General features: G+C 66.2%; 48 protein-coding genes and 4 pseudogenes (1 of these 52 running past the window's edge). 24 read left to right on the forward strand and 28 right to left on the reverse strand.

The genetic code is table 11. From position 1 onward, the window contains the following. Window positions 1-1,261: 1,261 nt before the first annotated feature. From J8J14_RS09805 to J8J14_RS09815, 3 genes are read right to left on the reverse strand one after another with little or no spacing between them, the layout of a single operon-like run. Window positions 1,262-2,809 (reverse strand): sulfatase, encoded by a 1,548-nt coding sequence (locus J8J14_RS09805; protein ID WP_209379325.1) that lies wholly within the window; start codon window positions 2,807-2,809, stop codon window positions 1,262-1,264. A 5-nt stretch (window positions 2,810-2,814) separates the two neighbouring features. After that, window positions 2,815-3,228, reverse strand: a complete 414-nt coding sequence (locus J8J14_RS09810; protein WP_209379326.1) for an allophanate hydrolase-related protein — start codon at window positions 3,226-3,228, stop codon at window positions 2,815-2,817. 8 nt (window positions 3,229-3,236) lie between these two features. Further along, complete coding sequence (locus J8J14_RS09815; protein ID WP_209379327.1) at window positions 3,237-4,295, reverse strand: Bug family tripartite tricarboxylate transporter substrate binding protein; 1,059 nt, start codon at window positions 4,293-4,295, stop codon at window positions 3,237-3,239. A gap of 130 nt (window positions 4,296-4,425) precedes the next feature. On the opposite strand from J8J14_RS09815, the gene J8J14_RS09820 reads away from it, so the two are divergent. Then, a complete protein-coding gene (locus tag J8J14_RS09820) occupies window positions 4,426-5,406 on the forward strand; it encodes a LysR family transcriptional regulator (RefSeq protein WP_209379328.1) in 981 nt (326 codons plus the stop codon). A 292-nt stretch (window positions 5,407-5,698) separates the two neighbouring features. On the opposite strand, the gene J8J14_RS09825 is transcribed toward J8J14_RS09820, so the two are convergent. From J8J14_RS09825 to J8J14_RS09855, 7 genes are all read right to left on the reverse strand, one after another. Then, window positions 5,699-6,667 carry an IS481 family transposase gene (locus J8J14_RS09825; protein WP_209379329.1) on the reverse strand — a complete coding sequence of 323 codons (969 nt, stop codon included), beginning with the start codon at window positions 6,665-6,667 and terminating at the stop codon, window positions 5,699-5,701. A 343-nt stretch (window positions 6,668-7,010) separates the two neighbouring features. After that, window positions 7,011-7,850 (reverse strand): Bug family tripartite tricarboxylate transporter substrate binding protein, encoded by an 840-nt coding sequence (locus tag J8J14_RS09830; protein ID WP_209379330.1) that lies wholly within the window; start codon window positions 7,848-7,850, stop codon window positions 7,011-7,013. Window positions 7,851-8,065: 215 nt separating this feature from the next. Next, the gene (locus J8J14_RS09835; protein ID WP_209379331.1) at window positions 8,066-9,226 is read right to left on the reverse strand and encodes a CaiB/BaiF CoA transferase family protein; all 1,161 of its coding nucleotides are present in this window, start codon (window positions 9,224-9,226) and stop codon (window positions 8,066-8,068) included. Window positions 9,227-9,228: 2 nt separating this feature from the next. Continuing rightward, window positions 9,229-10,194, reverse strand: a complete 966-nt coding sequence (locus J8J14_RS09840) for a hydroxymethylglutaryl-CoA lyase (protein WP_209379332.1) — start codon at window positions 10,192-10,194, stop codon at window positions 9,229-9,231. A gap of 12 nt (window positions 10,195-10,206) precedes the next feature. Then, window positions 10,207-11,127: an SMP-30/gluconolactonase/LRE family protein gene (locus tag J8J14_RS09845; RefSeq protein ID WP_209379333.1), complete on the reverse strand. Its 921-nt coding sequence runs from the start codon at window positions 11,125-11,127 to the stop codon at window positions 10,207-10,209. Then, window positions 11,124-12,110 (reverse strand): Bug family tripartite tricarboxylate transporter substrate binding protein, encoded by a 987-nt coding sequence (locus J8J14_RS09850; protein ID WP_209379334.1) that lies wholly within the window; start codon window positions 12,108-12,110, stop codon window positions 11,124-11,126. Before J8J14_RS09850 ends, J8J14_RS09845 begins: the two co-directional genes overlap by 4 nt. Window positions 12,111-12,172: 62 nt before the next feature. Beyond that, a complete protein-coding gene (locus J8J14_RS09855; RefSeq protein ID WP_342452427.1) occupies window positions 12,173-13,156 on the reverse strand; it encodes a hydroxymethylglutaryl-CoA lyase in 984 nt (327 codons plus the stop codon). Between the two features lie 105 nt (window positions 13,157-13,261). Between J8J14_RS09855 and J8J14_RS09860 the strand changes: the two genes are divergently transcribed. Beyond that, window positions 13,262-13,987, forward strand: a complete 726-nt coding sequence (locus J8J14_RS09860) for an IclR family transcriptional regulator (protein ID WP_209379336.1) — start codon at window positions 13,262-13,264, stop codon at window positions 13,985-13,987. Window positions 13,988-14,398: 411 nt separating this feature from the next. Here the strand turns inward: J8J14_RS09860 and J8J14_RS09865 are convergent, their stop codons facing one another. Beyond that, window positions 14,399-14,728, reverse strand: coding sequence for a hypothetical protein (locus tag J8J14_RS09865; RefSeq protein WP_209379337.1), 330 nt, complete (start codon window positions 14,726-14,728; stop codon window positions 14,399-14,401). A gap of 257 nt (window positions 14,729-14,985) precedes the next feature. On the opposite strand from J8J14_RS09865, the gene J8J14_RS09870 reads away from it, so the two are divergent. After that, window positions 14,986-16,029 (forward strand): MYG1 family protein, encoded by a 1,044-nt coding sequence (locus tag J8J14_RS09870; protein ID WP_209379338.1) that lies wholly within the window; start codon window positions 14,986-14,988, stop codon window positions 16,027-16,029. 150 nt (window positions 16,030-16,179) lie between these two features. On the opposite strand, the gene J8J14_RS09875 is transcribed toward J8J14_RS09870, so the two are convergent. After that, a complete protein-coding gene (locus J8J14_RS09875; protein WP_209379339.1) occupies window positions 16,180-16,941 on the reverse strand; it encodes an MBL fold metallo-hydrolase in 762 nt (253 codons plus the stop codon). Window positions 16,942-16,985: 44 nt separating this feature from the next. Next, window positions 16,986-18,083: a GntR family transcriptional regulator gene (locus J8J14_RS09880; RefSeq protein WP_245215627.1), complete on the reverse strand. Its 1,098-nt coding sequence runs from the start codon at window positions 18,081-18,083 to the stop codon at window positions 16,986-16,988. Between J8J14_RS09880 and acnA the strand changes: the two genes are divergently transcribed. The 5 genes from acnA to J8J14_RS09905 all read left to right on the forward strand — a co-directional run bounded on the left by acnA (window position 18,082) and on the right by J8J14_RS09905 (window position 24,739). Beyond that, window positions 18,082-20,718, forward strand: a complete 2,637-nt coding sequence (acnA, locus tag J8J14_RS09885; protein ID WP_245215628.1) for an aconitate hydratase AcnA — start codon at window positions 18,082-18,084, stop codon at window positions 20,716-20,718. The genes J8J14_RS09880 and acnA overlap by 2 nt on opposite strands. Then, window positions 20,715-21,743: an Ldh family oxidoreductase gene (locus J8J14_RS09890; RefSeq protein WP_209379342.1), complete on the forward strand. Its 1,029-nt coding sequence runs from the start codon at window positions 20,715-20,717 to the stop codon at window positions 21,741-21,743. The genes acnA and J8J14_RS09890 overlap by 4 nt, the downstream gene beginning before the upstream one ends. A gap of 130 nt (window positions 21,744-21,873) precedes the next feature. Further along, entirely contained in the window at window positions 21,874-22,815 is a 942-nt protein-coding gene (locus J8J14_RS09895; RefSeq protein WP_209379343.1) for a Bug family tripartite tricarboxylate transporter substrate binding protein, read from the forward strand. 8 nt (window positions 22,816-22,823) lie between these two features. Next, window positions 22,824-23,666 carry an NAD-dependent epimerase/dehydratase family protein gene (locus J8J14_RS09900; RefSeq protein ID WP_209379500.1) on the forward strand — a complete coding sequence of 281 codons (843 nt, stop codon included), beginning with the start codon at window positions 22,824-22,826 and terminating at the stop codon, window positions 23,664-23,666. Window positions 23,667-23,689: 23 nt separating this feature from the next. Further along, window positions 23,690-24,739: an Ldh family oxidoreductase gene (locus tag J8J14_RS09905; protein ID WP_209379344.1), complete on the forward strand. Its 1,050-nt coding sequence runs from the start codon at window positions 23,690-23,692 to the stop codon at window positions 24,737-24,739. A 270-nt stretch (window positions 24,740-25,009) separates the two neighbouring features. Here the strand turns inward: J8J14_RS09905 and J8J14_RS09910 are convergent, their stop codons facing one another. Further along, the gene (locus tag J8J14_RS09910; protein WP_209379345.1) at window positions 25,010-25,885 is read right to left on the reverse strand and encodes a LysR substrate-binding domain-containing protein; all 876 of its coding nucleotides are present in this window, start codon (window positions 25,883-25,885) and stop codon (window positions 25,010-25,012) included. Between the two features lie 92 nt (window positions 25,886-25,977). Between J8J14_RS09910 and J8J14_RS09915 the strand changes: the two genes are divergently transcribed. The 3 genes from J8J14_RS09915 (at window position 25,978) to J8J14_RS09925 (ending at window position 28,704) form a co-directional block, all read left to right on the forward strand. After that, window positions 25,978-26,955, forward strand: coding sequence for a Bug family tripartite tricarboxylate transporter substrate binding protein (locus J8J14_RS09915; RefSeq protein WP_209379346.1), 978 nt, complete (start codon window positions 25,978-25,980; stop codon window positions 26,953-26,955). 8 nt (window positions 26,956-26,963) lie between these two features. Then, complete coding sequence (locus tag J8J14_RS09920; RefSeq protein WP_209379347.1) at window positions 26,964-28,394, forward strand: CoA transferase; 1,431 nt, start codon at window positions 26,964-26,966, stop codon at window positions 28,392-28,394. Window positions 28,395-28,542: 148 nt separating this feature from the next. Beyond that, a complete protein-coding gene (locus J8J14_RS09925; RefSeq protein WP_209379348.1) occupies window positions 28,543-28,704 on the forward strand; it encodes a hypothetical protein in 162 nt (53 codons plus the stop codon). A 383-nt stretch (window positions 28,705-29,087) separates the two neighbouring features. Here J8J14_RS09925 and J8J14_RS09930 read toward each other — a convergent pair whose 3' ends face one another. Then, window positions 29,088-29,888 carry a hypothetical protein gene (locus J8J14_RS09930; protein ID WP_209379349.1) on the reverse strand — a complete coding sequence of 267 codons (801 nt, stop codon included), beginning with the start codon at window positions 29,886-29,888 and terminating at the stop codon, window positions 29,088-29,090. A gap of 451 nt (window positions 29,889-30,339) precedes the next feature. On the opposite strand from J8J14_RS09930, the gene J8J14_RS09935 reads away from it, so the two are divergent. Both J8J14_RS09935 and J8J14_RS09940 read left to right on the forward strand, forming a co-directional pair. Continuing rightward, window positions 30,340-30,810 carry an IS5 family transposase gene (locus J8J14_RS09935; RefSeq protein ID WP_209379501.1) on the forward strand — a complete coding sequence of 157 codons (471 nt, stop codon included), beginning with the start codon at window positions 30,340-30,342 and terminating at the stop codon, window positions 30,808-30,810. 174 nt (window positions 30,811-30,984) lie between these two features. Continuing rightward, window positions 30,985-31,739: pseudogene (locus tag J8J14_RS09940) on the forward strand (integrase core domain-containing protein). A gap of 471 nt (window positions 31,740-32,210) precedes the next feature. On the opposite strand, the gene J8J14_RS09945 reads toward J8J14_RS09940, so the two are convergent. Then, window positions 32,211-33,194: a quinone oxidoreductase family protein gene (locus J8J14_RS09945; protein WP_209379350.1), complete on the reverse strand. Its 984-nt coding sequence runs from the start codon at window positions 33,192-33,194 to the stop codon at window positions 32,211-32,213. Continuing rightward, window positions 33,191-33,847 carry a GntR family transcriptional regulator gene (locus J8J14_RS09950; protein WP_209379351.1) on the reverse strand — a complete coding sequence of 219 codons (657 nt, stop codon included), beginning with the start codon at window positions 33,845-33,847 and terminating at the stop codon, window positions 33,191-33,193. The genes J8J14_RS09945 and J8J14_RS09950 overlap by 4 nt, the downstream gene beginning before the upstream one ends. A gap of 117 nt (window positions 33,848-33,964) precedes the next feature. Here J8J14_RS09950 and J8J14_RS25605 point away from each other — a divergent pair, with 117 nt between their 5' ends. The 4 genes from J8J14_RS25605 (at window position 33,965) to J8J14_RS09970 (ending at window position 38,853) form a co-directional block, all read left to right on the forward strand. Continuing rightward, window positions 33,965-34,717, forward strand: a complete 753-nt coding sequence (locus J8J14_RS25605; RefSeq protein ID WP_209379352.1) for a glutathione S-transferase family protein — start codon at window positions 33,965-33,967, stop codon at window positions 34,715-34,717. A 56-nt stretch (window positions 34,718-34,773) separates the two neighbouring features. Further along, window positions 34,774-35,538, forward strand: coding sequence for an enoyl-CoA hydratase/isomerase family protein (locus J8J14_RS09960; protein ID WP_209379353.1), 765 nt, complete (start codon window positions 34,774-34,776; stop codon window positions 35,536-35,538). 58 nt (window positions 35,539-35,596) lie between these two features. Next, window positions 35,597-36,562 carry a Bug family tripartite tricarboxylate transporter substrate binding protein gene (locus tag J8J14_RS09965; protein WP_209379354.1) on the forward strand — a complete coding sequence of 322 codons (966 nt, stop codon included), beginning with the start codon at window positions 35,597-35,599 and terminating at the stop codon, window positions 36,560-36,562. 293 nt (window positions 36,563-36,855) lie between these two features. Next, on the forward strand, window positions 36,856-38,853 hold the full coding sequence (locus tag J8J14_RS09970; RefSeq protein ID WP_209379355.1) for a PHA/PHB synthase family protein: 1,998 nt from the start codon (window positions 36,856-36,858) through the stop codon (window positions 38,851-38,853). Between the two features lie 144 nt (window positions 38,854-38,997). On the opposite strand, the gene J8J14_RS09975 is transcribed toward J8J14_RS09970, so the two are convergent. Continuing rightward, window positions 38,998-39,432 (reverse strand): hypothetical protein, encoded by a 435-nt coding sequence (locus tag J8J14_RS09975; RefSeq protein ID WP_209379356.1) that lies wholly within the window; start codon window positions 39,430-39,432, stop codon window positions 38,998-39,000. Between the two features lie 421 nt (window positions 39,433-39,853). Between J8J14_RS09975 and J8J14_RS09980 the strand changes: the two genes are divergently transcribed. Continuing rightward, window positions 39,854-41,638 (forward strand): sensor histidine kinase, encoded by a 1,785-nt coding sequence (locus J8J14_RS09980; protein WP_209379357.1) that lies wholly within the window; start codon window positions 39,854-39,856, stop codon window positions 41,636-41,638. 216 nt (window positions 41,639-41,854) lie between these two features. On the opposite strand, the pseudogene istB reads toward J8J14_RS09980, so the two are convergent. The 6 genes and pseudogenes from istB to J8J14_RS10010 all read right to left on the reverse strand — a co-directional run bounded on the left by istB (window position 41,855) and on the right by J8J14_RS10010 (window position 47,611). Further along, window positions 41,855-42,597: pseudogene (gene istB / locus J8J14_RS09985) on the reverse strand (IS21-like element helper ATPase IstB). Window positions 42,598-42,599: 2 nt separating this feature from the next. Beyond that, window positions 42,600-44,122, reverse strand: a pseudogene (gene istA / locus J8J14_RS09990) (IS21 family transposase); the annotation flags it as partial. A 111-nt stretch (window positions 44,123-44,233) separates the two neighbouring features. Further along, window positions 44,234-44,428, reverse strand: a pseudogene (locus J8J14_RS09995) (hypothetical protein); the annotation flags it as partial. A 38-nt stretch (window positions 44,429-44,466) separates the two neighbouring features. Beyond that, entirely contained in the window at window positions 44,467-45,528 is a 1,062-nt protein-coding gene (locus tag J8J14_RS10000) for a Bug family tripartite tricarboxylate transporter substrate binding protein (RefSeq protein ID WP_245215630.1), read from the reverse strand. A gap of 299 nt (window positions 45,529-45,827) precedes the next feature. Then, window positions 45,828-46,628, reverse strand: a complete 801-nt coding sequence (locus J8J14_RS10005) for an SDR family NAD(P)-dependent oxidoreductase (protein ID WP_209379359.1) — start codon at window positions 46,626-46,628, stop codon at window positions 45,828-45,830. Window positions 46,629-46,654: 26 nt separating this feature from the next. Next, window positions 46,655-47,611, reverse strand: a complete 957-nt coding sequence (locus J8J14_RS10010) for a tripartite tricarboxylate transporter substrate binding protein (protein WP_209379360.1) — start codon at window positions 47,609-47,611, stop codon at window positions 46,655-46,657. 266 nt (window positions 47,612-47,877) lie between these two features. On the opposite strand from J8J14_RS10010, the gene J8J14_RS10015 reads away from it, so the two are divergent. The 3 genes from J8J14_RS10015 (at window position 47,878) to J8J14_RS10025 (ending at window position 50,390) form a co-directional block, all read left to right on the forward strand. Continuing rightward, a complete protein-coding gene (locus J8J14_RS10015; protein WP_209379361.1) occupies window positions 47,878-48,588 on the forward strand; it encodes an IclR family transcriptional regulator in 711 nt (236 codons plus the stop codon). A 25-nt stretch (window positions 48,589-48,613) separates the two neighbouring features. Further along, window positions 48,614-49,189 (forward strand): carboxymuconolactone decarboxylase family protein, encoded by a 576-nt coding sequence (locus J8J14_RS10020; RefSeq protein WP_209379362.1) that lies wholly within the window; start codon window positions 48,614-48,616, stop codon window positions 49,187-49,189. 400 nt (window positions 49,190-49,589) lie between these two features. Continuing rightward, complete coding sequence (locus J8J14_RS10025) at window positions 49,590-50,390, forward strand: SDR family NAD(P)-dependent oxidoreductase (RefSeq protein WP_209379363.1); 801 nt, start codon at window positions 49,590-49,592, stop codon at window positions 50,388-50,390. A 371-nt stretch (window positions 50,391-50,761) separates the two neighbouring features. On the opposite strand, the gene J8J14_RS10030 is transcribed toward J8J14_RS10025, so the two are convergent. The 4 genes from J8J14_RS10030 to J8J14_RS10045 all read right to left on the reverse strand — a co-directional run bounded on the left by J8J14_RS10030 (window position 50,762) and on the right by J8J14_RS10045 (window position 54,846). Next, a complete protein-coding gene (locus tag J8J14_RS10030) occupies window positions 50,762-53,173 on the reverse strand; it encodes a putative bifunctional diguanylate cyclase/phosphodiesterase (RefSeq protein ID WP_209379364.1) in 2,412 nt (803 codons plus the stop codon). Further along, a complete protein-coding gene (locus J8J14_RS10035) occupies window positions 53,170-53,577 on the reverse strand; it encodes a molybdopterin-dependent oxidoreductase (RefSeq protein WP_209379365.1) in 408 nt (135 codons plus the stop codon). The genes J8J14_RS10030 and J8J14_RS10035 overlap by 4 nt, the downstream gene beginning before the upstream one ends. A 186-nt stretch (window positions 53,578-53,763) precedes the next feature. After that, complete coding sequence (gene folE / locus J8J14_RS10040; RefSeq protein WP_209379366.1) at window positions 53,764-54,435, reverse strand: GTP cyclohydrolase I; 672 nt, start codon at window positions 54,433-54,435, stop codon at window positions 53,764-53,766. A 66-nt stretch (window positions 54,436-54,501) separates the two neighbouring features. Beyond that, on the reverse strand, window positions 54,502-54,846 hold the full coding sequence (locus tag J8J14_RS10045) for a 6-pyruvoyl trahydropterin synthase family protein (RefSeq protein WP_245215646.1): 345 nt from the start codon (window positions 54,844-54,846) through the stop codon (window positions 54,502-54,504). A gap of 291 nt (window positions 54,847-55,137) precedes the next feature. On the opposite strand from J8J14_RS10045, the gene J8J14_RS10050 reads away from it, so the two are divergent. From J8J14_RS10050 to J8J14_RS10060, 3 genes are all read left to right on the forward strand, one after another. Beyond that, entirely contained in the window at window positions 55,138-55,332 is a 195-nt protein-coding gene (locus tag J8J14_RS10050) for a hypothetical protein (protein ID WP_209379368.1), read from the forward strand. Between the two features lie 420 nt (window positions 55,333-55,752). Continuing rightward, on the forward strand, window positions 55,753-56,172 hold the full coding sequence (locus J8J14_RS10055; protein ID WP_209379369.1) for a DUF6525 family protein: 420 nt from the start codon (window positions 55,753-55,755) through the stop codon (window positions 56,170-56,172). Between the two features lie 644 nt (window positions 56,173-56,816). Continuing rightward, a protein-coding gene (locus J8J14_RS10060; protein WP_209379370.1) for a PEP-CTERM sorting domain-containing protein crosses the window boundary here: on the forward strand, window positions 56,817-56,981 show its 5' portion. Its footprint extends 570 nt past the window's final position; only the first 165 of its 735 coding nucleotides appear in the window; its start codon is at window positions 56,817-56,819; its stop codon lies off the right edge, out of view.

Raw genomic sequence — 56,981 nt, forward strand, 5'->3', positions numbered from 1 at the left:
GGCCGCCCAAGCCTCATCCGAAAGCCAGAACAGACGCGCCATGTCGGCCTCCTAACCGCTCGAACCCGATCAGGATGTAAAAAGGCCAGAAAATTCAGCGGCTTGTTTGAGTTCCCAACCTAGTGAATGACACCCTCGCGAACTTTGCTGTCGACGCTGTCTGGCGCCTACCGGACGAGCCGCAGGCGCCGCCCTTCCGCGCGATGATCTGCTCGACCTCCTTCATCTCCCCAGCACCTCTGGGCGAGCCCTCGTCATACTCCCTGATACCGAATGAGTTAGGGATGCTGCTGTAGCGGCTGAGTGAATTCTCCCCGGAAGTGCTGGTTGAAAATTCCCCAGTTCAGCGCGATTGTCCGTACCCGGGGCGGGCCCCCGGGTACGGGTGGCCCCGGCCGCGCCCCAGGATGCCGACCGGCATCATGGGAGCAGCCCGGTGGTCGTTTCGGACAGCCCTCCCTCCGTCCTGGCGCGACGGGGATGGCAACCCCTGGGAGGTCGCCCCGTGGAACTTGGAATGTTTCTAAAACGGAATCACTACGGCCGGGCGGTCGAGGGAAGGGTGACCAACGTGGGGGTGGGACGCGACCCGGGCGTCACAGTCCGCAGCTCGTTCGGCTCCCCCAAGAAAATCGCGATGCATAACCTCACAGAGGGGTGGGGCGGGACCACCTTGGTCAAGGACGAGACTCCGGAGCAGCGTGCCGCCAAACTTCGGCTTGTTGTCAGCCGAATCCAGAAGCGGAAGGGCCGCGGTGCTCGCGACAGTGTCAGCCCAATTTGAACTCCCTGGGGAAAAGGCTGAGGCGTCGGCTTCTCCGCAGCGCTCAAGTGGCTGCTGGAGCTGTTTGGGAAGGGCATGACGGCCGGGCTGGGCGGCGTCTGTGACGAACAGACCTAGGCAACTCGGACCGATTAGGAATGAACTGGGCGGGCTGAACCGAATGGAGTTCCCTATCTGCTTTTCCCTTCCCGCTCAGCGCCCAAATCAGTCACACGGTGACCTTGGTACGACTCTCGAACGCGGGCATCTCGATTCGGCAATTGCGGTGATGGAATCCTCTTCGGCTGTGCCGGCAAGGCATCTCCTAATCAAGCCAAATGCCCGTGCAGGGTGCAGGGCGCCCGTTGCGCGTTTTATGCGGGCACCCCGTCCGGGGTGCTCAACCGCCGCGCATGTAGTGCCGCTCCGGTCGATAGCGTCCCCGCCACCTCGATAAGAGAAGCAGGGCCAGCCGTCCGAACCAACGTGGTGGCGTCATCATCGAGCTTCCGGAGCGCTCCGGCCATAGTGCGTAGATTGAGGTGGCTCGACATCCAGACGTCGAAACGCCTCTTCCGGAGCCTCATGCAGCCGCATTGCCTCAACCATGCCTGCGGTTAGGCGGGCGACCGCGGCCTCGTCCACGATCGGCGAGGCCTGGCCGGGGTCGGTCGATAGGTCGTACAGGACAGTACGCGCTTCGTCGAAGAGCCCGTGCGGGGGTTCACGAGTCTTCTGCCCGGGTCGCGCCGGGACTTTGAGGAGCGGCATGCCCTGGGTGAACCCGAAGGGCTCCACGAGGCTGGCACCGGCCAGCTCCTCCGTCGCGAAGAAGGTCTTCTGGTGGAGCGGAATGAGAACGTACTCATTCAGCTCCTGCGTCATCAGGTCCGGCGGATAGCGGAAATAGGTGTACCGGCCGTCCGTCACGTTTGTCGCCGCGCCGAACATGCCGAAGATCGCGGTGTCACGGAGGGTGACATCGCTCTCGAGCACCGGGAGGAGGGAATGGCCGGTCACCACGGATGGCGGCTCCACCCCGAAGCAGTCGAGGAGGGTGGGCATCAGATCGATGGTCTGCGTCAGCGCCTTCCGCCGCCCACCGGACGGGTGACCGGGATGCCAGAAGAAGAGCGGCACCCGCGCGATCTCCTCATAAAACGGCATGACGTTCTTCGCCCACCACTCGTGCTCCCCGAAGAGGAAGCCGTGGTCGGTGGTGACGACCAGCGCCGTGTCCTGCCAGAGGTTCTCCGCGTCGAAGACGTCCAGCAGCCGGCCGAGCTGCTCGTCGCAAAGGGTCAGCAGGGCGGCGTAGTTCGCACGGATCTCGGCGACCTCGGCAGGTGACTCAGTGACCCGCTTGTAGCGGGGCCAGTCGAGGATCGGGCCTTCATAGCCGGTCTGGAACCGCTCACGCAGCCGGGGCGGCGCGTAGAAGGGCTCATGCGGGTCGAAGGTTTCGAGATGCAGCAGCCAGCGGTCGGCGTGCCGGTTCGTGGCCAGGAACTCCAGCGCGGCGTCGAAGCACTTCACACTGGGGAAGTCGGCTTCGTCCTTCATGTACTCGCGGTTGATCATGTAGTTCAGGCGGCCGTCCGTCGGCTCGGCTGGATGCTGCAGCGGGTGGTACATGGCCTTGAACCGCTCGAGCGGCGGCTCCACCATCGCCTTCCACTTGTCCTTCTCCTGGCCACGGATGTACTCCCAGCTGGAGTAGCGCTGGTGGTAGGTCGCGCCTCCGTCCTCGAAGTAGTGGAAGTGGTCGGAGATAAGGTGGCTGTACACGCCTGCCTTGCCCAGCAGCGCGGCGTAGGAGATGTCGTAGGGCTCCAGCGGGCCCCAGCCGCGGTGCAGGAAGTTGAGGCGCCCCGTGTGCAGGTCACGCCGCGCAGGCATGCAGGGAAGGCTACCGACGTAGTGCGTGTCGAACACGGCCGCGCGCTGCGCCAGACGGTCGAAGTTCGGCGTCGGCACGGCCGTGCCGCCATAGGCGCCGAGGGCATGGCGATTGAGGCTGTCGAACAGGACGAAAACGACGCGCACGGTGCCTACTCCACTTCCAGGCTGGCCAGGAAGGCACGCCAGCCGCCGAGATCGCTGATGTCCCGGGCGCCGCTCGCCTCGGCCGGGTCGCAGAGGTAGCCATGCACCATCGACCCATCCTCCAGCCGCACGCGACCGAGGCGAATGGGCGGGCGGACGAGGCGCGCGAGCCGCGCCACGGCCCCGGATGGCAAATCGTAAAGCTCGCCCTCGATGCGGGTTCCGCTTCCCGGCGCAACCTCCACCAGGCCCGGCTTGGGGTCGGCTGCCGCGCCGCGCGCCAGCAGGCGATAAGACGCTGCCGTGCGCACTGGCTGCAGGAGTTTCGCCCCCTCATCCAGGAGTTCGTGGTTTCGGGACAGGCCCGCGAGGTGGTTGCCCACCGCGAGAAGAAGATCGCCGCCGGCCTCGTTCGCCATGACCGCGCCTACTCCGGCCGGATGCCCTGACGGTCGATCAGAGTGCGCCAGCGCTGGATCTCCGCCAACTGGAACGCCCTGCACTCCTGCGGCTGACTGGCGGAAATGCTGAAGCCGAGCTCGGCCATGCGCTGCACCACCTGTGGCTGCTGCAGGGCGGCGACGACCTCGCGATGCAGACGCGCGACGATCGCGGCCGGAACGCCGGCCGGCACCATCATCGCCTGCCAGGAGGTCACGACAAGATCGCGAAGCCCGGATTCCATGCCTGTCGGCACCTCCGGCAGCAGGGGAGAGCGCTCGGGCGAGGTGATGAGGATCGCCCGCAGTCGTCCCTCGCGGACATGGTTCGTGACATTGCCCAGGTTGAAGAAGGCCATGTCGACATTCCCCGCCATGAGGTCAGTCAGGGCCGGCGGGCCGCCGGGGTAGGGCACGTGCTGTGCTTGCGTCCCGGTAAGTTGCTTGAACAGCTCCATCGTGAGTTGGTCCGAGGAGCCGACGCCGCTCGTCGCATAGGAGGTCCGGTCGCCCCGGTTCTTCATCCAGGCAATGAGGGAAGCAGGGTCCCGGGCTGGGTTCCTGGGATTGAGGACGAGGACGTTCGGCGTCGTCGCCACCAAGGTGATAGGGTCGAAGTCCTTCACCGGATCATAGCTCAGGTTCGGGCGAAGGGCGAAGTTGATCGCGAAGTGGCCGATTGAGCCCAGCAGCAGCGTGTACCCGTCGGGAGCGCTGCGGGCCACAAAGCGGGTGCCCACCTCGCCATTCGCCCCCGGCCTGTTGTCCACCACCACCGGCCGCCCGAAGGACTGTTGGAGGATAGGGACGATCGAGCGGGCGATCACATCCCCCGTGCCGCCGGCAGGGCCGGGGATGACGATGCTGACAGGGCGGGACGGCCAGGGGTCCTGGGCGGCGGCCTGACGGGCCGGCACCCCGCCCCCAAGAAGAAGGGAAGCGCCCAGGAACAGCCGCCGACCACATCCAGCCGGCTTGTCGTCAGCGGGCTGGGTTGGCGCGGTCGATGCCGGATCGCGAAAGCTGGAAGGCAGGTCGGTCGGCATGGGGTGGATGTCTCCTCCGGAGCGAAGCCGCCCTGACGCTGGACGGCTTTATTTTCAGCAAGCATCGCGCGATCATTCCGACAGAGTCCAAGACCATCGGGCGACAGGCCCGATGCCGGATCGGCATGGAGTGCCACGCCTGGAACTGCGCCAACTTCGCTACTTCACGACAGTCGGACGCCAGCGGCACTTCGGGCGGGCCGCCGCCCTGCTCCGCGTGGCGCAGCCCGCACTCAGCCGGCAGGTCGCGAAGCTGGAGGCGGAGCTCGGGGTTCAGCTCCTGGAGCGGCATGCCCGGGGGGTGGCCCTGACCGCGGAGGGTGAGGTGCTGCTGGCCCGCGCCGAGGCGGTGCTCGCCGAGGCCGGTGCGCTGTTGGAGGAGGCGCGATCGCAGCGGAGCGAGCCGCAGGGCGCCGTCACCCTCGGCTTTTCCCCGAGTGTGGCTGAGCTTTTCGGGGGCCGCCTGGCCATGTTGAGCCTCCGGCGCCACCCGAACGTCCGGCTGCGGATCACCACTGCGGCGAGCCCCGTGCTGGAAACCTGGATCCACGAGGGACGGGTGGACCTGGCGATCCTCAACGGCCCGACAGATCCCTCGCGGTTTCTCCTGACGCCGTTGCTGGAGGAGCCGGTCTGCCTGATCGGACTGGCGGATGACCCCCGGCTGGCCGCGGAGCGGATCGGGCTTCCTGCGCTGGGTGGCCTGCCGCTGGTCCTCACAGGTCCGCCAGACGGCCCAATGCAGCGCCTGTTGATGGCTGCCCAGGCTCAGGCGAGGCAGACCTTCTCACCACTGGCTCAGGTCGACACGGCAGCCGTAGGGCGGCAACTCGTTCTGGGCGGTATCGGGCCGATGGTGGAAGTAGCGGCCGTGGCAAAGGTAGAACTGGAATGCGGCACCCTCAAGGCCGTGCCGATCGGGGATCTCCACGTTCAGCGCTTTCTCGCCAGGGCCAGGGGACGCGCGGGCTCGGACGCCGTGTCGCGGATCGCCAGCCTCATGCGTGAATGCATCGCCATAATGGTGGCTGACGGCAGCTGGCCAGGAGCCAGAGCGCTGGACCGGGATGCATCAGATGAGACAAGCCAAGTCCGACATTCGCTGTCCTGAGCGCCTGGATGTCCGCTCAGAATGGCGGGGCATCTAAAGCGGCCCGACCGCTTCCGGCCACGCTTTGTCATAGTCTTTATTCCGTAGCAGATCGGCGATGCCACGGCTCGCGCTCTCAACCGCTTGCCCTGGGCTCCCGGGTCCAAGCCCTCTCGACACGGGGCGTTGATCAACTCAAGCCGGCAAGCCGGGATCAAGGAATTGGTAGTGTCTCACTCATTGCTACCGGCTGATATCGCCCTTGGGCGTAAGCTTCGGCGAGTGTCGATCGTCGACTCAGTAGTGGAATGGACTAGGTGTTTGGTCCCGGGATGAGGTGGTGCGGGTTGATTTTGAAGATGGCGGGGTCTTTGGTCCAGGCATTGCAGATGGCCTGGAAGGGCGTTCGCCATCGGAGCGCCTTGAGGTGCTTGGCGAAGTTGCAGGCCGTGATGAAGGCCAGGACATGGGCCTTGAGGGCATCCAGGCCTGGGTAGTGGAAGGCCTTGATGGTGGCGTCCTTGACGGTTCGGTTCATCCGCTCGGCCTGACCATTCGTCCAGGGGTGGTATGGCTTGGTCAGCCGATGCTCGATGCCGTGCTCGTGGCAGACCCGGTCGAAGATGTGGGCACCGAGATAACGGTGCGTCGGCCCGTTCCTGTTCTTCGGCAGGTCGGCGAAGGCCATGCCGTTGTCGGTCAGGACGGTGTGGATGCGATAAGGGAAGGCGGCCACGACCTCGCGCAGAAAGGCGGCGCCATTCATCTTGGTATTGGCGTCGAGGAAGGCGACGTGGGTGAACTTGGATACCCGGTCGATGGCCAGGAACATGAAGAGCTTGCCGTCCGCCAGGCGCAGCTCGCAGACATCGATATGCACATAGCCGATCGTGGTCTCGGCGAAGCGCTTCCGCTGCGAGGCCTTTTCCTCGCTCCTCGGCAGGCGAGAGATGCCGTGGCGGGCGAGGCAGCGGTGGAGAGCACTGCGGGATAGGGCCGGAATGGTCTCCCGCAGGCAGCCAAGGACGTCATCCAGCGGCAGGAGGGTGCGACGCCGGAACTCGACGACGATGGCTTCCTCAGCCTCGGTCAGGACGGTGCTGCGGGGCCGGGCGGGCCCCATCGGGGCATCGGCCGTGCCAGTCCGGCCGCGCCATTTGGCGACCGTCTTGGGGTTCAGCCCGTAGCGGGCCGCAAGGGTCCGGCTGCCCTCTTTCGACGCTTGAAGCTCGGCTCGAACACGCGGCGTCGTTCGGGCTGAACCGTGAAGACCGCCTGCCAAAGAGCATCCTCCCCCTCGCGGGACAAAGATGCACCACTACTCCCCGGGACTACACACCTAGCGCGCCCCGGAGGCCCGTGTACTGATCACACGTCCCATCCGCGCCTGCGCGGGGGGGAAAAGGCTAGGGGTTAGACCACGGGCTGTCTGGGGCCGACATCAACCGGCACCGTGCCACTGGCGGTGAGCCTCAGTACGCGTCCGGGATAGGCGTTTGGCGAGCCGCCGCCCGGTCCTTCATCTCCGCCGCGCGCCTGCTGCAAGTGTAATTCTTGAGGCAGCATGGACGGCCAACATCAGTCTACGTCCGAGCTTACCTCTGGCCCGAGGCCGGATGGAACCGTCAGGGCAGTTGGATCCTGGAGTCCCGGATCACGTCGCCCCACTTCTTGTGCTCGCTTCGCAGGAAGCTGGCGAATTCCTGTGGCGTAGAGCCCATAGGCTCGCTGCCCTCACCGGAGAGCCGCGCCGCCACGGTTGGATGACGCAGGATCTCGCGCAGTACCTCGTTGAGACGTCCCACGATGGCATCCGGCGTATGCGCGGGCGCCACGATGCCGGTCCAGTTCATCGCTTCGAAGCCGGGATAGCCCCTCTCCGCCACCGCTGGGACCTCCGGCAGGAAGCCGACGCGTCCCAGGGAGGTGACCGCCAGTGCGCGCACGCCGCCGGATTCCAGCGTACCCTTTGCAGCCAACGGATTGGCAAAAAACATGTCGATGCGCCCGCCCAGCATGTCCGTCAGCACGGGGGCTGCCCCGACATAGGGTACGACTGTGAGCTCGATCCCCGCGCGGTGCGCGAACATCTCGCCCGAAAGATGCCCTGTCGTGCCCGCGCCGGAATGGCCGACCGTTAGCGCGCCCGGCCGCTTCTTCGCATCCGCGACCAATGCCGGCAGGTCCGCCCAGGGCGCGTCCTTCCGCACCACCAGCACGTTCGGTTGTTGCGCGATGGTGGTCACAGGCGCCAAGTCCGTCAGAGGATCAAAAGGCATGCGGCGGTAAAGGGAGGGGTTGATCGCCAGGTTCGCAGCCTGGCCCATCCCGATGGTGTATCCGTCCGGATTCGCTTTCGCGACCACGTCCAGGCCAATATTTCCGCCAGCTCCGGGCCGGTTTTCCATTACCACCGTCCAGCCGGTCGCCTGCGCCATGCGGTTGCCGATCTCGCGGCTGATCACGTCTGTACCGCCGGCCGGAGGATAGGGCACGATCAAACGGATGGGGCGGCTTGGATACTCGCCCTGCGCCCTTACGACGGCCGGGATGGCGAGAAGCGCTCCCGCACCCATGAGTGCGCGGCGCCCAATTTGACTTGTCATGGACATCCTCCCAAATGATGCAACCCCGCGGGCTGGTTGATCCGGCCTCGCGGACAAGGTTCAAACCGGCGCGGCTACTCCGCCGCGTCCGGAACACGATTGCGGAAGGGCCCCAGCACCTCCGCCGTATCCTGCCCGGCCAGGGGCACGGGCGTCCGCAACCCGAGGCGGCTGTCGCCAAACTGGATGGGCAAGGCAGGCGAGGCCGTCTCCGTGCCGTCCGGCAGGGTGATCGGCACCATTCCGCCCGCATGGTTCAGATGGGGATCGTCGAACAGGTCCCAGGGCTTGGTGATGCGGGCGAAGGGTAGGCCAGCCGCCTCGCACATCGCCTCCAGCTCCGCGATGCTGTGGTTCTTCAGCATGCGGGCAACGAGCGGGATCAGCGTCTCCCGCCCCTGGGCGCGCAGCGTGTTGGTGGCCCATGCCGGGTCCAGCAGTTCCGGCTCCAGCAGCCGGTCCGTGAAGATCTGCCACTGCCGGTCCGTTACCACGCCGACAAAGATCTGCACGCCATCCGCGGATTCGAACACGTCATACACGCCCCAGGCTCGCTTGCCCGAAGGCATGGGCGGAGGCTCCGTCCCCGAAATCGCCTGTTGCAGCATATGCGTGGAGACAAGGAAGGCGGAGTTCTCGAAAAGGCCGGACTGCACATGTTGCCCCTGCCCCGTCGTCTCCCGCTGCCGCAGCGCTCCGAGCACGGCGATGGCGCCAAACATGCCGCCCATCATGTCGTTCACGGGCGCGCCCGCGCGCAGCGGCCGCCCGGCGGGACCCGTCATGTAGGCAAGGCCGGTCATCATCTGAACCACCTCGTCCAGCGCCGTCCGCTTCTCGTAGGGTCCGGAGAGGAAACCCTTGAGCGAGCAGTAGATCAGCCGCGGGTTCCGCGCGGATAGCGCCGCATAGCCCAGCCCCTTCGCCTCGAGTCCACCGGGGCGGAAGTTCTCGATCACCACATCGGCCGTATCGATGAGCCGAAGCAACGCCTCGCGCTCCTCCGCATCCTCCAAATCCACCTGCACGCTCTTCTTGTTGCGTGAAAAGGCGGCAAAGAAGCCGATTCCGGAATTGGTGAGGATGCGCGTGCGGTCCCCCACGCCAGGCGGCTCGATCTTGATTACCTCCGCGCCCATATCCGCGAGGACGAGGCCGCAGGTCGGCCCCATCACCATATGCGAGAACTCAATGACGCGGATGCCGTCCAGCGGAAGCGGTGTCGTGCTGTCCATGCTCATGCTGCCTTCGCCTCGATCCGATACGGGTTGAGGCCACCGCCGCGGATCATCGCGCTCGGTAGCACATGTCCGACAATGTCCTGTGCCAGCGCAGCCGCCTCCAGCAGCGCCTCCAGATCCACGCCCGTGTCGATGCCCAGCTCCTCGCAGAGGAAAACAAGCTCCTCCGTCGCGATATTTCCCGCGGCGCCTGGATGCGCGGCAAAGGGGCAGCCGCCCAGCCCCCCGACCGCCGCATCGAAGGCGGAAACACCCATGCGCAGGCCGGCATGGGCGCAGGCCACGGCCATGCCGCGCGTGTCGTGCAGGTGAAGGCTCAGCCTCGGCTCCGGGTAGCGGGACAGCACTTCGCCGACCAGCCGTTCCACACGCGCCGGCGTGGCCCAGCCCATTGAATCCGCCAGGCTGATCTTTTCAATGGTCAGGCCCAGCTCCTTCGCCAGCGCCATGGCATCATCCAGCGCTCTCACGGCCTGGGCAGCCGGCACGTCACCGGAAAAGTTGCAGCCGAATGCGGCTTGCAGGCTCACCCGCGTCACCGGCACGCCTGCCGCGTGGTGCCCGGCCACGTTCTTTCGCATCGCCTCCAGCTGGCCCGCATGGTCGCGGTTGAGGTTGCGCTTTGCGAATGCCTCGGAGCCTGTGACGGTGATGGAGCCGAAGACGTCCAGCCGGTCCCGGAAGGCGAGCGCCCGCTGGAGCCCTGCAGGGTTAAACCACAGCGCTGTATAGCTCACGCCCGGGCGAGGCGTGATACCGGCAACAACGTCCTCCGCATCTGCCCAGCCTGGCACGATCTTCGGGCTAACAAAGGAGGCCGCCTGAATGCGCTTCAGCCCGGTGTCGGAGAGCGCATCGATCAGCGCGATCTTGCGCGCGGTCGGGATCGGCCCCGGCTCGATCTGGAACGCCTCGCGCGGGCCTTCCTCGGTGATTTCCACGGCCCCTGGAAGGTCGCTCATCGCAGTCTGTCCTTATTGGCGGCGTGCATGGGCGTCCGGGATGTCCCAGGGCGCCCGCAGAACCGTGCCGCTCGTGGAATCGGTGATCACAACGCCTCTTCCGTCCGGCCGGAAGGCGACGTTGGTGGTGAAGCTGCCGCGGATGGACCGCATTGCCGCGACGATCTGCCCCTGTGCGCCATGGATGAGCACATGACCGAGCCCCGCATGGGCAACCAGCAGGTTTCCCTCTGCGTCCATCGCCATCCCGTCTGGCCCCGTGGCGCCGTGATAGGATGCGAATCGGTGCACCTTGGCCGTGCCGCCCTGCGGCAGGAGCGGGACGCGCCAGATGGCATTGTCCCGCGTCATGGCCACGTAGAGCACGTCCTCCTCTGGCGAGAGGGCAAGCCCGTTGGGGCTGGGCCCATTGCCGATGAGCAGGTCAAGTTGCCCATTGGGCCGCAGCCGGTACACGCGCCCGGTGGGGTCGTGCAGCCCCGTCTGACCCTGGTCGGTGAAGAACAGGTCGCCGCTGCGCGCGAAAACCAGGTCGTTCACGCCCTTGAAGCGCTCGCTGTTGGACCGCGTGAGCACCGCCTCCATGCCCCCCGTCTCCGGGTCGAGCGCCATGATGCCGTTCTTGTAGTCCGTGATGAAAAGCCGCCCGTCCGGATGCAGCGCCAGCCCGTTCGGCTCGCCGTCATATTCCGCCACGGTCGTCCAGCCGCCATCCGGCGCAATCCGGAACACGCGGCCATGCGGGATGTCCGTGATGAAGAGGTTTCCGGCTGCGTCGAAGCACGGCCCCTCGATGAAGCAATCCACCGCCGCACCGCGCTTATTGGCGCGGGACCACTCTGAAACGACTGGCCGGCGCAGCTCCTTCGGCATCTCGGCAAGGACGCTCGTCTCAATGATGCGCGGCGGGGAAAAAAGGGCCGAGAGACTCATTGCGGCTCGATCCCTGCCTCCTTCAGGATCCCCTCCCAGCGCAGCATCTCGCGCGCGACATAGCGCCGCGCCTCTTCCGGCGTGTTGCCGACGATCCGGTCCACGCCCAGCGTCCGCAGCTGGCTCTGCGTGGCTTCCTCCGCCAGCACTGCGGCCAGCTGGGCCTGAAGCGCCTGCTGCGTCGCCTCCGGCATTGCGCTTGGCGCCATCAGCACCTGCCACACGCTGAAGGTGGCAGCGGGAAAGCCCGCCTCGGCGATAGTCGGCACTTCCGGCATCACCGGGCTGCGCTGCGCGGCGGAAACGGCGAGCGCCCGCGCCTGCCCGCCCTGCACCGAGGCGAAGCCGGTGATCCCAGCATCGTACAGCATGTCGATCCGCCCCGCCGCGAGGTCGAGCACCGCCGGCGCGCTTCCGCGGTAGGCCACCTCCTCCATCCTGATCCCGGCTGCGTGCAGGAAAAGCAGGCTGACGAGCTGCAGCGCCCCCCCATTGCCCGCGCTGGCGTAGCGCAGCCGCTCCGTTCGCCCGCGCGCGACCAGGTCCTGCACCGTGCGATAGGGCGAGTTAGGTGGCACCATCAGCACCATCGGGCTCTCCGCCACGATGGAGATGGGAGTGAGGTCCTTCACCGGATCATAGTCCAGCCGGGCATAAAGGGCGCGGTTTACCGAATGGCTGGTGTTGGTGAAGAGCAGCGTGTGCCCGTCCTTCGACTGGGCCACCGCGGAGGCAGCGATGTTGCCGCCCGCCCCCGTGCGGTTCTCCACCACGAAGCGCTGTGAGGACCGCCGCGACAGGCCATCGCTCACCAGTCGCGCCACCAGGTCGGTGGGCCCGCCGGCCGAGGCGATCACCAGCACGCGAACGGGCCGTGTGGGCCAGTCCGGTGCCTGCGCGAGGGCCGGAAGCGCGACGCTCAGCGCCAGCCCCGCAAGCAGGCCGACTCGCGCCAGCCGCGGATTGACTCCCTTGATCATCATCCCACCTCCCTCTCCTGGACGTCTGGCCGTGCCGCCCTTCGGGCTGTTCACGGTGTGCGTGGCTACTCGGCCGCGCTCGGCAAAGGCGGGCAGGCCACGGCACTGGCAGCCCGGCCGGCGCCCTCGGGTGCAGGCCCCCGACGGGCGTAGCGGAAGCCCTTCTCCGCCCCGACATCGGGCAGGTGGCCATAGATCGGCTCGCCTGGCAGCGCCTCCGCCATCACGTGCCGCGCCTCAGCCAGGCGGTCGAGGTCGATGCCGGTGTCGAGGCCCATGGCCTCAAGCATCCAGACGAGGTCCTCTGTCACGATGTTGCCGGTAGCCCCGGGGGAGTAGGGGCAACCACCGATGCCGCCTTGTGACGAGTCGAAAGTGGTCACCCCCGCTTCCAGCGCGGCAACCACGTTTGCGAGCCCCTGCCCGCGCGTGTTGTGGAAATGGGCGCCGCCTGCCTTGTCGCCGAGGCCTGCGCGGAGCCGCTTGAACATGCGCCGCACCTGGACCGGATTGGCATAGCCGACACCGTCCGAAAGGCCGATGGAATCGGCCCCGGCCCTTGCCAGCCGGTCCGCCATTTCGAAAACCCAGTCCTCCTGCACCACTCCCTGGATGGTGCAGCCGAAGGCCGTGGAGATGCCGATCTCGACTTCCGGCCGCTGCCCTGCCGGCAGGCGGTCGCGATAGGCGCAGACTCGCTCGACCTCCTCGATTGCCTCCTCGCAGGTCATCCGGATGTTCGCGAGGCTGTGCGCATGGGAGGCTGATACAGGCATGGTGATCCGATGCGCCCCCGCCTGAACGGCGCGCATCACGCCCTTCATGTTCGGCGCCAGCGCCAGCACGGAAAGGCCTGGGATCGTGACGGCGTCTCGCACCACGGTCTCCGCATCCGCCATCTGCGGAAGCAGCTTGGGGTGAACGAACGACCCGACCTCGATCTCACTAAGCCCGGCGGCGGCGAGGGCGCGGATCCAGCAGATCTTCGCCTGGGTCGGCATGGTGCGGTGCAGGCTCTGAAGCCCGTCCCGGGGGCCAACTTCGCTCACCACCACGTCCATGCTGGCCTCCCCGAAGGTCTATACAATAGAACCTTATTTCAACTATTAGTAAGGCGCTCCATCTGAAGCGTCAAAGAAATTTCGGGAAACCGCATGGCCCGCTATCAGCTCCGGCCTCTCGCCCAGTCCTCAGCACCAGAGGGCGGGGTGGCGGCCGTGGATCGCGCATTGCTGCTTCTGGCCGCCTTTCGCCAAGGCGATGGCGCGCTTAGCCTGATGGAACTCACCGCCCGCACAGGGCTAGTGAAGAGCACGGCACTGCGCCTTCTGGCTTCGCTCCAGCATTTCGGCTTCATCCAGCGCCGGCCAGAAGGTTATGCCTTAGGATCGGAGATCAGCCGCCTTCAGGCTGTGCACGCTGCCTCCTTCAACCTGGGCGATGTCGTGTTGCCTGTCCTTCGCACGCTTTCCGCCCAAACAAAGGAGAGTGCCACCTTCTACGTGCGCCAGGGCGATCAGCGCCTCTGCCTCTATCGCGTGGATTCCCCGCAACCGCTGCGCGACCACGGCCGCGCCGGCGACCTGTTCCCGCTGGACCGCGGCTCTGGTGGCCGGGTGCTCCTTGCCTTCAGCGGAGCGGAGGGGGAGATCTACGACCGCATCCGGCGTGACAAGCTGATTGTCCTCGTCTCAGACCGCGTGCCGGACTTGGCCGGCGCTTCCGCGCCCGTCTTCGAGGCTGGGGGGGGACTGGCTGGATCTGTCACGCTCATCATGCCCGCCACGCGTTGCCAGCCATCCCATGGGGAGCGCGTGCGCGAGGCCGCGATAGGCTTGACGCGCCAGCTCGGCGGCCCGGTTTCGCTTTTCGACCGCTGAGGCCTCGCGAGTGCCTCCGCGTCCACCCCTGGAGGTCCATCCAGGTGATTGTAGTCCGGACGCAGCCCCCATGCTGGTCCGGCCTTCTCGGCCCGGCGTGACGCAAATCGCTGACCTGGTGCACTCGGGTGCATGTCGCCGGCGGGTAGAAGCTGACCGTTCGGACCGGGGCAGCGTCTGCCTTTGCGCATAACGCGCCAGAAAGCGGTCCGGCCGAAAACTGCCAGCCTCCCACCTCGGCTCAGCGGCCATCCCGGCCACCCAAGCGTTTCCGCGCCCCCCCCGGAATCCGGAACGAAGTCATTCGGGGTCTATCGCCTCGGTGCAGACTAGCAGAACATGGCAGTCGTCAGACACGAGGCAGCGTCGCACAGGTCGAGTTTCACGGTTCCTGCTGACGTGGCGTGGCTTTCACCGGGAACCCGGTGACCCGCCCATTTTGGCAAAGACCTGCCGGTCCTTGTTCTCCTGCATCAGCATTGAGAAGCTTGGAATCTTCTCAAAGCCGAGACCCTGGGGAATGCCAGTGTCCGGGTCGGGCTGGACCTTGGCATAGCTTGCGCTGGAGATCTTCTCCCACTTGCCCGCGGGCTTCTTTACCTCAAGGCTCACCACCCTTGCCTTGAGGACCATCCGCACGATGGCTTCCTTTGGCGCCGATGGCTTGGTCAGGCTCGGCGCGCCGGCCATCACCTGCCAGCCGCTCCTTACAGCCCAGGCGGTCAGCTCATCCTTGTCCATTGGGGCGACCTTTCATTTCGTCCGCCCTTATGCCACTCCGGCCATGTCAACGCGAAGGCGACGTAGCTTGTGTGCTGCTTGTCCTTTGTAAGCTCGATTCCGCAGGCAACACCCCGTTTGAACCAGGGACACCGATCGGCGTGGTTAGTGGCAGAAGCCACCGGCTCTGCTGAGGTCGCAGTTTGAACAGCGATGCGTGCCGTTGGCACAAGAGTTGACAGAACCCGTCCGTATGCGGGTGTGAATGAGGATGTTTGATGATTCCGACTGATCGCCCACTCCTACTTGCGACCCACAGCGGCACTTTCCATGCGGATGATTGCCTCGCCTACGTGATCCTGACCGGCGCTCTGGGTCTGGATGAGAATGGAGGCACGCACGAACTGGTCCGGACGCGGGATCAGGCGCGTCTGAAGACTGCCGATATCGTCTGGGACGTGGGTGGCGTCGCCGACGAGGCAGCCTGGCGTTTCGATCACCACCAGCCAGGAGCACCAAGGGCAGAGGACGGCGCCCCCCTGAGCTCGGCCGGGCTGGTCTGGCGTGCCGTAGAGGCGGGGAACAAGCGGAGCCTGGGGCAGCGCTACGTGCGGAATGCGCTCGCCAAGTCCGGCTTCCCTGACGTTGACGATTCCACGATAGAGCGCATCGCGGAGGGGATCCGGAGCAAGTTCGTGCGCCATGTCGACCTGGTGGACAATGGCGTCGAGCGCGCGGCGCCAACCGATCTCACATCAATGGTCGAGACCTTCAACGGCGCCTGGGACGCGCCGAGCCAATCGGATCCCGTAGCGTTTGAGGAGTTTCAGCGGCGGGGCTTCCTCCGCGCCAGCCGGATGGTCGCCGACGCAGTCGAGCGCCAGATCGAGAAGGAACGCGGCGCAGCCTTCGCCTACCAGGCAGTGGTAGAAGCCTGGAAGGACTGCAAAGCGGGGGCGAGCGGCCTCTACCCCGACGTGCTGGAGTTGCCACGGGGGATGCCATGGCAGCGGCCGGCCTTCGAACTGGCGATGCCCATCCTCTATGTGACCAGCCCGGAGCCTGATGGCCGATGGAAGGTGCAGGCGATGCCAGCTGAGAAAGGGAGCTTCGCCAGCCGCCTGGAGATGCCGGCCGCCTGGCGTGGGCTGCAGGACGCTGCCCTGGAACAGGCTTGCGGCATCGCGGGGGCACTCTTCGTCCATCGCGGTGGTCACCTGGCGATCGCTGCAACCCGCGATGCGGCCCTGGCTATCGCCAGAGCCTGCCTAGCCAACAAGCTTTCGCCCGCGGAGGCCCTGAGGAAGGCCTGGGGACGCTAAGCAACTGCTGGCGTGGAAACGCCTGTTGTGGCCAAGAGATCGCTGGAAACGTCGTGACGGGGGCGTGGCGGTGGAGAGAAATCGCCGGAGATCCAGCGGGCAACCAGGCGTTTGAAGCGGCAGATGATCTCGGCCCGAGATCTCAAAATGCTAGCTGGCGCCACGCTCCGTGAGGTCGAAGCGGGTGACGGCCTCGGGCGCATCACCGAACCAAGCATCGATGGCGCAGGCACGTACACCTAGCGCACTGACGCGCCCCGCCCCGTCCAGCACCAGAGGCAGGTCGTGTCCCGGCAACAGCACGGTGCCTGGAACCGCGCGCCAGGCGGCGTTCAGGCGTTCAATGGATTGAGCATGGGCCGCCGCATCGAGCGTCATATCGGCGCGGCCTGTGGCCAGCTCCGAGCGGTTCTTGGCGACGTCGGCAGAGAAGATCGTCGGTGGATCTCCTGCCAACACAAACACCATATGGTGTAACGTATGGCCGGGTGCCGTGAAGCAGGTGATCCCAGGCAGCCCGGTTTCGCCGTCCTGCAGCCGCCGCAGGCGCGGGTGGCGGGCCAGCTCCCGCACCGTGAACTCAGGATAGAGCGGATCGCCGTCCGGCAGGGCCTGTGCCATCTCCAGTTCCGCCTCGCCGACATAGAGCGTGGCGCGCGAGAACATCGGCCAGTTGATGCAATGATCGTAGTGCAGATGCGTCAAAATCACGTCCGTGATGTCCTCCGGCCTTACTCCTACTGCCTCCAACTGCGTCAGCAACCGCCGCCTCGCGCCGAAACCGCCAGTATCCAACAACGCGGTTCGTCCCTCCGGACCGCGCGCCAGCGCCACGGTGCTCCAGCCAAGCCCGCCATGATACTTGGACTTCCCGGGATAGCCCTGCAGCAACGTTTCGACCGTCCAGGACATTGCTTGTTTCCCTCCGTCTGATCCGTTCCGCGGCTAACCTGCCGCTATGATTCCTGTTTGGCCTTATCGGGTTGGCTCGTCGGAACCCGCGTAAGCTGATGGACCGCATGCTTGGCCTCGGCCAGCAACCGCATTTTTGTGGCATGCTGGTCATCGAGATGGCGTGTGAGCAGCGCCGCTGCGCCGACCTGGTCCCCCGCATCGATCCGCTCCAGGATCGCAAGATGCTCCCGCGACTGCGTCGGTAGCCGCGCGCGATCAGTGGAGATCAGATAGTAGGTCGCCACTCGGCGCAGGCGCGTCATGCGGCGCCCCGCGTCAGCGAAGAAGCGGTTATTCGAGGCTTCCAGCAGCGCAAGATGGAAGCCGGCATTTGCCTCGAACACCTCGCGCGGGTCAGGCGACGTATCTGCGCGCTGCAACAGATCCTCCTGCTCCTGCCTAAGCCTCTCCAGCACGGGAGCGGCCAGCGCAAATCCCGGTTCCAGCAGGGCCGCCGGCTCGATCGACCGGCGGAAACGATAGGCCTCGTCATAGGAATCGGGGCCCTCGATCAGTGCGACAAAGCGCCAGGCGCCCGCGGGGCGGCGCTCGATCCAACCCTCGCCCAGCATGTGCAGCAGCACTTTGTGTACGAGGCCGCGAGGGGCGTCGTAGCGGCGCATCAGAGCGGCCTCCCCCACCAGGTCGGGCAACACTCCGCCCAGGCGGTCAGCCGCCATGCGCCAATAAAGGCGCTCCGCTGCGTCATCCTCCTCCGAGGGCACGCCCAGCTCGGTGCCTGCCGCCGGCAACTGGCGCAGCCGCAGGCGGCCGGTCGGCATTCGCTCCAGCGTACCCGCTTGCAGCAGCAGGTGCAGCGCCCCACGGACCGGAGCGCGTGACGTTCCGAGTGCCTGAGCCAGCGCGGTTTCGCCCACGCCGCAGCCCGGTACAGCACCACTGGCGCGGAGGTGATCAGTAATCGACCGGGCGAGGCCGCGATGCAGGGCGGCTGCGGAGGGGCGGGGCATGCTGCCTTTCTGCCAAGATGGTGCGCCGCTGGCAAACACCCTTTCGTCGTTTATTCGTATAAGATACACATCAATCAACCAAGCACAGAACGTCCAGGCCATGCTCTTCCCACCGACCACGCCATCCATGACCCTCAGCGGCCCCTTCGGCGCGCGCAGGGCCGTGGATCTGCGCGGAGTGGCCGGAGACAGGCTGTCCCGGATGCCCTGGTGCCACCGTGTCCTGCTGGAGAATGTGCTTCGGCAGGATGATCCGGATGTCCGCTCCTCCGGTGTCGAAGCCCTCCTGGCCTGGCCTGAGACCGGGCGATCGGAAGCCGAGATTCCCTTCACTCCCCTGCGCATCCTGATGCACGACACCACCTGCGGCCCGGCGCTGACCGACATCGCGGCGATGCGCGATGCACTGGCCGAAGCGGGAGGCGATCCGACCCGGCTGAACCCAGCGGTGCCAGTGGTGACCTCCACAGATCATTCCGTCGCTGTGGATGTCTCCGGCACGCCCGATGCGCTGGCCCTGAACATGGCACGCGAGATGGCCCGCAACGGCGAGCGCTACCGCTTCATGAAATGGGCCGCGGATGCCGTGCGCGGCTTTCGGGTTTTCCCCCCGGGCACCGGCATCATGCACACGATCAACCTCGAGCGCCTCGCCAGCGTGGTGGCCACTGTGGTGCAGGATGGCGAGGCCTGGTCCGTGCCGGACACGCTGGTGGGTACAGATAGCCACACGCCGATGGTGAACGGCATCGGGGTTCTGGGTTGGGGTGTCGGTGGCATCGAGGCCGAGGGCGTGATGTTCGGCGTTCCGGTCTCGCTGCGCGTGCCGGACGTCGTGGGCGTGCGCCTGACCGGCGCCTTGCCGGATGGCGTGCTGGCGACGGATCTGGCCCTGGTGGTGACGGAGCGTCTGCGCCGGCTTGGCCTATCCGGAGAGTTCGTGGAGTTCTGCGGCCCCGGCATCAGCACCCTGACCGCCGGCCAGCGTGCTGTCGTCGCGAATATGGCGCCGGAGTATGGTGCAACCACCGGCTGCTTTCCGATCGATGAGCAGACCCTGGCCTATCTGCGCGCTACTGGTCGTTCGCCGACACAGCTGGCGCTTGTGCAGGCCCATTCCCTCGCCCAAGGCCTTTGGTACGATCCTGCGGAGGAGCCGCGCTTCAGCAGCATCACCGAAGTGGATCTTTCAGCGCTACGGCCCTCGGTCGCCGGCCCGCGGCGCCCCCAGGATCGGCTGGACACCGCCGCCGTTCCCGCCGCGCTCGGCGAAGCGGCGCCGGGAACTGGAACGCTCCCGGCCCAACCCGTGGCTCTTGCCGCCATCACCTCCTGCACGAACACCACGGATCTCGGCCTTCTGGTCTCGGCTGGCCTCGTTGCCCGCAAGGCACGGCAACTGGGCTTGCGCCCGGCGCCCTGGGTGAAGACCTCCCTCACCCCAGGTTCGCCCGCCACGGCAAGGCGTCTCGAGCGCGCAGGGTTGCTCGCCGATCTGGAAGCACTGGGCTTCGCCATCGCTGGCCATGGATGCGCCACCTGCATTGGCAACTCTGGACCGCTTCTGCCCGTGATGGCGGAGGCCGTGGAGCGGGATGGAGCAAAGCCCGTCGCAGTACTGTCGGGAAACCGGAACTTTCCGGGGCGGGTGCATGCACAGATCGACTCCGCCCTGCTCGCCTCCCCTCCCCTGGTCATCGCCTACGCCCTTGCCGGACATGCGGGGCTGGACGTAGCACGCGACCCGCTTGGTAGGCGCCCGGACGGTCAGATGATTCATCTCTCTGACCTCTGGCCCCGGGCCGCCGAGATCGAAGCGGCCATAATTGCCGCAACCGATCCGGCCGATGTGGCCGTCTCCTATGCCGAGGCAGAGGCATCTGGCCCCTGGTCCGCGCTGCAAGCCCCGGCGACCGCGCGCTTTCCCTGGGACCCCGCCTCCACCTATCTACGCCGCCCGCCTTTCGTCAGTTTCGGCACGCCAGAATTGCCACCGAGCACTCTCGCGGCGCACCCGCTTCTTGTGCTGGGCGACGACATCACCACCGACCACATCTCCCCCGCAGGCGCCATCCCGGCGGGTAGTGACGCTGCGGCATGGCTGATCGAGAATGGCGAGGACCCCCGCGACCTTAATGTCTATGCTTCCCGGCGTGGCAATTGGGAGGTGATGCTGCGCGGCCTCTTCACCAACCGCAGCGTCATGAACCACCTCGCTCCCGGCGCTCCTGCCGGGCACACGGTCTTCGCCCCGACCGGCGAAGTGCTGCCCACCTGGCGGAGCGCCACGCGCTATGCCGAGGCCGGACTTCCTGTGGTCCTGCTGGCCGGCGAGCGATATGGCACTGGCTCCTCGCGCGACTGGGCGGCCAAGGGAGCGCATTTGCTTGGCGTCCGGGCGGTGCTGGCTTCCAGCTTCGAGCGCATCCACCGTTCCAACCTGATCGGCATGGGCGTGCTGCCGGTTCGGATGCCGGAAGGTTGGCGCTCCACGGATCTGGGGGTGCGGCCAGGTGACACCATCGAGATTGATTTCGATCCGGCCGCTCTCTCTCCCCGCGCCATACTGAAGGTGAGGCTACGCCGGGCCTCCAGCGGAGTGGAGGAAGGCTTGGCAACGGCCCTGCTGGACACGGCGCGCGACGTATCCTTGATCCGAGCGGGGGGAATCATCCCGATGATCCTGCATCGGGCGCTGGAAGCGGACGCGAGTGCCGCCGCACCTGAAATCCCCAGAGCAGACAAACACAGGGTGGAACGATGAGCGAAACAGCCCTCCCCGAGGCGGACCTTCTCGACCTGGCAACCCGCGCCCTTACGGCTGGCGGTATGCTGGCGGAGGAAGCGGCGCTGGTCGCGCGCGTGCTTGTACTTGCCGACCTGTTCGGCGTGCGCACCCATGGCATTAGCCGTGTGGCGCAATACCTCGACCGCGTGCGGATCGGCGGCATTGATGCCCGCGCGGATGTCGCGACGCTGCGCGTCGCTCCCGGCCTGGCTACCGTCGATGGGCGCAACGGCATTGGTCCGCTCGTCGGAATGCGTGCCTTGGAAGCGGCGATGGAGGGCGCGCGTGCAGCCGGTATCGGCGCTGCCTTCGCACGCGGGAGTAATCACTTCGGTCCGATCATGCCCTACGCCCTGCTCGCGGCGGAGCAGGGTTTCGCCTCCATCATCGCCAGCAACGCCACCACCACCATTGCGCCTTGGGGCGGCAAGGACACCCGCGTCGGCAACAACCCGATCGGCATCGGCGTACCCAATCCTGGAGGCGACCCAGTCATCCTGGACATGGCGCTGAGCGTCGCCGCACGGGCGAAAATCCGGGCCCTCGCACAGCGCGGCGAATTGATCCCGGAAGGCTGGGCGACGGATTCCGAAGGCAAGCCCACCACGGACCCGAAGGCTGCCCTGTCAGGCTTCCTGCTGCCCGTGGGCGGTCATAAGGGCTACGGCCTGGCGGTGATGGTGGACCTGTTGGCGGGGCTGCTCTCCGGCGCCTCCTACCTCACCCACGTGCAAGCCTGGGACAAGAACCCTGGCGCCCCACAGAATCTCGGCCATGTCTTCATCCTGATTGATACGTCCAGGCTGGGCAGCGCCGAATGGCTGAGGGACCGCATGGCAGACTTCGCCGCCATCCTGCACGAGACGCCCGCCGCAGACTCGGCTTCCCCCGTAATGCTACCCGGTGAGCGGGAGATGGCCGCCTATGCGCGCGGGCGGACCGAGGGTGTGCGCGTGGCAACTGCGGACATCGAGAGGCTCAGGGAGCTCGCCGGCACCTAGCGGTCAGCCGACCTGACGGGCCGCCTTCCTAAGCGGCCCCCAAGAAAAGCAAACAACCAACGGGAGAACCCAAGACATGACCAGTTCGCTTCACCTCACGCGCCGGGGTCTCATCACGGCGACTACCGCCATGGCGCTCGCCCGCCCCGCTCTGGCGCAGGGCGAGTACCCCAACCGCCCGATCCGCATCATCGTCCCCTATGCGGCCGGGGGCGGGCAGGACATCACCGCCCGGCTGGTGTCGGAGCCGTTGCGCGCGGCGCTCGGCCAGCCTGTGGTTGTGGAGAACCGCACCGGCGCCGGCGGCATGATCGGCGCTCAGGCCGTGGCGACGGCGGCGCCCGACGGATACACCTTCCTGCTCGGTGGTGCTGGCGAAACCGCAGTGGCTCATCACCTCTATCGCGAAAAGATGGCCTATGACTCGTTGCGGGACCTGAGGCCCGTGTCGCTCATCGTGAAGGTTCCGAACATTCTGATGGGCAGCATGAACGCGCCCTTCAAGACCGTTGCAGAGCTGGTGGAGTACGCTCGCGCGAACCCGGGCCAGCTGAGCTACTCGTCCTCAGGCATCGGCAATCCGCAGCACCTGGCTGGTGAGCTGTTCAACCGGATGGCGGGAATCCAAACGGTGCATGTGCCCTATCGCGGCTCTGGGCCGGCAGTGACCGATATCGCGGCGGGCCAGGTCCAGTACGGCTACAACAGTCTCGCTTCTGGGCTTTCGCTCATCCGTGATGGCCGCATCCGTGCCGTCGCCGTCACCTCGCGCGAGCGCCTGCCGCAAATGCCGGACGTACCCTCCGTCTCGGAATACGCGCCTCTGGCCGAGTACGAGCTGATCAACTGGTTCGGCGTCTTCGCTCCCGGCAACACGCCCGGCCCGATCGTCGAGCGTGTCTCTGCGGCCCTGGCCGCGGCGCTGCGGGAGCCGGAGCTGCGCGGCAAGTTCGAGGTCCAGGGGCTCCTGCCACAGTCGATGACTCCTGCCGAATACCGCAGCTTCGTCACGGCGGAGTCCGAAAAGTTCGGGCGCATCGTGCGCGAGGCCAACATCACCGTCGATAGCTGACGCCGATGATGGAGGAAGCAATACCCAATTCTTCCTGGCGGCGGATCCTGCTTACGGGCGCGGCAGGCGAAATCGGCTGCGCCATACGCCCCGCCTTGCGCGGCACGGCAGGGCGGGTCCGCTTGCTCGACCGCCGCTCAATCAAGGATACGACCGAAGATGAGGAGGCGGTGCAAGGCGACATCGCCGATCCCTCAGTGGCCGAGGCGGCGACGCGGGAGGTGGATTGCCTCATCCACCTTGCCGGCATCCCGCGTGAGACGGGCGGTACGCCGGAGGAAATCCTGCACACCAATGTTGTCGGTTGTCATACGCTGTTCGAGGCGGCGCGGCGGAATGGCACCCGCCGCATCATCTTCGCCAGCAGCAACCACGTCATTGGCTTTTACCGCGCCGGCCTCCCGGTCGGCACGGAGGAGCCTGTCCGCCCGGATGGCTACTACGGTGTCTCGAAAGTGTTTGGCGAGGCACTGGGCCGCCTTTATGCGGACAAGTACGGCATGGACGTCGCCTGCCTGCGTATCGGGGCCTTTCGCGCCCGCCCCGGCAATGCTCGCGAACTGGCGGCGTGGATCAGCCATCGTGATATGGCTCAGCTCGCCCGGCGCTGCGTCATGGCGCGTTCCTTCGGCTTCCTGACCCTCTATGGTGTTTCCGGAAATCGCCGCGCTCTTTGGGGCGGCGATGCGGCGGCGCGGGCCCTGATCGGCTACGTGCCACAGGACGATGCCGAGGCCTATGCCGCGGAGTTGGAGGGTGTCGCGACACCTGGGGGCGGGGTTGCCGCCTTATTCCATGGTGGCTCCGTCTGCGCCCTTGACTTCCGGGGTGACCCGGAACGCGTCACCTAGTGCTCTACGGGAGAAAACGAGAGATGCCCGTCATCGCACCAGACGCGCTGCGAAGCTTCGTCGCCTCACTTTATGCTGCAGTCGGCCTCCCGCCCGAGGATGCCGCGCTGGTTTCCGACACGCTTGTGCGGGCAGACATGTGGGGGCATTCCTCCCACGGCGTGATGCGCGCGCCATGGTACATCGACCGTGTCCGGGCAGGCACGATGAAACCTGTCACAGAGCCCGAGGTGATCGTGGATGCGGGTGCCATCTCCGTCATCGATGGGCGGGATGGCGTCGGTCAGGTGATTGCAAAGCGCGCGATGCTGGACGCGATCAGGCGCGCGAAGGCCCATGGTGTCGGCGTCGTCTCAGTCCGTGAGTCCAACCACCACGGCGCGCTAGGGTACTTCACGCGCTTGGCTGCAGAACACGACTGCATTGGACTGCTGACCGCTAATGGCAGCCCCGCCATGGCACCCTGGGGTGGCCGTAAGAAGGTGATCGGCAACAATCCCTGGTCAATCGCGGCGCCAGCAGGACGATATGCGCCGATGGTTCTGGACCTCGCCAACACAGTGGTTGCACGTGGCAAAATCTTCCTCGCGCGCCAAAAGGGGATTCCAATCCCGGAGAACTGGGCCATCGACGCGCGAGGCCGCCGCACCACTGATCCTGTCGCGGCACTGGGCGGGGTCATTCTGCCCATGGCCGAGCACAAGGGTTACGCGATTTCGGTGCTGATGGATGTGCTCTCCGGCGTCCTTTCCGGGAGCGGCATTCTGACGGAGGTGAGTGGGCCGTACCAGGCGGAGAAGCGCAGCCGCAGCGGTCATCTTGTACTGGCGCTGGATATCCAGGCCTTCGGACCGGTTGCGCGCTTCAAGGAGCGGATGGAGCAGATGATTTCGGAGATCAAAGCAACGCCCCTCGCTGAAGGCGTCGACGAGGCCTTCTATCCCGGGGAGATTGAGGCGCGAAGCGAGGAGGAAAGCAACCGTCGGGGCCTCGAAATACCCGAGCAGACGTACATGGATCTCTCCCGCTCCGCCCGGGAACTTGGTGTAACCTTGCCGCCGGATTGGTGGTGAGGCCAATGCGCTAGAACACCCAGGGGCATAATGGCGCGCGACTCCTTCCCATCCTACCAAGTCGGGACTGGCTCCTGCCGTCGGCACGGTGGCCGGGGTCATCACGGCTCGCGCGCTCAAAGGTCGACATACTCGCTCAGCCGGAACCCAACTCGGCCGTCTGCTTGCCCTGTCGGATTTTCGAACGCGGCCGGTCCGCTGTCGGCCAAAGGCGGCATCCGAAGTTCGTTCGTGGACCGAATGCAGGTGAGCTGGTGTTCCCCGGCTTCGTCATTCTGCCAGCATCGGCATGAATGACTGCGCGAGTTGGGATGGTGCACGGCGGCGGAATTGCAGGAGCCGCGCCTGCATCGGCACTGCCGGGTGAAAGGGCCGGGTCTGCATTCCCTGCCTCTGCGCCCCCATCAGCGCGAAGCCATCCAGCACCGCAATCCCCACCCCCGCCTGGGCCAGGGCGCAAGCGATGGAGGATCGGGAGGCCTCAACGGCAACAGATAGGGGTACGCCCGCCTCCTCGAAGGCCCGTTGCAGCAGCATCCTCCCGGGCTGGTGCGGCGCCACGGAGATCAGCGCCTCTCCGGCGAGATCCACGGCGGTGAGCGCCTCCCTCGCCGCCAGCGGGTGCCCGGGCGGCAGCAGGCATCCCAGCTCCGCCCGCCGAAGGTCGCGAACCAGCACGCGGGAATCGCCCACCGGGCCCATGACCAGCCCGAGATCCACCCGGTGATCCACGACAAGGCGGATCACCTCCGTCGCTGTCCCCGCGCGAAGGGAAACCGAGACCCCAGGATGGGCTTCGCGGAAGCGCCTGATGGCCGCCGGCACCATGCCGTGCGCGAGGGTCGGGGTCGTGGCCAGTGTCAGAAGGCCGGTGCGCCCCTCCCGCAGGTCCCGCCCGAGCCGCTGCACGAGGTCGATCGCCGCCAGCGCCCCCACCACCTCCGGATACATCGCCTGCGCCTCCGTGGTCGGCACTAGCCGCTTCCGCTGCCGCTGGAAGAGCCGGAATCCCAGCCGTTCCTCCGCCTGCTGCAGGGTCTTGCTCACGGCAGGTTGGCGTACATGAGCCGCCTCGGCGGCCGCGGTGACGGTCCCGAGCTCCATGACATGGCGGAACAGGTCCATCTCGCGCGGGGTCAGAATCATAACTGGGCACCATGATCACATTCGAAGACAGTATTTGAAGGCATGAAGTCGCCCGGTGAAGATGGCGGCAACGAGACCCCTGGGAGAGAGACATGGTCCCCTTTTCGCGCCGTCACGCGCTTGCCCTGCCCGCCGCTGCGCTTGTCGCCGGCCGCGCGGGCGTGGCCCTTGCCCAGGGCGACTACCCATCCAAGACCGTCTCAGTGATCGTCCCCTTCGCGCCGAGCGGCGGCGCGGACGTTGTTAGCCGCCTCGTCTTCGCCCAGGCCGGCCCTGCGGACGGGCCGGGCTTTGTTATCGAGAACCGTCCCGGAGCCGGAGGGAACATCGGCGCCGAGGCGCTCAGCCGCGCGGCGCCTGACGGCTACACCATCGGCACGATCGCGATCAGCACCCACGGGGTGAACCCCACGCTGTACCGCCGTCTTCCCTTCGATCCGCTGGCCGACTTCACCCCGATCGCTCTCCTCTCCCTGCAGCCCGTGGTGGTGGCGGTGCGGGCGGACAGCCCCATTCGCAGCATGGCGGAGCTTGTGGCCCGCAAGGGCGACGACCTCACCTACGCATCCGCAGGCAACGGCACCTCCGGCCACATGGCGGGCGAGCTGCTGCGCATGAAGACGGGCATGAAGATGCTGCATGTCCCTTATCGCGGCAGCGGCCCGGCCTGGACGGACCTGCTCGGTGGCCGTGTGGACGTGGTGATCGACAACGTCCAAGCCGGGCTGCCGCATTACGAGGGCAAGCGCGTGCGGATCCTCGGCGTCTCCTCCGAGAGGCCCGTGGACGTGCTGCCAGACGTCGCTCCGATCGCCAACGTCGTGCCCGGCTACGTCGTGAACTCCTGGAACGGCCTCGCGGGGCCGGCGCGCATGCCTCAAGCGGTCACGGACCGGCTCTCCGCCATAGCGCGTGCTTGGCTCGCCAAGCCGGAGCTGAAGGCGCGGTACCGCGAGCTGGGCATCCTTGTCCCTCCCGATACCAGCCCCGCCTACCTCGCCTCCTTTATCCGGCAGGAGATCGCGATGTGGGCGCCCGTCGTGAAGGAATCCGGAATGCAGGTGGATTGATGGACGGCATGGCCCAGACAAAGCCCGGCGCGTTTGAGGAGGTCGCGGCCCTTCGCGGCGCCCCAACCCCTCCGGGTGAGGTGACGATCACGGGCGCGGATCCCTTCTTCCGCACGCCCTTCCGCATCGGCACGGCCGTCTCCGGGGCGCTGGCCGCCACCGGGGTCGCCGCGAACGATATTTGGGAGCTGCGCGGACACCCCCGCCAGAAGATCGCGGTTCGGCTGGATGAGGCCGCGGCCACCCTCCGTACCGTGGACTACACCCGCGCCCGCGGGGAGGACGGGGCTTATCGCCACGTCCCCATCCCGCAGACCATGGCGCACATGCTGAAGGTCACGCAGCCCTGGCGGGCCCGTAACGGCCGCTGGTTCCTGCCCCACCTGAATCTGCCCGTCCTCAGCGCCCGCGTCCTCGGCGTGCTGGGCTGCGAGAGCACGCCGGAGGCCGTCAGCGCCGCCGTTGCGGGGTGGGATCCCGTCGAGCTGGAGGAGGCGATTGCGGCCGCCGGCGCCTGCGGCGGAGCCATCAGAACGCAGGCGGAGTGGCTGGCCCACCCGCAGGGCGCCTACCTGGCGGGACGGCCGGTTGTCGAGCTGGAGCGTACCGGCCCCTCCGCGCCGGAAGCCTTCCATCCGGGCGACCGTTCCCTCTCCGGCATCCGCGTCCTTGACCTCACCCGCATCCTCGCCGGCCCCGTTGGCAGCCGCGGCCTGGCTGAGCACGGGGCGGACGTGCTGATGGTGACCGCCCGCGATCTGCCGCAGACGCCTGAGCACGTGCGCGACACCAGCCACGGCAAGCGCAGTTGCTTCCTCGACCTGAAGACCGCGGAAGGAGCGTCGCGCTTCGCCGAGCTGGTGCGGGAGGCGGACGTGGTGGTGAACGGCTACCGCCCGGGCGCGCTGGCCCGGCTCGGCTTCGGCATGGAGGAGCTCGTCCGCCTCCGCCCCGGCATCATCCAGGTCACGGTTAGCTGCTACGGTTCGGGCGGCCCTTTCGCGGAGCGGGCGGGCTGGGAGCAGGTGGCCCAGGCCGTCACCGGCATCTGCGAGACCCAGGGCGCCGCGATTGGCGCGGGCCAGCCGAAGCTCGTCTTTGCGCCGGTCTGCGACTACACGACCGGCTATCTCGCCACCTATGGCGCCCTGCTCGCCCTGGCCCGCCGCGCGCGGGAGGGTGGGAGCTGGGCGGTGCACGTCTCTCTCTGCGGATCCGCCATGCTCCTTCAGCGCCAGGGTCTGCTGCAGGACTTCTCGTCCGCGCCGGAGGTACTCGCCGAGGATCGGCTCGCGCCGCTGCAGGTCCGGGAAGAGGGTGTCTACGGCGACCTCCTGACCCTTGGCCCGGTGCTCCGCATGTCGGAGACACCGCCCCGCTGGCACAGCCCAACGCCGCGCCTCGGAGGCGACGCGCCGGTCTGGCTGCCACGGGCATAGGCCTTGTGCAGGCGGCGGCTCAAGCGTGATGAGCCGCCACTGGTCACCCCTGCACTGACAACTCACTGGATGGATCGGCAGCATTGAGGCCGGCCTTCCAGCCCAAGTTCCCTCCGAGAACCGCCAGGATCAGGCGGGGCATCGCATCGTGACGCCCTGGGAGACGCCGCCCGGGGCGTTGACGCTGCTGTTCCGGGACACCCCCGTGATCGGCCGAACGGCGTTGGCCGACGTGACGCAGAACAGGCTTCCTTCAGTGTTCGGCAGGATCCTGGCGATGGCAGAGTTCAACGTGGTGATGCGGGCATGAGCGACGACACCACCGAGCGCGATGCCACCAGCAATGAAACCGGCGGCGAAGATTGCAACGGGGGATGCGGCAACATGTTTCTCTCGCCAGGCAATCAGGCGCGATAACTCCTCACCAGCACGGCTAATGTGCGGTGCAGGGGGCTTGCTACAGTCGTCAGCTACCTCCCCGCGCAACACTCCGCCGTCCACCAGCAGTCTGTCGAAGCCTACAATGACGGCCCTGCGTCCAGAGCGGTCGTCCGGCCTGTCTGGCCGTGCTGTCCGAAGTGGATGTAAAACGGGGCCCGGCAACGACTGAGCCCGCTTCGCCCGTGCTGTCGGCTGCGCCGCACTGGACTACGTGATCTGGTGCCGCGTCGCGTCGGGAGCGTTCCCCGCGCCCTACTTCGACACCTCGACGAAGGCAGCATAGGTCTTGTCTCCGACGTCACAGAGCCATCCGACCGTGCTGATCTGTGCCGCATAAGGCGACATGGCAGGTACAAAATGCGCCGCAAGCGTCGCGCCAGTGACGAGCAGTTTGCCGGCTGCGGTTAGGCGGGAGAAGGCCGGCTGATCCGGGTCGAGCGCCTTGCCCAGCGCGTCTGGCGCGGTCAGCAGCATGAGGCTGTCACGGAGCACGGGCGCGCTCGGAGCAAGCGCTGGCACGAAGGGTTCCAAAGCCTTTACGGCTCCCGCCGCGAACTTGCCTCCTGCCGCGAGCCGGGCCGTCGGCGTGAGCGTGCCGTCGGTCACCTTCGCGAACCCATCCGGTACGCCCAAGAGGAAGACGCCGGCCCCGAACGCGCCCTTTCCCACCGCCGCCTGAGCCGCCTTTTCCAACTCGCCGAGGGTACCCCTCGCGGCCATCTGGTGCTCGCGCGGCACCATCGCCATAAGTTGGGGGAACAGCTTTGTCGACTTCGGCTCGAGGCCGAGGGCCGCAAAAAGGGCCGTGTCGAGCTTTCTGTCGGCCAGGTCCGGGTCGACAGCCGGCGATGCCGGAGAGAGCAGGCCCGGTAGGGAGAGGCGCGCCGCACCGGGCGTCGCGCCGGCGGCAGCGGTCGTCACCGCCACAGCTGCCTCGCCGCGCTGCGCCGCCCGCGCTTCCAGTACGGCCGCGATCCCCGGGTTGCCAATGATCGCGCGAAGCTGTGGAGGCAGCTCCGGAAGTGGGCGCACCTGACTGACGGTGAATTTCATGGCCCGCCAACCTAGAACTCCGCGCAGGCGAAAGTCATCACCGATCTCTGCGAAAGCGGAGCCGGTGCCGTGATCGGCACAGGGCAGCCGGCCCGCAAGGCAGCGGGGCTACTGCCCTCTGTAGTAGCGGGTCAGTGCCGGTTCGGCCTCCTCCCACGCCATGCTGAAGCGAACAGGCGGCTTCTGGCTATTCAGCCCCACCCTTGCCCCATTCTCCTGAACCGCATTTCCGCGGCTCAGGAGACGTGCTATCAAACGCGAGCATTCGGGTGTTCCGCTCGCACAACGATGGCGACTGTGATCCGCACGGGTCCTCAGTGCTCCAGCTGGCGCCTTCTCCCGCCTTCGCTGGACCAGTGGCGATGCAGTGGGCGAACTGGTTACGGGGCAGCGGGACGGCCAGGCCTAGATTGGGAACGGGTGATGGTCCCCAGGATCTCAGCCTCGACACCTGCCACGTGAAAGCCCACCGCTCCGCGGCAGGCGGAAAAGGGGGGAGTGGACGCAAGCGGTCGGACGCTCGCGCGGCGGCCGCACCTCCAAGATCCACCGCCTGGCCGATGATCGCGGCCGCCCGATCGCCCTCGCGCTGACGCCCGGCAACGTCGCCGACATCACCATGGCCCTGCCGCTGCTCCAGGCCGCGGCACGCCCCCGACGTCTCATCGCCGACAAGGCCTATGACGCCGAAAGCCTTCGCCGCTGGCTGAAGGACAGGCACATCAAGGCCGTTATCCCGTCCACCGCCACCCGCACCGTGCCCCACCCAATCGACCACCGTGCCTACAGGCGCCGCAACATCATCGAGCGCCTCTTCTGCCGCCTCAAGAACTGGCGGAGGCTGGCCACACGATACGACCGCCTCGCGCGAAACTGCCTCGCCAGCCTCGCACTCATCGCCACCATCAGTGAGTGGACCTGAATTAGTCCCCTACCTAGCCCGTCGTGCGGCCCGGGCGGGCGAAGGCAGTGCTGGCAAGGGCGATGAAGCCGACGGCCAGAGGAGCGAAGGAAGGTGAGGTGACCTGGCGAAAGTGGTCCATCTGAGATTTTAGTTTTTCGGCGGATTTCCCCATGATGAATGAGGAGATTGGCCATGAAGAAACGGTTCTTGGTCGAGCAGATCGTGTCAGTAATGAAGCAGGCGGAGCTGGGCTTGCCGGTGGCGGAGCTCGGTCTGGACGAGGCGGTGCTGCAGGATGTGTTGTCAAGAAATGCCCCGGCCCGCGGTCATGAAGGAGGTGGTCGCCTATGTGACGGCGAGTCACGGCCTCAGCGAACGGCGGGCCTGTGCCCTGACAGGCCAGCACCGCTCGACGCAGCGCAAGCCGAGCACGCGGGATCCCCGCCTCGAGATCCTCCAGCGCATGCACGAGATGGCCCGGGTGAGGATCCGAGACGGCTACCGGCGGCTCCGCGTGATGCTGCGGCGTGACGGCTGGGCGGTGGGCAAGAGCTTGGTGTGGCGGCTGTACCGGGAGGAAGGCCTGGCGCTGCGCAGCAAGCAGCACCGGCGCCGCAAACCTGTTCGTAGACAACGGCGCGGAGTTCACCGGGCACCTCGTCGATCTCTGGGTCTACCACCATGGCACGCGGATCGACTTCTCACGGCCTGGCAAACCGACGGACAACGCCTTCATCGAAACCTTCAACGCCCGGCTCCGGGCCGAGTGCCAGAACCTGCACTGGTTCGAGACGCTGACCGAAGTCCGGCGGGAGATCGAGGCCTGGCACCGCAACGACAATCAGAACCGTCCTCACATGGCCCTTGGCCAGAGGACGCCGCAGGAATACCGTTCTCTGGCAAGCCCTTCAGGGGTGCCAGAGGGCTCCGTAGCCGTCGAAGGCTAACGCTGGACCTGCACCACCAAACCAAAGCGCCTCATAGCCCGAAACACCTGCGCTCCAGCCAGACCGGTTTCACGGGGCAGGACCAGGAGGAGGACGGAGATTGCTAGCAAGAGACACAAGCCTGATGAGTTAGTGGCGAGGCTGCGGCAGGCGGCTGCTTTGGTGTGGCAGGGCCAGGCGGTGGCCGAGGCGATCCTTGATCAGCCGGTAGCTGAGAAACCAAGCGAAGAACTCGCATCAGCGCACCCGATGGCGAGGTCGCCGGGCGCAGCGCTTCAGGTCGGCCGAGTAGGAGTCGCAGTTCCTCCAGATCCGAGGATGAACTGAGGTAATCTTCGTCCACGCCGGAACCTGTTGAGAGTGGGACAGTATGGGCGCACCCAAGCAGCATCCCAAATCTGCCGCACCCTCTATCATGCCGCCAAACTGGCCATCCCATTCTACATTGCCGAAGCCCTCCACGCCTATGTTTCACCCTGGCACCAGGATGGCGGCTCCGGTGGTGCGCCGGGCCTGCAGGTCCTCATGCGCCCGCCTAGCATCCGCCAGTTGATAGCGCCGCGCTGGCTCACCGCGCAGGATCCCGGCACGCAGTGCATCGAACACGGCACTGGCCGCCGCCTCGTAATCGGCACGTGCCGCAATCCAGGTGCGTAATGTCGGCCGTGTCACGATAATGGATTTGCGGTGCAAGGCCTGCAGGTCGAACATTCCGACATTGCCCGACGCCGTGCCGTAGCTGATCACTATACCCATTGCCCGCACGCAGTCGAGGGAGGGCAGAAAACCGTCCTTGCCGATGCCGTCATACACCACGTCCACGCCGGTTCCGCCGGTCAGCGCCAGCACGGCGGGAGAAAAGTCGTCGGTACCGGTGTCGATGACGGCATCGTAGCCATTGGCGCGCGCCACGCTGACCTTCGCAGCGGAACCGACGGTTCCGATGGTATGGGCACCCAGCGCCTTGCCCCACTGTCCCAGTAGCAGTCCCATGCCACCGGCCGCGGCATGCACCAACATGGTCGTCCCTGGGCGAACTCGATACAAACGCCGCAGCAGATACTCGGCCGTTAGTCCGCGCAACAGAACCGCCCCGGCCACATCGTCCGAAATGTCTGCCGGCAGCGCCAGGAGCCGCGACGCCGGCACGAGCCGCCGGTCGGCATAGGCGCCGGGGTGTAGATAGGCGACCCGATCGCCGGGTCGGAAGCCGTCAACATCATGCCCGACCGCCTCCACCACTCCGGCACCCTGGCCACCGAGCACGATTGGAAAGGGATAGGCGTCATGCGGGCCCGCCTCGCCCTGCCGCTGGTATATGTCGGAGTAGTTGAGGCCGATGGCGGTCTGCCGGATCAGCACCTCGCCGCTCCCCGGCGGCGGAATGTCCACCGTCTCGTGGCACAGCACCTCGGGGCCGCCATGGCGATGGATACGTACCACATTGGCTTTCATGGTCGTGACTCCTGCTGCCCGGCCACAAGGTCGGCGAAAACGCGGCCGCCGGATTGGATATGCTCGCGCATCGCGTCGCGCGCGCCGGACTCATCGCCCGCCAGGATGGCGGAGAGTAGGGCCGCATGCTCCTGCCAGGAATCACGCACACGCGCCGGCTGGCTCAGGCTGCTGCGGTGATACGTCAGCATCCGGCGGCGTGTTGCACGCAACTGCTCGATCAGAACGGCGTTGCGCGACCCCTCGTAGATTGCGTTGTGGAACATGGAGTTGGCACGCATATAGGCTTCGCTATCCAGCTGCTGCGCCATCTGTCGGGCCGCCTCATGCTGTTGTTGCAGCACCTGCCGCTCCGCCATCACCATGCGCCGCGCCGCGAGCCCCGCGGCTTCTGATTCGAGGGCAGTCAGCAACTCCACCATCCCCAGCGCCAGGGTGGGCGTCAGATCCTGCACCACGGCCCCACGGCGCGGCACCATCCGCACCACGCCCTTGGCTTCCAGATACAGCAACGCTTCCCGCGCCGGCGTACGAGATACCTCGAAGCGGCTGGCCAGTCCCTGCTCATCCAGTGAGTCGCCGGGCTTTAGCCGCCCTTCGTCCAGATCCTGCTCGATCGCGCGCAGAAGCGCGCTCCTTGTCCGGCTCGCCATCGGCGCCCTTCCGCATCCATATAGCGTCCTTGCGTATACATTAAGGGAATGATCTAGTCACCGGCGATCTGACCGGCCGCCAAAAGCCGGCGAAAAGGAACTGGGGGAGGAAGTGGCGTGATCGTGCTTCATCATGCCTGGCGGTCGAGCGCATCGCGCCGCGTACGGCTATGCCTGGAGGAGAAGGGCCTCTCCTTTGTAAGCCGGGTGGTGGACATGGCGGCGATGGAGCACCACCAGCCGGAATACCTCCGGATCAACCCCAACGGAGTGGTCCCGACACTGCTGCATGGTGACCGCCCTCTCCATGAGAGCGGCACGATCTGCGAGTACCTGGACGAAATTTGCCCCGAGCCGCCGCTGCGCCCGGCAGAGCCTTACGAGCGGGCGCTGATGCGCAACTGGGTGCGCTATTTCGACGAGTGCATCGGTAGCCTGATCGTCTTCAACTGGCGGCACCGCCTCCAGGCGACCGCTGCCGCATGGTCCGACGAGGAACTGGCAGCGCGGCTCGAACGCATCCCCAGCGCCGAGCGGCGGGAGGCCTGGACCCGAGTGGCCAGGCGGCCTTTCACAGAGGCGGAGCGCGACGCCGCACGCGCCACCCTGGTCGCGCTGCTTGGACGAATGGAGGCGGCACTGGCGCCCTTCGGCTGGCTGGTGGGGAACTCATTCTCGATCGCGGACATCGCAGCCGTGCCTTTCGTCAAGCGGATCGAGGAGGAGATCGCCCCCGACCAGATGACGGCCGATGCGCATCCGCGCGTCGCCGACTGGTGGGCGCGGGTCCAGGCACGGCCCGCCTTCGCACGTGCGGGCATTGGCCCTTTCCGCGACGACGAGCCTGCTTCAGGGGCAGCGGTCACGTGAAGAGCGCCGGGATCTGTTCCTCCCCGACACCATCCGTGCCAGACAGGAACGCGACCATGACGGAAGATACCGCGCCAAGCCTGACGATCGAGGGCATGGTGGCCACCATACGCCTGAACCGTCCCGAGGTGCATAACCGGATCGAGCCTGCCGATCTCCGGGTGCTGGCTGACATTCTAGCGCGGATCGAAAGCGAGACTGGTGTGCGCGCCGTGATTTTGACGGCAACCGGCAGGTCGTTCAGCTCCGGCTTCAACATCGGCGAGATCAAGGCCAGCGCGACCGACGACGATACTTCCTTCGCCGCTCTGGCGGACCGGCTGGAGGCGCTGCGGCAGCCCACGATCTGCGCCCTGAATGGCGGCGTCTACGGCGGCTCAACGGATCTGGCGCTGGCCTGCGACTTTCGGATTGGCGTCACCGGCATGGCGATGTTCATGCCCGCGGCGCGGCTGGGCCTGCACTACTATCCCGGCGGGCTGCAGCGTTATGTCAGCCGGCTCGGCCTCAACGCCGCGAAGCGCTTGTTCCTGACTGCCGAGAAGCTTGATGCCGAGGAGTTGCTACGCATCGGCTTCCTGACCGAGCTGGTGACGCCTGAGGCACTGGCCGCATGCGCCACGGCTCTGGCCGAGAACCTTGCCGCCAACGCACCGCTGGCGGTGCAGGGAATGAAGGCCGCGCTCAACGACATTGCTCGTGGCTCGATGGACAACGAGGCCGTGGCCGCTCGCGCGCGCCAGGTCCGCGCATCGCAGGACCTGCAGGAAGGCAGGGCGGCTTGGTCGGCGAAGCGAACGCCGGCCTTTATCGGGCGATGAGCGGCGAGCCGGTCCAGCAGCGAACATCCGACCACAACGAAACAAGGCAGGAAACCCAATGATCACTCGCCGCCTCGCCCTCGCGGCCCCTGCCCTGCTCATCGGCGTCAGCGCCCGGGCGGCGGATTTTCCCGATCGGCCGCCCCGCATCGTCGTGGGCTTCACCCCTGGAGGCGCCACGGACATCGCGATGCGGACGATCGCGCCCAAGATGTCATCGCTGCTGGGCCAGTCGATCGTGATCGACAACAAGCCGGGTGCCGGCGGAAACATCGCGACGGAGGCTGTCATCCGCTCCCCGGCCGATGGCTATACGCTGCTGCTGGGCACGATCGGCCCCATGATCATCAACCCGACGATCTACCCGAACCTGAACTTCGACCCATTGGCCGATCTGGTGCCGGTATCGACCGTGGTGCAGTCCTCCACCATCCTGGTGGTGCCCACGCAGCGTCCATGGCGCAGCGTGGCGGACCTGATCGCCGCGGCCAAGGCCACACCAGGCAAGCTGAATTGGGGATACAGCGGCGTTGGCACCACGGGACAGCTAGCCGCCGCGCTCCTGAACCAGTTGGCCGGGATCGAGACAGTGGGCGTGCCCTATCGCGGCGGCGCCCCGCTGATGACAGACCTGATTTCCGGCCGGCTGGATTTCACCTTCTCCACCGTGCCCCCTGCCCTTCCGCAGGTCGAAGCTGGCAAAATCCGCGCCCTGGCCGTTCCAACGCTCAGCCGTGCCACCTTCCTGCCGGAGGTACCGACCATCGCCGAAAGCGGCCTGCCCGGGTTCAACGCCGAGAACTACTTCATGCTGCTGGCGCCGCGCGGCACACCGCCGGCCATCATCGCGCGCTGGAACGCTGCCGTCGGCGAGGCGGTCGCAGATCCCGAGATTGCGGCCCAGTTCCGCCGGCAAGGGCTGGAGGGCTATGCGAGCACCCCCCAATTCGTTGCCGACTATCTGAAGTCAGAGGCAGAGCGCTGGCGCCCGGTCATTGCCGCCATCGGCCTGAAGGCTGACTGAAGCGGCGCGGGCCAGCGCTTCCTGCCAGCGCCGGCGCTCCGCTGGGCGGTGGAGTGCGTGGCAGACATCACGCGGGAGGCTCGTTTACCTTTCAATCCTCCCTCGCAGGCTCCTGCTCTGGCCTCCCGAACTTTTCGCCCGGCGCGCGTTTACTCGGAAAGCGTCCGCACCAGGCCGCGGGGGCGGCGCGGCACCTGTCGCTCGGGGAGAGGGTCAGGGCCCCCGAAGGCAGGCAGGTGAGGGTAAGGGCGGGGCCCGCCGGTCACGGCAGGCGGCATTCAGGGAGAAGCGTGATGCCTTCCGACAAGGGAACCGAAAAGAAGTTTCAGGCCGAAGCAACGCCCTCTCCCACACCGGGCGATCGGGAACGGGAGCTCCCGCCCGGCGCGGCTGCTGCTGCGTCCGGTCCCGAGGCACTCCTTGGCCTCTGGACCTCCTGGGTGAAGACGATGTCGGCAACCAGCCCGGCCTGGAAAGGTGTCGACATGTGGCGCCCCGTACCCCCGGATGCCTTGGCCGACAGGCTGCTCGGGGGTGCTGCACAGGGGTTTGGCGATCAACTCGCCCGGGATCCGGTGATGCGTTCCATCGACCAGATGTGGAATGCGAACCCTCTTCGTGACGTCGTTCCCGTCGACTGGGCCGAGGTGGTGCGGGCCTTGCGGACCGTCTGGCTCCGCAATCTGAGGCGCCCGGCCGATGCGCTGACCTCCGCCGCAAAGCTGAATGCGGATCTTTGGCACTCGGCGATCGAGAGTTGGAACCGGGCCGGACAGCGCTGGCTCGGCTTCGCGGAAGCGGCCTCGCCAGGCGCGCCCGGCCGGCCGGCGGACAAGCGCTTCGCGGCGCCGGAATGGCACAGCAACCCTGCCTATCGCTCCCTCAAGGAAGCCTATCTCCTCGCCTCGGACTGGCTGCTCCAGCAGAGCAAGGCTGATGACCTGGACGAAGCGGAGCGGCAGCGTCTCACCTTCCACCTGCAGCAATTCGTGGATGCGATGAGTCCCTCCCTCCTGCTGTTCTCGAACCCTGCCGCCCTGCGCCGAGCCCTTGAGACCGGTGGCGCGAGCCTGGCCGATGGGGCACGCAATCTGCTGAAAGATCTAGCCGCCGGGCGCTTGAGCCTGGTGGATACGTCCGCCTTCGCTCCCGGCCGCAATCTCGCGCTGTCCCCGGGAAAGGTCGTGCATCGCAACAGGCTCATCGAGCTGATCCAGTACGCTCCGTCGGGCCCCGAGACCCATAAGACGCCGCTGCTCATCCTCCCGCCCTGGATCAACAAGTACTACATTCTCGACCTGCAGCCGAAGAACAGCATGGTGCGCTATCTCACCGAGCAGGGCTTCACTGTCTTCATGGTGTCCTGGAGGAATCCTGACGCATCGATGGATGGCATCACGATCGAGGACTACATGGACCTCGGGCCTCTCGAAGCCAGTGACGTCGTGCGCGAGATCACGGGAAGCCCGGCCGTGAACGTGATGGGCTACTGCATCGGCGGCACGCTGCTGGCGATGACGCTCGCATGGCTGGCAGCCAGGGGCGACGACCGGTTCAACGCAGCCACCTTCATGGTTTCCCTGCAGGACTTCTCGCGGGTCGGGGACACAGCGGTGTTCATGGGGGAGGAGTCCATCGACCTCATTGAGCAGCAGATGATGGAGCGCGGCTACCTGGACAGCCGCGAGATGTCGAACATGTTCAACCTGCTACGATCAAACGACCTGATCTGGGCGAATGTGGTCAACAACTACCTGATGGGTGAGAAGCCCCCGGCCTTCGACCTGCTGTACTGGAACAGCGACGGAACGCGGATGACCCGCGCCGCCCATAGCTGGTACCTGCGCAACACCTACCGCGAGAACAACCTGATCGTACCGGGCCGGATCCAACTGAAGGGAGAGCCGATCGATCTCGGCCGCATCCACCAGGACATCTATGCCGTCGGGGCTGAGCGGGACCACATCGTCCCCTGGGACGCGGCCTGGCGGATCACCCAGCTCGTTGGTGGTAAGGTCCGCTACGTGCTGGCATCCAGCGGCCACATCGCCGGCATCATCAACCCGCCGGGCGGCAAGGGAGTTCACTGGACCACACCGCCCGAGGCACCGGTCGCTTCCACGGCAGCCGAGTGGAAACAGAATGCAGTGCGGCAGGATGGAAGCTGGTGGGTCGATTGGAGCACATGGCTTGGCGAGCGCTCTGGCCCGAAGACCTCCCCGCCGGCCATGGGCAGCCCGGCTCATCCCCCGCTCGAAGATGCGCCCGGCCGCTACGTCCTAGAGAAATAGGGCAAGGACGCGGCCTGAAGAAACGCAGGACAGGCGGTTCTTTGGATATCGTGCCGATGGGGTCGAATGCCGACGACGGCTCATGAGGTGCAACACGGCTGTGTTCGCCTCGTTCTCGACGATGCGGAAATTGAGCCGCCAGCCTCATGCCTCCCGGAATCGTGCGGGCTCATCAATGCCAAGCTCGGCTCCCTTGGCATCGAATGCCGCCTCATATACCTCCGTCAGGCGGCTCTTGGGCGAAGTGTCGTTGCCGTATTGCGCCAGTTCCGACGGACTGAGCACGTCGGACTCAATGCCCAAAGCGAGCATATGGGAGGCCTGCGCCGTCAAGCCGGCTGAATGCATCATCTCCACCGCCAGCCTTGCCTCTGCGACCGCCAGTTGCCGTTCGAGATCAAGGGCCTGCTGCTCCAGAGCTTCTGCCCGGCGGGCCTGTTCTCCGAGCGCGGCCTGAAGTTGACGCATTCTCTCCGCTGCGCCGAGCACCGCCTCATCGAGACGGTCCAGGGGAAGGAGCTCAAGGCTGCCCGCGGCGCGCATAGGGGACGGGATTGCTGCAGCTTGAAGCTGGGGCATCGGAACTCCCTGAGCCAGAAACGCACCATCCATAGTTCGGCCGCGTCCGGGAGGGAATGCTGGAAAGGCTCCTGCCTCAAGTCGTTCCTGAATGGCGGAGCCGAAGGCGGTGGACCTGCCCTTCCGCAGAACGTGCCACGAAGCGGCCGGGCTGAAATCAGCATGTCCACTAGGGACGCCTTCCGTCTATTGCATCGGCCGCGTCCATGCGCCTGGGGCCATCGCACACGACCAAATCGCATCTCTGGTCGGTCTGGCTTACATGTAGAAGCCCGCTACCCGCCCCGGGGAGCGGATGGGCGCCGTTGTCGGCCGCGGCAGGCCTCCCGCCTGGCCGTGGCTCCTCATATTTTAGGACTGAGTGAGTCAGAGCAGGTGCATGGGTAGGACCAACACCGAGGGCCCTGAAGCGGCCGCCCCCATGCGCGCGAAGCATAGCGCTTCCTGCCGGGCGACGGGGCGGGGGCGCACGGGCCTGCGTGACTACCTCTTCGCCCTCGTCGGACTGGTGCTCGCCCCTGCACTTCTGCTCGGCGCGGCTACGACGAGGGAGCTTGCCTCGACCTATCGGCTCTCAGAGGAAGCAGGGCTCGCCAGCACGGCCGAGGCACTGGCGACGGCGATCGACCGCGAAATGGAGATCGCGCTAACCGCTCTTTCCACACTGGCCGCCTCGCCTAGCCTTGCTGCCGGAAACATCTCGGACGCCTATCTCCAGGCTCAGGCCGTGGGACGTGCGTTCGGCGGATGGGTCGCCATGCTCGAGGAGGATTCCACCCAGGTCTTCAACACGCGCCTGCCATTGGGTGCCCCACTCCCGCGGGGCGCAGGAGATCCGTTCGTGGGCCGGGCGATCTCCACCGGGCAGCCTTTCGTCAGCGACCTGTTCCTGGGCGCCACTGCAGCCAAGCCTGTGATCTCCACCTTCCAGCCCCTTCCTCCCGGCACCGCCGGCGCTTCGGCCGGGAAGCGGCGCGTGCTGCTGCTGGCCTTCACGCCGGATCGCCTCACCACCCTGCTGGAGCGCCAGCATTTCGAGGATCGAGGTGGCTTCGCCGTACTGACGGACGGCAATAGCCGGGTCGTGGCCCGATCGTCGGAGCAGGCGAGGTTTCTCAACCAGCCCTCGCCCGAATGGTTCGTGAGGGCCACCATGGGCCTGGACGAGGGGCTGATTCGCGGAGAAGAGTCCCTGGCAGGGCACCTGGGCCTGCTGGCCTTCCAGCGCCTGGAGCGCGCTCCCTCATGGGTCGTTGCCGTGGTCACGCCCTTCGAGCCGTTTCAGGGGCGATGGCGTGGACCCGCGCTGCGCTACATGGCCGGATCCGCGCTGCTCGCCGGAGTGGCGGCCCTGCTGGCGCTCCTCCTGGCCAGGCGCATCCTACGGCCGCTACGGACCTTGGCGCAGGACGCGGACAGGCTGTCCCAGGGAGGGGTCCCGACCTCCTCCTCCCCGGAGCGCATCGCGGAGATCGAGACCTTGCGGCAGGCACTATGGCGCTTGGTGTCGGCGCTCCGTGCCCAGGGGGCTGCAGAGGGGCGCGCAGCGGCCGCCGAGGAATCGGCCGCGGAACTCGGGGAAGCAGCGAGGCGGCGGGATCTCCTGGTCGCGGAACTGAACCACCGGGTCAAAAACATGCTCGCGACCGTGCAGTCGCTAACCTCACAGACCTTGCGCGGGTCAGGCGATGACCCCGAGCGCTTCGTCAGCGACCTGACGGGGCGGCTCCGCACCTTGGCGCAGGCCCACGACCTCCTGATCAAGGTTGACTGGGAGGGTGCCGACGTAGATGCGGTCGTGGCGGCGGCACTGGCGCCGTGGCAGGGTGATAGCCGGCTCTCCATCTCCGGGCCGCGCGGCGTACATCTCGATTCCAACCAGGCTCAGGCCCTGGTGCTCGCCCTGCATGAACTGTCGACCAACGCCGTCAAGTACGGCGCGCTCTCGGTCGAGAGCGGGCTCGTCGAGATCAGGTGGCAGCTGCGCGACGTGAGCCCCGGCGACAAGCCCTGGCTGGAACTTCGGTGGCGGGAGCGCGGTGGCCCCGAAGTGCGCCCGCCGACCAGGTCCGGCTTCGGCTCGCGCCTGCTGGAGCAGGGCTTGCCGCGTCAGCTCAAGGGAGAGGCCGTACTCTCGCACCTGCCGGAAGGGGTTGAGTACCGCCTCAGCGCGCCGGTCAGGAGGGAGCGGGGCGTGGGTAGATGATCGTGCCTCTCCCTCCCCGCTCTTTGTTGTGGGGAGGCCGGCAGGAAGTACGGATGCAGATGACTGGTTCCGCGGTGCATTTACTCCAATTCGGCAGGTCCGCCGAGTATCCATCGCGGTCGGGGGGCGTTTGTTGAGTTTCGCTGAGAACTGACCCGGGGTTTTCATCGAGAACTGACCCGTGCAGGGATATGTCCTGCGGGCTTTGGTCGCGGGTCAAGCGGGTGTTTCGGCTCTCCTGTTTCTGGGCTCGGCCGAGCTGCTCCTGAACCGGAAGCTGTCGTTGCCGGTTTCCAGGATGTGGCAGTGGTGGGTGAGCCGGTCGAGCAGGGCTGTTGGCATCTTGGCGTCGCCGAACACGCCGCCCCACTCGCTGAAGCTCAGGTTGGTGGTGATGACCACGCTGGTGCGCTCGTAGGGCGGGCTGAGCAGGTGAAACAGCAGTGCGCCACCCGAGGCGCTGAACGGCAGGTAACCGAGCTCGTCGAGGATGACGAGGTCGAGACGGAGCAGGGGACCGGCGAGCTGCCCGGCCTTGTTCGCGGTCTTTTCCTGTTCCAGCGCATTCACCAAGTCGGTCGTGGAGTAGAACCGGACCTTCTTGCGGCCGTGCTCGGTTGCCTGAATGCCGGGCGCGGAGGCGATGTGGGTCTTGCCAGTGCCGGGCCCGCCGATGAGCACGACGTTGTCGGCCCGCTCGGTGAACTCGCCCCGGTGCAGCTGCCGGACTGCGGCCTCGTTCACCTCGCTGGCTGCGAAGTCAAAGCTCGCCAGGTCCTTGTAGGCCGGGAACCGGGCTGTTTCCGTGTGGTAGGCGATCGAGCGCACCTCGCGCTCGGCCATCTCGGCCTTGAGCAGCTGGGAGAGGACCGCACGGCCGCCTCGAATGCCGGGGCTCCCTGTTCCACCAGCTCGGCGGCGGCCTGAGCCATGCCGTCCATCTTGAGCCCGCGCAGCATGGCAGCGCGTCGTAGCGCCCGGTATCGGCCCTCGGCTCCCGGGTGAGGACGAGAGCCTGTGGTGCGTCGATGACCGCGGCCGTGCTCGGGCCATCTGTCAGGCGGTGCAAGAGGTTGAGGACGTGGGTCTTGGTGGCGACGCCGGCCTCAAGGGCCAGTTCCACGGCGCAGAGCACTGCCTCCTCGTCGTGCTGCAGCACGAGGGCGAGGATATCCACCATCTCCCGCACGCCCCCCAGCCGCCGCAGGAGCTGGGCCTGGAGCCTGCGGAACGCCTCCGGCATCTCGGCAAAGGGTGCGCCGTTGCGGAGCGCCCCGGGCTTGCGCTGCGTTACAGCGAGGTAGTGCCGCCAGTCATAGACGGTGCGGCTGGGGACATCGTGCGAGCGCTCGACAATCCGGGCGTGCTCGCACAGGATCTGCCCCTCGGCTGCCGCAAGGAGCCGGTCGGGGTAGACGCGCAGGCTGACCGGCCGATTGGCGAAGGAGGCCGGGACGCTGTAGCGGTTGCTCTCGAAGTGTACGAGGCAGGTCGGCGGCACCCGCTTGGCGTGCTCGACGAAGCCGTCGAATGCCCGTCCCGTCGGCATCAGGCCCGGCCTCTCCCGGGCGTGGACCTCGGCGACGCTGCCCGGCAGGACCCCGTGGGCGAGCTCGCTCCAGCGCCCGATGCGGCGGGCCTCCAGCCACGCGTTGAGGGCGGGAAGGTCGCGGAAGGGCGGCATGACCTGCCAGATCTGCCGCCGAGGGTCCTGGACGTTTTTCTCGACCTGACCGCTCGCCCTGTCGCTCGGACCAGTGGCGCTCCAGGGCTCGACCCATCCTGAAGCCGGACTGCAGAACGTCGGCTCGAACAGGTAGTGGCTGGCCATGGCCTGAAACCGTGCATTGACCTGTCGGACCTTGCCCACGCCGACGCGATCCACGGCGGTTCGCATAGTGTCGAAGATGCCGCGCCGCGGCACGCCGCCCAGCCCGCGGAACGCCTCGGCCAGGGCGTCAAACAGCATCTCATGGGTCTGCAGCTTGTAGGCCTGGATGACGAAGACCCGGCTATGCGCCAGCTTGGTATGGGCGGCCCGGAGCTTGAGCCGCTTGCCGCCCACCGTTGCCCAGTCCTCGCTCCAGTCGAACTGGAACGCCTCACCGAGCTGGAAGGCGAGCGGCACGAACACCCCGTGGTCCGCTGCGCCGCCTCCCGTCCCGCCCGCCAGCGCCGGACGAAGGCCGCAACCCGGACGTAGGACCCGCCATAGCCCAGGGCCACCAGGTCGGCGTGGATCCGCCGTACCGTCCGGCGCCCTTTGCAGCCCTTGCCCGCCTCCAATCGCAGCCACTCCGACTGCTTGTCGGCGAACGGGTCCAGGCGGCTCGGACGGTCGGGAACCTTGAACCGCACCTCCACGGCGTCCGACCGCAGGTACTTGCGGATCGTGTTCCGTGACAGGCCCGTCCGTCGCTCGATCTCGCGGATCGGGATGCGATCCCGGTGATGCCACCGGCGGATCACGCTCAACAACTCCATGTCCATCACTCCGGTAACCCCGACCATCCGGCCGGAGAGGTGAACAGACACGGGTCATTTCTCGGCGAAAACTCTGACCCCTCCCAGGTCAGCTCTCAGTGCAGATCAACAGGGCTCCTGAGGGCCGGTGCGGCGGTCGGGAGCGGAGGTCCGCTTCCTCCACTTGGCTGCCGTCTCCGGGTTGATCCCGTAGCGCCTAGCGAGCCCCCTCAGGCTCTCCTCACTATCCTGTATCGCTCGACGGACCGCCGCAGTCGTTTGGCGCTCACATGTTGAACCTAGCCCATAACGCGTCCTTCCTCGCATGCTGGAAGACTGCACCATCAAACCCGGGGATCAAACTCCTAGTCCAGTTTCGCCCCCGAGATCCGCACCACCTCCCGCCACATCGGGCGCTCGCGTTCGACGCGGGCCCTCACATCCGCAGGAGTGCTCCAGACGCAGCTGGCGCCCGCCCGCAGGAAGCGTTGCTGCATCGCCGGGTCCTGGCCGATCTCACGCATCGTGGCCGCCGCACGGTCCACGATTGCGGAGGGCACGCCCGCGGGAAAGGCCATCGCGCACCAGCTGGTGACAACGAAGTCGGAGACACCCACCTCTGCCATCACCGGCACGTTGGGCAAGGTCGGCCAGCGTTCGGGTCCCGTGATCGCGAAGGCCTTCATGCGCCCCTCCTGAATCACAGGCACATAGCTGGCGAGGTTGTCCATCGCGCAGGTCAGGTCGCCGGACAGCATGGCGGGGATGATCTGCGCCGCGCCCCGGAACGGAACATGCGTGCCGTCGATCCCAAGCCGGTTCACGAACAGGGAGCCGCTGAGATGCGCGGTGGTTCCGACGCCTGGGGAACCGAAGCTGATCCCCCCGCGCTGCGCCTTCGCCCAGGCGACGAACTCCTGGAAGTTGTTGGCCGGATTATGCTGTGCCGAAACGACGAGGACGTTCGGCAGTTCCCAGTGCATGGAAATCGGCTGGAAATCGCGCTGCGGATCATAGGGAAGCTTGCTGTAGAGGAACTGGTTGATGTGCCAGGCCCCGAGCGTCAGCGGCGCCATGCTGTAGCCGTCCGGCGCGGACTTCGCGAGAGCGTCCGCCCCGATATTGCCACCAGCGCCGGGACGGTTCTCCAGCACGAAAGACTGGCCGAGCTTCTGTTGCATCTGCTCACAGAGGAGCCGGCACAGCACGTCAGTCGAGCCGCCAGGCGGCCAGGGCACGATGACGCGCACTGTCCGGTTCGGCCAGCTCTCCTGTGCCGCGGCAGAGCGAATGAACGGCGCTGCAGCGGCCGCGGACAGCGCCAGACGACGGGTGATTCGCATTCGTTTCCTCCAGTTTTGTGCCCGGACGATACGCAAGCCGTGCGCATAGGGCCACAACTCTGTGGGCCCGATGCGAAGCCGCATGGGGAATCGTTTCCGTTCCAATGACTGGTCGCAGTCACAATGGTGCCCGGCCAGGGCAGGAACCAAGCGCTCCCGGGCCGACACACGGGACGCCAGCCCATGTTGGCTGCCGGTTAAGTCCGCAGCACTTTTCACCGTGTTGACATGAACAACATCGGAACCGCTGTCCGGACGAGCCAGTGGAAAGAGAGACCTCTCTCCATGGCTTGTCCTTACTTGGCTCAGGCGGCGGACAGTTCGGGACCCAAGTTCCCGGGTACGCGCCTCAAGCCAAGCATGGCGCAACGACAGCGCAGGTGTCAGCCGCGCTTTTCCAGAAGTCCACCATCGACGGGCAGAATCACCCCGGTGATGTACCCAGCCTCATCCGAGGCCAGAAACAGCGCGGCATTCGCGACATCCCAGGCCGTGCCCATGCGCCGCATCGGCACCAGTGCCTCGCGCTCCGCCCGGATGACCTCGCGAGGCACGCCGCGCTCCTCCGCCCGTCGCTCAATCGCCATGGGCGTGTCGATCAGCCCCGGCAGGATCACGTTGGCCCGGATGCCGTGGCGCGCATTCTCCATGGCAATGTGCTGCGTCAGAGTGTTCACCGCGCCCTTGCTGGTCTTGTAGGCGACGGTGGGGCGCGCGGAGAGGGAGGACGTCGAGGAGATATTAATGATGCAGCCCGACCGTTGCGTGATCATCTGCGGCAGGACGTGCTTGCAGGTCATGAACATGCCCTTGAGATTCATGGCCATGATCGCGTCCCACATCGCGACATCCATCTCGGCCGTGCTGCGATCGCCCTTTGAGCGACCAACATTGTTGTGCAGCACGTCAATCCGTCCGTAGCGCTCCACGCATGTCCGGGCGATGGCGGCGCAATCCTCCTCCCGCGTGATGTCAGCGCGCAGCACCGAACTCGGCCTTCCATGCGCCGCCACCGCTGCGCGCGTAGCCTCCGCCCATTCCTCGTTGATATCCACCAGCAGCAGCGTCGCGCCCTCCTCCGCGAAGCGCTCCGCCACTGCGCGTCCATTTCCCACGGTTTCGCCGGGCTGCTGCCCCGCACCGACGACGATGGCGACCTTGCCTTCCAACCTGCCCCTGGACATTGGCACTCCGTGCTCGCGATGCGTCATCAGTCGGAGGTGATGCGGCCGTCGGTGACCACGCGGCGCCATCGTGCTTCCTCGGCGCGCACGAACCGCGTCATCTCCTCCGGGGTGTTTACCGCCACAGTCAGCCCCTCCCCGGCGAGGCGGGAGCGATAGGCAGGCGCGGCGGTCACCTTGCGCAGCGCCTCGTTCAGCCGGGCCAGCACCGGGGCCGGCGTGCCACCGGGGGCAAACAGGCCGTACCAAACCTCCGCCTCGTAGCCCGGAAGGGTTTCCGCGACGGTCGGCACCCCCTCATAGGCCGGCGTGGGTTGCGGCGAGGTGACGGCCAGCGCCCGCATCCGGTCGCCCTTCACGAAGGCGGCGACGCCACCCGCCGTGCCGAAGACCATGTCCAGACGCCCGCCCAGCAGATCCGTATAGGCCGGCCCTGCACCGCGGTAGGGAACATGGGTGATGTCCACCCCGGCCATCAGCTTGAACAGCTCCGCCGCGAGATGCACGGCGGAGCCATTGCCCGAGGATCCATAGGTCAGCTTCCCAGGCTCGGCCTTCGCGGCGCGGATGATATCGGCCACGCTGCGATAAGGGCTGTCCGGCCGAACCACCAGAACGTTGGGGCCGTGGCAGATCAGCCCGACCGCCGAGAACCCCTTTTCCGTGTCATAGGGCAGGCTCTTCACCAGCGAGGCGTTGATGGCCAACGCCGAGGTCGTCAACAGGAGCGTGTAGCCGTCCGGCGCCGCTTTCGAGACGAGATCGGAGCCGAGAACCGTCCCGCCCCCCGGGCGGTTGTCGATGACGACGGCCTGGCCGAGTTCCGCTGCCAGGAGCTGCGCGAGTTCACGTCCCACAACATCCGTGCCACCCCCGGCGGTGAAGGGCACCACCGCACGGATCGGCCGCGAAGGATACCCCTCCGCCGTCTGGCCAACAGCAGTCCAGAGCGGGGACGAAAGCCCGGCTAACGCGCCAGCCATGCCCAGGCGGATCAGGCCGCGCCGTCGGACGCAGGCCTCCTCTGCGAGGCACTCCTCACCGCGCCACAGCACTTTCACGGCGCTTACTCCCGTTCCTGTTCCGATCAGCCTAGGCGCGACCTTCCGCTGTGCGCAAGTTGCTTCCATACTGCGGAAGACACGCATAGGCTCCCACCATGGCGAAGCAGCCCCGACGAACCCCTAAGCAGCCCGAGGAGAGGTCGGCGGTTCAGCAACCCGCAGCCTCCGGCGCGTCGCTGCGTGCCGTGCCCCCCGCCCCTCCGCTCCACGGGCTGCCGGGCGATGGAGTGCGCGCCGTGGATCGCGCCCTGGTCCTGCTGCGCGCGTTCCGGGAGGAGGATGGGCCCCTTGGCTTGACAGAGCTGTCCCGGCGCGCCGGGCTGAACATGACCACCGCCCTGCGCCTTCTCGCTACGCTGGAAGGCCATGGCTTCGTGAAGCGCCTACCCTCGGGGGGCTATCTCCTCGGGCCTAGCCTCCTGCTGCTTGGCGATCTTTTTCGTCGGTCCCTTCGGCTCGAGCACCATGTGATGCCCGCGCTGGAACGGCTGCGCGGGGAAAGCCGCGAAAGCGCGGCCTTCTTCGTGCGCGAGGGCGATCAGCGCCGATGCCTGTTCCGCCTCGACTCCCCGCAGCTCGTCCGCGACGTCGCCCATATCGGCGAAGCCCGGCCCCTCGGCCGCGGTGCCCATGGCCGCTCGCTGATCGCGCTGGAGCATGGAGAGAAGCTGCCCGTGATCAGCCATGGGGAGCGCCTGCCGCAGATCGCGGCCATCGCCAGCCCGGTGCTGGACGCTGGCGGCCGGGTCGCCGGCTCGATCGGCATTTCCGTACCGCTTTACCGCTTCACCGCCGAAACCGAGGGGCTTTGTGCGCCACTGGTGATGCGGGAAGCCATTGCGATGACGCGCGACCTGGGCGGCGATCCTGCCCCCCTGCAGGCCGCCGCCAGATAGAGTGACCTGCTGAAAGGGAGCAAGAATGGCCCGGATCGAGCTGACGCCCGAGGCGGAGCGCACGCCTGAGGAGCAGGCGGCCTGCGAGGAAGCCATCAGTGGCGTGCGCGGCCGCGTGCCTGCACCCATGATCGCCTGGCTGAAGAACCCGGAGATGGCTCGGCGCGCCCAACGCCTGGGCGAGCTTCTGCGCTACCAGACCACACTGGAGCCGCGGCTGAGCGAGCTTGCGATCCTCGTCACCGCGCGCCACTGGACCGCGCATTACGAATGGGTCGTCCATAAGCGTGACGGGCTGAAGGCCGGGATGGATCCTGCCGTCGTGCAGGCCATCGCCGAACGTCGCGAGCCCGCCCTGCGCGACGAGGCGGAGCGCGTGGTCTATGCCATTGCCACCACACTCCTCAGCACCCGCCGGGTGCCGGAGCCACTCTACCGCCACGCCGTTTCAACCCTGGGCGAGCGAGGATTGGTCGAACTGGTCGGCGTGCTTGGCTATTACGCCCTCGTCTCCATGACGCTCAACGTCTTCGAGATCGGAATGCCCGACGCCTTCGCGCCGGAGCTGGGCGCCGAGCCCGGCGACCCGGTGCCGGGCTGACGCCGTGTGGGAACCGAGCCGGCGCTCCCTTCCTTGAGCACGCCCGATGAACTGGTGGACCGCGCCAGAGAGGATCCGTGTGAGGTGAGCGCCGGCTCCTCGTGCATCAGCTTCATGCCAAACTTGGCCAGTGACGCTTACCGTTCCAAAGCCAGACTTGGCTTGAGGCTCGAGTCACGCCCTGAGCGTCCACCGCACGGCTTATTTCGCCATCGCCGCCGCACTAGCATCGACTTGAGGCGGAGCGGTGATCCTGGATGCGAACAGCCTTCGCGTCCGGTCCGCGGTGGAGAGCGATACAGGTGCCTGGCTCGCCCCCGGCCTTGAACGCTGCTCCTCTCGAATTCCCGGCTCCCCTGCGTCGCCGTGGCGAGGCGCATTGAAACGAATGGATCACATCATGGCAGGACGTCTCGAAGGCAAGGTTGCGATCATCACCGGGGCCGGATCCGTGGGCCCGGGCTGGGGCAATGGCCGCGCGGCCGCCGTGCTCTTCGCGCGGGAGGGCGCGCTCGTCTACGGCGCGGACAAGAACATGGCCGCCATGGAGGAAACGGCCGCCCGCATCCGGGAGGAGGGCGGGCGCTTTGCCATGGGCGAGTGCGACGTGACGAGTAGCGCTTCCATCGCCGCCATGGTTCAGGCTGCCTTGGGCGAGTACAAGCGCATCGACATCCTGGTGAACAACGTTGGCGGATCGGCCAAGGGTGGCCCCGTGGAAATGACCGAGGAGGTCTGGGACACCCAGATCGACTACAATCTCAAGAGCGTTTTCCTGGCCTGCAAGCATGTGCTGCCCGTGATGGAGACCCAGGGCGGCGGTGCCATCGTCAATACTGCTTCCACCTCGGGCACCCGCTGGACCGGCTCGGCACAAGTGGCCTATGCCGCATCCAAGGCCGGCATCATCCAGTTCTCCCGCGTCGTCGCGGTAGAGTATGCCGGCCGGAACATCCGCGTGAATACGGTGGTCCCGGGCCAGATGCACACGCCGATGGTGGAGACGCGCCTAGCCGGCCAGCGCTCGGGCGGGGATGTCCAGGCACTGCTCGCCGCGCGGATCAGGCGGATTCCGCTCGGCTTCGCGGGGGATGGGCGAGATACCGCGAACGCTGCGCTATTCCTCGCTTCCGACGAGGCACGCTTTATCACCGGCAGTGAGATCGTTGTCGATGGCGGAATGTCCGTGCGCTGTGACTGAGGCGCGGCAGTCGTCGCTTCCGGCATAGGGAACGTTGAGCCGCCAGCGGCCTCGCTATTTCCCGCCGCGCTCCGCTCTGCGCTGCCCCGGGCAGAACCAGCCCGAATCCTCTTTGTGCCGTGCGTCAGCGCGGCGAAGGGGCTCGCGACGAGCAGCGGCATTTTCGACTCCGGCCAAGGAGGCCAGTTCACCTCGTCACTGGCGTCCCGCAGAGGGCAGAGGTGGGCATCCTGATGACCGTCGCGTCCTGTCGGAGAAAAACGTATTGATCGAGCTGCCGCGGGGCAGACTGAAGCACGAGTGCGTCTACCTGCATTCCCTTGAGACCGGATCCAAATTGCCGACCGGGCTCGCGAGGTGGATCGGCGACGTTAGTTCGTAACCACCAGTCTTGGTCGCACTTCCCCGAACCAGCGGCCAAGCTTCTCGGCAGGCTCGGCACGACCGAAGAAGTATCCTTGCGCTTCCGTGCAGCCAGCCTCCCGCACCTGCTCCAGCTGAGCTCCGCTCTCGACACCCTCGGCGGTCGCAGTCATCCCAAGCCTTGCGGCAAGCTGTGCGACGGAGCGCACAATCGCCAGACAGTCCTCGCGGACAGCCATATCTCGAACGAAGGACTGGTCGATCTTGATCTTGTCGAACGGAAAGCTCCGCAGATAGGTCAGCGAAGAATATTTGGTTCCAAAATCGTCGAGCGCAGTGCGGACACCGAGTGCGCGCAGACGATGAAGTGTTCCGATGACAGCCTCACTGTCCTGCAGAAGTGCTGATTCAGTAATCTCCAACTCAAGGCGGGATGCCGCGAGTCCAGATTGGATTAGGGTGTCACGAACCAGTTCGGCCAGATCACCCCCAGCGAACTGAACAGGCGAAATATTGACGGCAATTTTGGTGAACTCAGGGAATTTCGCTGCATCGGTGCATGCTTGACGCAGAACCCATCCACCAATGGGTACAATCAGGCCGGTTTCTTCGGCAACGGGGATGAAGTCCGCGGGAGATACCATTCCGCGCACCGGATGCTTCCAACGAAGCAACGCCTCGAACCCGCTCAGCTGCCCGCTTGTGAGGTCTAACAGGGGCTGATAGTGCAGCTCTAGCTCGCCCCGCTCCAGCGCACCGCGCAGGTCGGTCTCCAAGCCGATCCTTTCCTGCAGCTCGGCCGCCATCGAGTCCTCAAAGATCCGGTATGTTCCCCGCCCAGCTCCCTTAGCTTTATAAAGCGCCATGTCAGCGTGCTTGAGGAGTGTGTCTCCATCGCAAGTGCGCGGCGTTGCGGTCGCGATGCCGACACTCACGCCAACCGAGGCCTGATACTTGGAAAGCTCGAATGGCATCCCTAGCGATTCGATAATGCGCTGCGCAAGCGCCTCAACATTTTCAGCCAGAGCGCCCCTGCCCTGGACCAGCACCGCGAACTCGTCACCGCCCAGTCTTGCAACGAGGTCGCCATCACGCAAACAGTCACGGATGCGGCCGGCGGCTGAGCACAGCAACTCATCGCCCGCCTGGTGGCCGAGTGTGTCATTCACATTCTTGAACTGATCGAGGTCCAGGAACAGGACGGCGATCTGAGTGCCTGCCTGGTGAAGAGCCTCCTCCAGCCGAGTTGTGAAGTAGCGGCGGTTTGGAAGAGAAGTAAGGGCATCATGGTTTGCGAGATGCCGGATCCTGGCCTCCGCCTTACGGTTCTCGGTTACATCCTCATAGGTCGTCACCCACCCACCCTCGGGAAGGGGTTGATGCGAGATCGAGAGCGAGCGCCCCTCCCCGTCCTCCTGCACGAAGGTCGATGCCTGGGATCGAGCAGCCAGTCGCTGGTGCTGGGCCCAGGCTGACTCGCTCCCCTTCCGTTCCATTTCGACAGACCCTGACTTGAGCCTCAGGAGCTCGGCAGCATGCACACCGGGCCTCGCTGCCCCGGGTGGGAGATGGAAGATTTCACTGAAGCGGCGATTGCTGACGATGAGTCGGTGCTCGGTGTCGAACATGCCGAGACCCTGCGACATGTTGTTGAGCGCCGCCTCAAAGAGTTGGTTCTGCCGCTCGAGTTCAACGTCGCGGGCTCGCACTTCGGCGTTCGATCGAGCGAGAAGGCGGTTGCGCCAAATGGTTGTTGCGGTGAGCGCAAGGCAACATGCGATCAGGCCAATCAACAGCCTTGAGAACGTCCAATGGAGCCGGTCAAGGTCTTGGGTGTCGCGTGCTGACAGATCGGCGCCATGTGCATGTGCAACCGACGTCAGACGCGCCATGGGGCCATTGATCTGCTGGAACTTGCCCATCAGCTGAGCGAGGCTTCCTGGGTCATCCAGCGTGAGCAGCAACGGCTTTGCGGCCTCTATGGCTGCCTCGAGCTGATCGACGGCCCGGACCAGTTCAACATGCGAACGGATGAATGCTCCCGTCTCGCCGGTCCGCAGGACAGAGACCCTGCTTTCCACGATCTCCAGCCAGGTCTCGAGAGTATCCCGCTCCACCTCGCCACGGGTCAGGCTGAAGCCGCCGATTGCGGCCTGCAGCCGGGAGACCTCCTGCGCTGCCTGCCCTGTGGTCCAGGCGATGTTGTACCGTGAGAGCTTCCCGAGTGCGTCCTGCCTGACAGAGATCAGGTAGGACGCGTAAACGGCGCCCGCCCCAAGGAAGATGGCGGCCACGACCGAGAAGATCTGCACGCCAGCCCCGGCGCTGATGGCCGATGCGCGCCAACGCTCTGGCGTTTTGCGCTCACCGAGGGCCTGACGCCACCATCGCCCGCGCCACGGGACGCTCCAGATGGTCACCGGACTATGATTTGCGCGACCGACCAGGCCGAGCGGCTATAGTAAAGCCTCGCGCGAAGCTCCGGGTCGGAGTCATAGGGATACACGATGAAGAGCGGGCCCCTATCACTCACGCGCATCGGTGCACCGTTTCGGCGGGTCGCCAACAGCGTGCCAAACCGCGCGAAGTCGGCGATCGGAATGTCGGTCGAGTAGTCATTCAGCGCGACCGCAGTCAGTGTCTGCCCGGTTGCTCCAACCGCCTCCATCAGTCTCGTCATCGGGACGCCATCAAATCGAACCACCCCGTCATACCAGGGAGTGTTCGTTGTGATTGATCCCGAGCCAAGGTCTTCCAGTGTGGCCCTGTCGAAGATCGCGGCATCGCGGTCATTCACCCGCTGAATCTTGCCCGTGATGCGCAAGATGGGTGCTTGGGTAGGGCGCCGGAGGGACGTGCCTTCGTCCATCGCCGATGACGGTGCCTGCGCCCAACCACGGCCAGAAGCTGTTGAGGCCGCCGCTGCGCCGATGCCCATCATCAAAGCGCGCTTGCTGACCCACCGACCTGTCATGTTGTTGTCCGTCTACCTGGGGAGTTCGGGTTCGAGTCAGCGCGGAGCCATCTCGAGTGAAGCACATTCGCGCATAAATTCTTGCTTCAGACCTGCGTCTTCGGCGAAGGCTCCGAAATAGGCGCTGGTCACCATGCGGCCACATCCCGCGCGAACGCCCCGTTGCGTCCGGCACATATGAGCCGCCGAGATACGAACCGCGAGACCACGGGGAGCCGTGTTCTGCCAGAGATAGTCGCCGATCTGCTGAACAAGCTCTTCCTGGGTCTGCAAGCGAGCCGCGAAGTGATCCACCACCCGGTCGTACTTCGACAGCCCGAGCACCTTGCCCTCGGCGGAGGGCAGCACGCCGATGAAAGCCTCTCCACGGATCGGCATGAGGTGGTGCGCGCAGGTCGAGCGGACGTCGATAGGGCCCGTCACGATCATGCCCTGGTAGACGAGCCTGTTCTCGAAATCCGTGAGCGGCGGCGGGCTTACGGTGCGTCCGCGCAGAAGTTCGTTCACGAACATTTTGGCTACACGCTGGGGCGTGCCGCGGGTGTTCGGATCGTTGCGATGGTCGATGCGCAGAATGTCGAGCAGTTCCTCCAGCTTCACGCTGGCGGCACCGACCATTGCCTCTCGCTCCTCGGAGGAGAGGGGAACCTCGAGTGCCTCATTGGCAGCACTGGGGCGGGATTGCAGGCGGCGAAGTGCAACGCTCACGGGAGGTCTCCTGGACTGGTTGGCACGTCGGTGAGCGGTGCCGGGTTGGGTGAACGACCGGGGCCGCTATCGCCTGTTGCGGAACACGACTCCCTCGCCGGCTCCCTCAAGCCCACGGCGCACCTCGACCCGATCCAGGCCAGGAATGGCCTTATCAAGGTGCCGGCAGAACCACCCGGCCACGTTCTCCAATGTCGGGATTTCCAGGCCTTCGACGTCGTTCAGGTAGGTGTGGTCCACCTTCTTCCGCAGCTCGGAGATGATGGGGTCGACCTCAAGGAGATCGTGGGACCAGCCAAAGACGGGATGCGGTTCACCGGTAAGCACCACCTTGACCTTGAAGGTGTGCCCATGGAGCGGAGTGTCGGGGGTAGTTTTATGTGCCGCTTCGAAGGTAAATTCCCGGAACATTTCGATCACGACAAAATCACCCCCAAGAAGCCACGCGCGACAAGCGAGCGATGTTTACCCGCATACCGTGCCGTTGGAGACAGCATACAACCATTCTCTCACGACTGGTCAAGATTCCTTGAGGCCAGTCAATGCATCGTGAGCATAGCTGATCCAGATCTCCCGTTGCGGTCTGATGGTGCGCCTCCGTCGCAATTGCAAATTGACGCTGTTCGGCCGCAGAATGGCGCGGATGAGATGGAGCGTGGAGGTACCCACGAGACGCGCCCATTCTGGGGAGTGGGCCGCGTTGTGATCCTCGATCCGGGCCGGAAGTTGCTGAAACAAGGCAGCGGGACCGAATTTAGAATGGATACAGGCATGGCCGTGCTTGAGGGTCCGCCCAACGGCTTCGTTGACGCCCCTGTTCCCGAGGCTGCGGTCCGCGGCGAAAAAGGCGACAAGGTCAAGCGCGCGGCGATGCCGCGTGTGTCGTACGCGCCCTAGGTCGGGCTGTTGTTGGCTATCGACTGCATAGGGTGGAGCGCCCGGGGCACGTAGAACGCCACTCAAGGCAGTCCACCACCACGGCCCGGATCCTTTCCCTGCAAATGCCGCCGGCGGTGATGACCGGGGCCATGACCTCGCGGTCATGGTGCCCACAGCAAGTGCCCGGCACGTGACGTCCCCCTACCATCAGAGGATCTCCAGGCCATGCCGTGGCGTTCCAAAGGCGAACCGGACTCACCTAACTGTCCGACATGCAGAGACTACTTCGCAGCCTTTACGCGCACCGGTGGCAGACGAAGACGGGCATCTACGATGCGCTGCTCAGTTCGCCGCACCCGAGCCTTCGGCATGGGTGCTAAGCGCCAGGCGATGGAGACCGCGATTCCCCTGAGGCCTTCCGGTAGTTAGAAGGTCGTCATGGACAACAGCATGGCGGTCAAGCCCTACAGCAAGCTGAGGGGTGATCCCTACCGGGCGTACGAGGAACTACCTGCTGAAGTCCGCCAAGCTCTTCAGGAGGCGCTGGTGGACTGGTGCCCTCTCCGCGCGCGCGAATGGCACCTTCACTTGCTGCGCCGGCAGCGCCTGCGGCCGGCCCAGGCTGCTTTTTTCCTCGTCCAGACTATCCGCGGCCAGGATCACGCTGAACTGGCCGCCTTCGCGAGAACATGGCCGAAAGGCGCCAAGGCCTATCCTCACCTCGCCGCGGGCGCGTCGATCCAACGTTACGCTGGGACCGGCGGGATCCCTGCGGCCAAGCCAGTTCTTGTCACCCCAACGAAATCGCAGCCCAAGGTGAGCAAAAAGCAGCTTTTGCGCCGCCGCACTAAGCGCTGAGCCTTGCCTTTGTGAATTGGTTCGCGGTCGAGCTCTGAGTTCATGGGAGACCATGCCTTTCGGGCTTGGATAGCAGGCGCTTCGATCAGGGCGGTGCTGGGGCAATGGCTGTTGTCGTTGCGCGAACCAAATGCACTTTCCGGCCGCAATTAACCAGGCGCACGTGGCGGCGTCCGCCAAGCCGTTCGTGGATGGGCTGTTGGGCGCTGTGCGGCGCAGGACCGGGTGAATGCAGGCTGGACGGCGGGGGTCCGCGGCCGCGGGGCAGTAAGCTACTCCTGACCTTGGGCCGCTTGGATATCAGGCTTCACGCCCGTCGCGCACAGGGTAGCGCTCGGAAGCTCCTTTAGGGGCGGATTGGTCATCATCCAGCCCGCCCGGAAGCGGGCGCCGGCCTCCCTCTGCCCCTTTCAGGGCGCTCGGCGGAAACCTTCACCTCAACCGATCTGAGCAACACGACCACCCGGAAGCGCCTGTCGGAAATTTTGACAACTGTACGTAGTCGATCCGAATCCGGACGAAATTCCGTTCCTTTTCCGCGTGTTATCTGGTGGCATCGTTGTTGCTATCTCCCCTCCATACCAAGGGCCGAAACAGCCTTCGAGCGGCGGAGGTCAGAAGCCCTGGGGTAAGGAGACGAACTGATGAAGTTCAAGACAGCTGCAGCGGCCCTCGGGCTGGGTCTCGGAATGGCGGTTTCGGCCGGCACCGCTGATGCGGCGCTGGTGATCAGCTACCAGATCGGCGGGGGCGCCGTGTCCAGCTGCGCCGACGGCGCCGCCTGCGACTTCAACACCATCGAGGGCGCC

This window comes from Pararoseomonas baculiformis (assembly GCF_017813395.1).
GTDB lineage: Bacteria > Pseudomonadota > Alphaproteobacteria > Acetobacterales > Acetobacteraceae > Roseomonas > Roseomonas baculiformis.

Bases quoted from the DNA above. Each gene is read 5' to 3' on its own strand.
- J8J14_RS09840 (WP_209379332.1), bottom strand. From the start codon at position 10,194: ATGAGCGACCTTCCAGGGGCCGTGGAAATCACCGAGGAAGGCCCGCGC.
- J8J14_RS09850 (WP_209379334.1), bottom strand. From the start codon at position 12,110: ATGATGATCAAGGGAGTCAATCCGCGGCTGGCGCGAGTCGGCCTGCTT.
- J8J14_RS09865 (WP_209379337.1), bottom strand. From the start codon at position 14,728: ATGGACAAGGATGAGCTGACCGCCTGGGCTGTAAGGAGCGGCTGGCAG.
- J8J14_RS09810 (WP_209379326.1), bottom strand. From the start codon at position 3,228: ATGGCGAACGAGGCCGGCGGCGATCTTCTTCTCGCGGTGGGCAACCAC.
- J8J14_RS10005 (WP_209379359.1), bottom strand. From the start codon at position 46,628: ATGTCCAGGGGCAGGTTGGAAGGCAAGGTCGCCATCGTCGTCGGTGCG.
- J8J14_RS10000 (WP_245215630.1), bottom strand. From the start codon at position 45,528: ATGCGGCTTCGCATCGGGCCCACAGAGTTGTGGCCCTATGCGCACGGC.
- J8J14_RS09915 (WP_209379346.1), top strand. From the start codon at position 25,978: ATGGTCCCCTTTTCGCGCCGTCACGCGCTTGCCCTGCCCGCCGCTGCG.
- J8J14_RS09950 (WP_209379351.1), bottom strand. From the start codon at position 33,847: ATGGCGAGCCGGACAAGGAGCGCGCTTCTGCGCGCGATCGAGCAGGAT.
- J8J14_RS10055 (WP_209379369.1), top strand. From the start codon at position 55,753: ATGGACAACAGCATGGCGGTCAAGCCCTACAGCAAGCTGAGGGGTGAT.
- J8J14_RS09880 (WP_245215627.1), bottom strand. From the start codon at position 18,083: ATGGATGGCGTGGTCGGTGGGAAGAGCATGGCCTGGACGTTCTGTGCT.
- J8J14_RS09970 (WP_209379355.1), top strand. From the start codon at position 36,856: ATGCCTTCCGACAAGGGAACCGAAAAGAAGTTTCAGGCCGAAGCAACG.
- acnA (WP_245215628.1), top strand. From the start codon at position 18,082: ATGACCCTCAGCGGCCCCTTCGGCGCGCGCAGGGCCGTGGATCTGCGC.
- J8J14_RS09920 (WP_209379347.1), top strand. From the start codon at position 26,964: ATGGCCCAGACAAAGCCCGGCGCGTTTGAGGAGGTCGCGGCCCTTCGC.
- J8J14_RS10020 (WP_209379362.1), top strand. From the start codon at position 48,614: ATGGCCCGGATCGAGCTGACGCCCGAGGCGGAGCGCACGCCTGAGGAG.
- J8J14_RS09900 (WP_209379500.1), top strand. From the start codon at position 22,824: ATGGAGGAAGCAATACCCAATTCTTCCTGGCGGCGGATCCTGCTTACG.
- J8J14_RS09980 (WP_209379357.1), top strand. From the start codon at position 39,854: ATGCGCGCGAAGCATAGCGCTTCCTGCCGGGCGACGGGGCGGGGGCGC.
- J8J14_RS09875 (WP_209379339.1), bottom strand. From the start codon at position 16,941: ATGTCCTGGACGGTCGAAACGTTGCTGCAGGGCTATCCCGGGAAGTCC.
- J8J14_RS09845 (WP_209379333.1), bottom strand. From the start codon at position 11,127: ATGAGTCTCTCGGCCCTTTTTTCCCCGCCGCGCATCATTGAGACGAGC.
- J8J14_RS09870 (WP_209379338.1), top strand. From the start codon at position 14,986: ATGATTCCGACTGATCGCCCACTCCTACTTGCGACCCACAGCGGCACT.
- J8J14_RS09975 (WP_209379356.1), bottom strand. From the start codon at position 39,432: ATGCCCCAGCTTCAAGCTGCAGCAATCCCGTCCCCTATGCGCGCCGCG.
- J8J14_RS09815 (WP_209379327.1), bottom strand. From the start codon at position 4,295: ATGCCGACCGACCTGCCTTCCAGCTTTCGCGATCCGGCATCGACCGCG.
- J8J14_RS09945 (WP_209379350.1), bottom strand. From the start codon at position 33,194: ATGAAAGCCAATGTGGTACGTATCCATCGCCATGGCGGCCCCGAGGTG.
- J8J14_RS09930 (WP_209379349.1), bottom strand. From the start codon at position 29,888: ATGAAATTCACCGTCAGTCAGGTGCGCCCACTTCCGGAGCTGCCTCCA.
- J8J14_RS09890 (WP_209379342.1), top strand. From the start codon at position 20,715: ATGAGCGAAACAGCCCTCCCCGAGGCGGACCTTCTCGACCTGGCAACC.
- J8J14_RS10010 (WP_209379360.1), bottom strand. From the start codon at position 47,611: ATGGCTGGCGCGTTAGCCGGGCTTTCGTCCCCGCTCTGGACTGCTGTT.
- J8J14_RS09960 (WP_209379353.1), top strand. From the start codon at position 34,774: ATGACGGAAGATACCGCGCCAAGCCTGACGATCGAGGGCATGGTGGCC.
- J8J14_RS09895 (WP_209379343.1), top strand. From the start codon at position 21,874: ATGGCGCTCGCCCGCCCCGCTCTGGCGCAGGGCGAGTACCCCAACCGC.
- J8J14_RS09905 (WP_209379344.1), top strand. From the start codon at position 23,690: ATGCCCGTCATCGCACCAGACGCGCTGCGAAGCTTCGTCGCCTCACTT.
- J8J14_RS09965 (WP_209379354.1), top strand. From the start codon at position 35,597: ATGATCACTCGCCGCCTCGCCCTCGCGGCCCCTGCCCTGCTCATCGGC.
- J8J14_RS09835 (WP_209379331.1), bottom strand. From the start codon at position 9,226: ATGGACAGCACGACACCGCTTCCGCTGGACGGCATCCGCGTCATTGAG.
- J8J14_RS10045 (WP_245215646.1), bottom strand. From the start codon at position 54,846: ATGTTCCGGGAATTTACCTTCGAAGCGGCACATAAAACTACCCCCGAC.
- J8J14_RS09910 (WP_209379345.1), bottom strand. From the start codon at position 25,885: ATGATTCTGACCCCGCGCGAGATGGACCTGTTCCGCCATGTCATGGAG.
- J8J14_RS10025 (WP_209379363.1), top strand. From the start codon at position 49,590: ATGGCAGGACGTCTCGAAGGCAAGGTTGCGATCATCACCGGGGCCGGA.
- J8J14_RS09860 (WP_209379336.1), top strand. From the start codon at position 13,262: ATGGCCCGCTATCAGCTCCGGCCTCTCGCCCAGTCCTCAGCACCAGAG.